The following is a 57,671-nucleotide window of genomic DNA, read 5'->3' on the forward strand; positions in this document are numbered from 1 at the left end:
GCCAGAAAAAGCCTTTGGAACGCAGCAATTTGCCGTTGGTCCAGGGACGCTCGATGAAATTAAAAAAACGTTCGGGATGAAACGGACGGCGAGCGCGATAGGCGCTGGAGGCGATGCCGTACTCTTCGGTTTCAGGTACATGCTCACCGCGCAGCTCTTGCAACCAGCCAGGTGCTTGGGCCGCACGCTCAAAATCAAAACGCCCGGTATCGAGAATTTTATTTAGCGGGACTTCCCCCATGACCATGGGGATTATTTCTGCATGTGTATTCAGACGCTGCAAAATGGCCATTAATTCTTGTCGGTCGGCACTGCTGATGAGGTCAATTTTGCTGATCAAGATGACGTCCGCGAACTCGACTTGCTCAATCAACAAATCGGTTATTGACCGTTCGTCTGATTCATCAAGGATTTCTCCTCGCGAATCCAGGCTCTCTGCCGCTTGATAATCCTGCAAGAAATTAAGGCCATCCACCACCGTGACCATAGTATCCAGACGGGCACTATCTGCCAGGCTCTGCCCTGCGTCATCGCGAAAAGTGAAGGTTTCTGCCACGGGAAGAGGTTCTGAAATACCCGTTGATTCGATTAATAAATAATCAAATCGACCGTCCTTCGCCAATGCACTGACCTCCTCCAGCAAATCTTCACGCAGGGTGCAGCAGATGCAGCCATTGCTCATTTCGACCAGTTTTTCTTCAGCACGATTCAAGGTCACGTCACGCTGAACTGCACCGCCATCAATATTTATTTCGCTCATGTCGTTAACGATCACCGCTACACGCAAGTTGTCGCGGTTACGCAAAATGTAATTGAGCAGAGTGCTTTTTCCCGCTCCGAGAAATCCGGACAGCACTGTCACCGGCAGACGTTTAGGCATGGGAGCTCCTCATCAGGATAGGCAGGTCAAAGCGCCCGCTTGTTGGCTCGATCATTTTTGATCGCCGATAATGATACATTATAACAATACAAAGCATTAGAATTGTTATTAAGTAACAAAACGCCAACTCCCTCGATGGAAGCCTTTTATGAATGCCCTAACCCTTCCCGACATAGCGTCACAAAACGCTCGACAAGCTATCCCACTTGAATGGGTTGGAATGTGCGGTATTGCGCTGCCAGTCTTGATTGACGGCCAGCGGCTCGCAGCAACAGCTGATGCAGGTGTAAGTCTGGATGACGGTGAAGCCCGCGGGATTCATATGTCACGACTTTATCTAGCGCTAGAAGTGCTCGAGTCGCAGGACCTGAACCCTCTCGTTTTTAAAAAAGTTTTGCAGCAATTTCTAGACAGTCATGACGATTTATCGATCTGTGCCTACCTACGAATTCACACCCACGTGCTGCTAAAACGTCCCGCTTTAGTAAGCCCACTGAGTGGCTGGAAGAGCTATCCGGTGAGTATCGATGCGTCTCTGAAAAACGGAATGTTCCACGTGGAACTAAAAATCGAGGTGGATTACTCATCGACTTGCCCATGCTCAGCTGCCTTGGCCCGTCAGTTAATCCAGCAACAATTCGTCAATGACTTCGCGAACAAGCCACTGCAGCACGCCGAAGTTTTAACCTGGCTTGGTAGTTCTCAGGGCATTGTTGCAACGCCCCATAGCCAACGAAGCACCGCCTACTTGCAGACTCGCCTCAGCACTGAGGTGCAGCAGTTTCCGATCAACCTGCTTATCGATGAAGCAGAGGGAGCATTGGGTACCGCCGTACAAACCGCAGTCAAGCGAGCAGATGAGCAAGCCTTCGCATTAGCCAACGGTCAAAACCTGATGTTCTGTGAGGATGCGGTACGCCGACTGAATGTCGCGTTAAAGGTTGTACCGGGAGTGAAAGGCTTCAACCTCAAAGTGGTACACGCTGAAAGTTTGCACAGCCATGACGCGGTAGCCCAAAGCTGCTGGAACTGGAGACCACTATGATCCGTAAAAATCCGTCCGGTGATCTGCCGAAGATCGCCGAGTCAGCCTACGTTGATAGAACCGCGATTATTTGCGGCAAGGTAGTGATTGGCGAGAATGTATTTGTCGGGCCATATGCCGTGATACGCGCCGATGAAATAGACAGTGAGGGTGGCATGCTCCCGATTACTATCGGAGCCAATTCCAATATCCAGGACGGTGTGGTGATTCACTCGAAGTCCGGGGCTGCAGTCACTATTGGTGAAAACACCTCGATTGCGCACCGGTCCATCGTTCACGGACCCTGCCGTATTGGTGATCGAGTGTTTATCGGATTCAACAGTGTGCTGTTCAATTGCGAACTCGGGGACGGGTGTGTGGTGCGGCATAACTCGGTCGTCGATGGCCGCGACCTGCCGGATAAATTCTACGTACCCTCCACAACGCGTATCGGGCCAAACACTGACCTGAGCCAGTTTGCCCCGGTCAGTGTCAGCGCATCGGAGTTTTCAGAGGATGTAGCGCGCACCAATGTCGATCTGGTACGCGGCTACAAGGCGCTGCAAAACGAGTTCTAATCAAGTGCGGGGTTTGACTGTTCCACAGTTTTGCCCCAACCAGACAGCACGGGTGTCCATGCTGCCCTTCTGCTGAATCCCGGTCGCGTTAAAGGTGCCATTAACCTGGGTGGTGAATTCACGATCACTGGCAAAAGTTGCCACACCTGCGCCCTGAGCTTTTGGACAACTAAAGCGAAACTTCCACTTATTTCCACTACGCTCAGTGATCTGCTGGTTACATCCCGACTTGGGATCAGTCAGCGGGATGTCATCTGTTTTCACTTGATCAGGGGTGAGGCAGACCCGAACACCTTTGCCTGCCATGGTCAGCCCTTGGCTTTCCAATTGGGCTTTTTGTTCCGGGGTCAGCATATTTTGCAATTGGCCTAACATTACCTGCAGTTCAGGTAATTGTTGGCCGTCTACCTGCATATTGCTGGAGCTCAGTTCCCAAAGCCCCGGCTGCAGCATTTGGGCCTGAGCCACCGGGATCGACAAACCACAGGCCATGAACAACCCAAGCAGACGAACATTCATCAAGTAACTCCTACGCTATTGTCAGCGTTAGACGTCAAAAAAGGGCGAGTGTTGCAACGCACCCAAATGGGGACATTCACTACAGAACGTGGTCTGTCAGTAATTGACATTGAACATTGAGGAGCAAGGATACGCATGGATTATCTAGGCCCGCACATATTTGGTTATCTGATTCTATTAATCCACAGCTTAGGCTTGATTGCTGCCGTACATGCGGTTTTAACCGTCAGGACGGCGCAAGGCTCGATCGCCTGGGCCATGTCATTATTCTTCATTCCTTACATCACACTGATCCCGTACCTGATCTTTGGCCGCAGCACATTTGACGATTACATTCGGGCCCGGCGCGATGCCAATCAGGAGATGCGAGAAGCCATTACTCACCTGAGCTGGCGGCCATGGGTAGAAGAAGCCCTCGCAGCACGCAACTCAAATGCCTATGCATCACTGCGAGCGATGCCCCGGTTAGGGCGCATGCCTTGCCTGGCAAACAACACCGTACGATTGCTGATCAATGGCACCGCTACTTTCGACGCTATTTTCGACGCCATCCGTGCAGCAAAAGAAGTCGTGCTGGTCCAGTTTTTTATCGTTCACGACGATGACCTCGGCATGAAGCTGCATGCATTGCTCCTGGAAAAAGCCGCACAAGGGGTCGCAGTGCATCTGCTCTATGACAGCATCGGCAGCCATGCACTGCCCAGTATTTACGCCGAGACCTTGCGCGCAGGCGGTGTTCAAACTTATGCGTTTGCCACACATGGCGGATGGATCAGTCGCTTCCAGGTGAACTTTCGTAACCACCGAAAAGTGGTAGTGGTAGACGGCGTGCGGGGCTTTGTTGGGGGGCACAACGTTGGGGATGAATACCTGGGCGCCAAACCGCCGCTGTCTCCGTGGCGCGATACCCACGTCGAAGTCACCGGCCCTGTGGTGGCCTGCCTGCAGGAGTCCTTTGCTGAAGACTGGTTCTGGGCCACACGCAAACTGCCCCCCCTGCTCCTGCCCCAGAGTTATCCGGACGGCGGCGTGCTCTGCCAGTTTCTGGCCAGCGGTCCAGCAGACCCGTATGAAACCTGCTCGCTGTTTTTTGTTGAAGCCATCCATGCCGCCAACCGCAGGGTGTGGATTACGACCCCCTACTTTGTTCCCGATGAGGCAGTGTTCTCCGCTTTAAGGCTGGCCGTACTGCGCGGTGTGGATGTTCGAATCCTGATACCGTCCCGCCCGGACCACAAGATTGTGTATGCCGCGTCCAGCCTGTATGCCTTTGAAGCAGTACGCGCAGGCGTGCGGATCTTCCGTTATCAACCGGGGTTTTTGCATCAAAAAGTGGTATTGGTCGACGACGAAATCAGCGCCATTGGCAGCGCCAATATGGACAACCGATCGTTCCGTCTCAACTTTGAAGTGATGTTGCTTACCGTCGACGAAGCGTTCGCCAGACAGGTTGAACATATGCTGCTCGATGACTTCGCCCTGGCCCGTGAAATCACCGAAACGGATATCAAGGCAACCCACCGTTTACAGCAGTTGGGCATGCGGGTGGCCCGGCTGGTTTCACCTGTTTTATAGGCTGTAGGAAGGGTCTGAATTACACGGTGCAGTCAAAAGAGTCATACAAGATTCCATAAACTGAGCGGCCCGGATAACCCGGGCCGTTCAGCATAAGGAATAAAAACAATGAAATTCTCGCTCCTGGGTTTGCTCTTCAGCATCAGTACATTAGCTTCAGCTCAAGCCAAAACACCTGCTCCGGCACCCGCGCCACCATTTATCAATGTGCAAATCGGTCAGCCTACGTATATCCACCGACTGCACTACAAGAAGATGTACAGCGAAAAACCTTTTGAAGAAGCCGTGCTTTATTACTACGACAACGGTCTCTACAAAATTATTTCCCCGGGCGAAAACCACTACGGCGTGTATGTGGTTGAAGGGGACTTCACTGACGACCAATACCGTATCAGCTACATCTCCCTTCCTTCTCCTGACTGGGGCGGCAACGTTGCCCGCCACGATCTTGTATTCAAAAAAGGGTCACTGACTTTCGAGCAGAAAGCTTTGGCACAGGTAGATCAAAATATTGGCCTCCAGGATGGTCGCTACGTTCTGGACAACAACCCGGTACAAGACCCGATGCCCATCACCTGGGAAAACCACACTCAGCGATAAATGTCCGCACGGGTTGGTGGCAGCTCCAACGAACCATCCGCATGGGGCTTGGTCGCTAAAATTTGATCAATGTTGATCCATCCATGAGCAAAGGCGTAAGCACACCCCGCCAGATACAGCCGCCAAATTCGCAGGGCCTGTTCCGGCACCTGCCTGGCGGCAGCCTCAAGGCTGTGCTCCAGTCGCTGGCTCCAATGCTCCAGCGTGCGCGCGTAATGCAGACGCAAACTTTCGACATCTACCACTTCCAGTCCTGCTTCGCTGATTTCGGCAGTCATCATCGACAGATGCGGCAACTCCCCGTTGGGGAATACATAACGATCGATAAAATCACCCGCCCCCCGGCCTACCTGACGACCATCGGTGTGCTTGGAGGTAATCCCGTGATTCATCACCAACCCGCCCTCACGCACAGCCCTGGACAGGATCTCGCAATACTCACGCAGGTTGGCGTGCCCCACGTGCTCGAACATCCCGACGCTGACGATTTTATCGAACCGCCCATCTTGAGGCAGGTCACGATAGTCCAGCAGTTGCAGATCAACCTTGTCTTGCAGGCCTTCGGCGTTGACCCGCTCGCGAGCAAGTGTGAGTTGCTCTTTGCTCAGGGTGATCCCGAACACCTTGACCCCGTATTCCTTCGCGGCAAAACGCGCCAGCCCACCCCAGCCACAACCAACATCCAATAAATATTCACCGGGTTTGAGTCGCAGCTTGCGACACAGCAAACGAAACTTGGCTTGCTGTGCCTCATCCAGGCTCTCTTCTCCGGTTTCAAAATATCCACAGGAGTAGGCCATGTCGCGGTCGAGCCACAACTGATAGAAGTCGTTGGACAGGTCATAGTGATAGGAAATGGACTCGGCATCTGTGGCCTTGTCGTGATGCACGCGAGGTGGCGTGGTGTCTTCATCATCGTCCAGCAATGCCTGACTCAACTCATCGCACACACGAATGGCTTCGCTGATCGAGCCTTCAAGTTCAAGTCGACCCTCAACAAAAGCGCTGCCCAAAAGGTCCAGACTGGGATGAGTAAACTGAGCCACCAGGGTCGGGTCCTTGACCACAATCGTGACGCTGGGGCTCGGGCCAAAATTGAACTCATGCCCGTCCCACAGCCTTAGCCGTAATGGAAGTTGAAGTTTCTGTAAGGCCGGCGGAAGTTGCGCGAGCATCTGTGTTCCTCCTTCAGTTCAGATCTCAAAACTATAGGTTAGACGAATAACGAACACTGTCAGTTTCGTGGACCAGAGGTGCACACAGATCGTGCGCAACCCGCTAGTCCCGCTTTAGGGTGTAATCACTCCGGGTGAGCGATCAGTTGCTTGGCCAGGGCCTCGAACGCCGGAATGGTCACCGGATCATTCGCCGAGTTGCTGGCAATCGGGTTGGAGGCATAGCGCACAATCACCATCTCGGCTTTCGGGTCGATGTAGGTGCGCTGCCCATAAACACCGCGAGCCATAAAGGCACCATCGGCGTTATGCGTTACCCACCACATGTCACGATAGCTGCTGCCTTTGAGAAGGTCATAACCGGCCTTGGCAAAAGCCGCTTTGTCGCCACCACCACGAATATCATCGATAACCGTTTTGGGCACGATTTGCTGCCCAAGGTACTGTCCGTTATTACGGATCATCTCGCCAAATCGGGCCATGTCCCGCAGCCCGGTATTCAAGCCGCCGCCTGCGAACGGAGTGCCGATTGAGTCGACGGTAAAATAAGCAGCCTGTTCTGCGCCAATGCGTTGCCAGATTTTTTCGGAGAGTAACTGTGCAACGTTGCGCCCTGTCACCCGTGCAATCACCCAGCCCAGTACATCGGTGTTAACTGTTTTATAGGCGAATGCCTGGCCGTGCTCACCTTCTGGCTCAACTGTCTGCAAATATTCCATATAGGTTTGCGGGCCGGTGTAGCCCTTGGGTTTTGGCAGCGGGTTACCGGCCTGGGCATGCTTCCAGACTTCAGCATTGGGGTCGGCATAATCCTCGCTGTATTTGAGCCCCGTGGTCATGTCCAGCACCTGACGCAAGGTGGCGTTGCCAAAAGCCGACTTGGCCAGCTCCGGCACATACTCTGCAATTTTTTTATTGGCATCCAGCGTGCCGTCAGCCACCAGCATGGCACCCATGGTGCCAACCACCGATTTGGTCATCGACATTGCGCCGTGCTGACCTTCGGGGTTCAGGACGCCAAAGTAGCGCTCATAAATTATTTTTCCGCGATGCAATACAACAATGCCGTCGGTGTAGTTCGCCGCCAGAGATTGCTCCCAGGTCATCGGTTGCTTGCTGCCCAGTGGCACAAAGGTCAACCCGTCGATATCCGTGCGCAAGGCTTGAGCCAGCGGTACCGGTGCGCCCAGACCACGTGAAACATTGGTGGTGGGCATCAATTGGCGAAAGTTGGAAACACTCCAGCGCATGGCCGGAAACTGGAAATAACTGCCATCGGCAAACCGCACAATGCGATCAGGCGGTGGCGGCGCGCCGACCATCCAGCCCATTTTCGCCGGGTCGCTGGCGGCAGCATCCGGGTAAGTGGTTTTTTCAGTGGCACAGGCTATAGAGGCAGCCAGGCAAGACAGTAAAAAAACTGCGCCGGTACGGGCAGGTTTAAAAAATTGTTTAAACATCGAATATTCCTTTTCAGTTCAAGGCCGCACACCACCTTGCGATAGAAGTGACTGATCTGTATAGCTCATATCCCTCTTATCCACAGCCCGAAAACAACTCGACCCGCAGCGCGGGTCGAGTTGTTGCTACAGAATTTAGAGCGTTAAAACTGTTGCAGCTGCTAATGACACGACATCCACGTACGGTCGGATAAAGGGGAAAAAACGGTGGTTTCCTCGAAAATTCCAGGCTATTCGGCATTAGTCGCGTTATGTCTTAAAATAGCCGGTTGCCGAAGAACCGTCATGACCCTAGCCATGAAGGGCTTCCATTCTTTACAAATAAGTGTGGTCAAGATGAACAAGCCTTTCATTTCACTGTGCCCTGAAATTACTCGTGCACACGCGCTGAAGTTGATGGATTGGTTGGAGGATGAACGCGTTACCTGCTATCTGAGCGATTCACGTCATGTCTCCCGCTCCATTGAGCAAGCCATTGATCGGACTCAATTGCCGATCCTGACCCATCTATTCAACCAGGGTGGCCGGTTCTTCATGGCCTTTGACAGGCATGACGCCCCAGTGGGTTTTGTCCGTCTAATCAAAACCGGCTCAAATTGCGAGATCGTTCTGGTCATCGGAGACAGCGACAAATGGGGCCGAAACCTTGGTGCCCGCACGATCCGCGAAGGCATGAAACTGGCCTTCCTCGACATGCGGGCCAAGAAGCTCATCGCCAAGATCCACCCGGACAACGCGCGCTCGCTGAAAGCCTTTCTACGCAGCGGCTTTGTGCTTGAGAGCGAATCGCCGACATTGAAGTCATTTTCCATGACGGCGGGGCGCTATCTCAAGCTCTTGCGAGAAGGTGCCGTTGGCGACTCCACCAGGATCTACATCACCGAAATCGACAAGGCCAGGCTCGAGAGTCTGATCGCGCTCGAGCAAGGCCCGGTCGTTGTTGAACTCGAACATGAGCTTGAGCGTGCCATTGTCGTCAAGCCGCAACAGGTGGCGTGCAATGTCGTCACGATGAACTCCAGGGCCTTGCTGCAACTGGACGACGAAGAGATCGAAGTGGCCTTGGTCTACCCTGAAGATGCGGACAGCAACGCAGGAAAGCATTCCGTGTATTCCGACATCGGCGCCGCCATTCTGGGCTATCAGGAGGGGGATACTATCGACTGGCGAATTTCTGATCGGACCCGCCGGATTGAGATCAGGAAAGTGCTTTACCAGCCGGAGGCTGCAGGTCACTTCCACCTGTAATTGAGCCGTTGGCTCAGTGTGCGTCTATCAGCGCGAGGATCCCGGACGGGGCCTCGCATTCCGTGCCTGAACGGCCCGTTGGATGGTCAAGGGTAAGAGCGGAGCCAGATACGAAAGCAGGAGGCGGTAGGACAGACCTGGCCGGCTCCTGCGACAGTTTTAGTTTTCTAAAATACTGCCTGTTATCGCACTGCCACTTATTCCACAGTCACGGATTTAGCCAGGTTACGTGGCTGGTCGACGTCAGTGCCTTTAAGCACGGCCACGTAGTACGACAGCAATTGCAGCGGGATGGTGTAGAGGATCGGTGCCAGCACATCATGGATATGCGGCATGTTGATCACATGGGTGCCTTCGCCATTGGTCATGCCTGCCTGTTCATCTGCAAACACGATCAGCTCACCACCACGGGCACGAACTTCTTGAAGGTTGGATTTCAGTTTTTCCAACAATTCATTGTTCGGTGCAACAGTCACTACCGGCATGTCGTTATCCACAAGCGCCAGAGGGCCGTGCTTCAACTCGCCCGCTGGATACGCTTCAGCGTGGATGTACGAAATTTCCTTGAGCTTGAGTGCACCTTCCATTGCCACCGGGAACTGAGCGCCACGACCCAGGAACAGGGTGTGGTGTTTGTCGGCGAACAATTCAGCCACTTTTTCGACAACCGAGTCCATCGCCAGGGCTTCGCCCAAACGTGCCGGCAAACGACGCAATTCTTCAACCAGCTGAGCTTCAACGCCCGCTTCCAGGGTGCCGCGCACTTGACCTAGTGACAGCGTCAACAGCAACAGGCCTACAAGCTGGGTGGTAAAGGCTTTCGTGGAAGCCACGCCAATTTCACGACCTGCTTGGGTCAGCAGCGTCAGATCAGACTCACGCACCAGCGAGCTGATACCTACGTTGCAAATCGCCAGGCTGCCAAGGAAGCCCAGTTCTTTTGCATTACGCAGAGCGGCCAGGGTGTCTGCGGTTTCGCCCGACTGAGAGATCGAAACAAACAAGGTATCTGGCTGCACCACGACTTTGCGATAACGGAATTCGCTCGCCACTTCGACTTGGCAAGGAATACCGGCCAGGCTTTCAAGCCAGTAACGAGCCACCATCCCGGCGTGGTAGCTGGTGCCACAGGCTACGATCTGAACATTGCGTACTTTGGCGAACAATTCCTTGGCCTGTGGACCGAAGGCTTGTACCAGCACATGGTCCTGACCCAAGCGGTTTTCCAGGGTGCGCTGCACCACTGCTGGCTGCTCGTGGATTTCCTTGAGCATGTAGTGGCGGTATTCACCCTTGTCAGCCGCTTCAGCGCCATCGCTGTACTGCACGGTTTCACGCTGAACGCTGTGGCCATCTATATCCCAGATCTGAACGCTGTCACGATGGATTTCAGCGATATCGCCTTCTTCCAGGTACATGAAGCGGTCAGTTACCTGGCGCAATGCCAATTGGTCGGAAGCCAGGAAGTTTTCACCTAGACCCAGGCCGATCACCAGCGGGCTACCGCTGCGGGCAGCAACCAGACGATCCGGTTGTTTGGCGCTGATCACGGCCAGACCGTACGCACCGTGCAACTCTTTAACAGTGGCTTTGAGGGCAGCAGTCAGGTCGTTGTGGTCTTTGAGTTTGTGCTCAAGCAGGTGGGCAATGACTTCAGTATCAGTGTCCGAAGTAAAAACGTAACCCAGGCCTTTAAGTTGCTCGCGCAAGGCTTCATGGTTTTCGATGATACCGTTATGAACCACAGCCAGATCGGAACCGGAGAAATGCGGGTGAGCGTTACGCTCGCAAGGCGCGCCGTGAGTTGCCCAACGGGTGTGAGCGATGCCCAGTCGCCCTGCCAGTGGTTCACCGGCCAGCGCTTGCTCAAGCTCAGCAACTTTACCGTTGCGGCGCATGCGTTCCAGGGTGCCGTTGTTGGTGAAAACAGCAACACCTGCACTGTCGTAGCCACGGTATTCAAGTCGTTTCAGGCCTTCAAGCAAAATGGCCGTGATGTTGCGTTCAGCGACTGCGCCTACAATTCCGCACATAAAATTCTCCTAGCTTAGGGCCGCGCATAACAGTGTTATGCCCCGGGCCTGAATCTGTTCGCGTGCCTCCAGCGGCAGGCGATCATCGGTAATAAGGGTGTGGACGCTGCTCCAGGGCAGTTCCAGGTTGGGTATCTTGCGACCAATCTTGTCCGACTCGACCATTACGATCACTTCTCGCGCGACGTCAGCCATGACCCGGCTCAGACCCAACAACTCGTTAAAAGTTGTCGTGCCGCGCTGCAGGTCTATGCCGTCAGCACCGATGAATAGTTGATCGAAGTCGTAGGATCGCAACACCTGTTCGGCAACCTGCCCCTGAAAGGATTCAGAGTGCGGATCCCAGGTGCCCCCGGTCATCAGCAACACGGGCTCGTGTTCAAGTTCACTGAGTGCATTGGCGACGTGCAGGGAGTTGGTCATCACCACCAGGCCCGGCTGCAGGCCCAATTGTGGAATCATCGCAGCCGTGGTGCTGCCGCTGTCGATGATGATGCGCGCATGCTCTTTAATCAGGCCAACCGCCGCGCGGGCAATGGCTTGCTTATAAAGTGAAACCGGTTGGGGAACATCACTGACCAGTTCTTGCGGCATGGTGATAGCACCACCGTAACGACGTAAAAGCAGACCGTTACTTTCGAGTGCAGCCAAATCCTTGCGGATCGTAACCTCGGAGGTTTCGAAGCGCTTGGCCAGCTCATCCACACTGACTTCGCCTTGCTCTGCAAGCATGGCCAGGATGTTGTGTCTGCGTTGTGGTGTATTGCGTTTGGACATAACGGCTTAAGTTTCGTTTCGAAAGATAACGAAAGCAATGAAACCTTATCTCGAAATCCCCGTCAAGAAAATGTTGCAGGTTTTTTCTGTGAATAACTCAATGTCGCCCTGTATTAATGGGACCTATCGTTATTCAAAGCGGATAAAAATAAAGCCTTATCCACAGGCTGTAGATAAGGCTTTAGGTAACTTATTGATTTTAAACAGTTATAGGATGACTTGTTGATAACCACAGATCGCCAAGCCGATCTGTGGATAAGTTGACATCAAGCCTTTGGCTGCTTAACTGGACGCTTCCAGCCATCAATATTTCGCTGGCGCGCACGACCGACTGCCAGTTGCTCAGGGGCAACATCCTGGCTGATGGTTGAGCCCGCTGCGGTGGTTGCACCGTTGGAGATATCCACAGGCGCTACCAGAGAGTTGTTCGAACCGATAAACACATCGGCCCCCAACACGGTTTTCCACTTGTTGGCGCCATCGTAGTTACAGGTGATCGTGCCCGCGCCAATGTTGGTGCGTGGCCCGACCTCGGCATCCCCCAGGTAAGTCAGATGGCCGCACTTGGCATCTTCACCCAGGTGGGCATTTTTCAATTCGACAAAGTTACCCACATGGGCACGGGCATCCAGCACGCTACCCGGGCGCAAACGAGCGAATGGGCCGGCATCGCTGTTTTCGCCCATCACGGCGCCGTCGATATGGCTGTTGGCTTTAACTACCACGCCTTTGCGCAAGGTGCTGTCTTTGATCACGCAGTTGGGGCCAATCACCACGTCATCTTCAATGACCACACGGCCTTCCAGAATCACGTTGATATCGATCAGCACGTCACGACCCACCGTCACTTCACCGCGCACATCGAAACGGGCCGGGTCACGCAAGGTCACACCCAATGCCATCAAGCGTCGGGCTTCGCGTAGCTGGTAATGACGCTCCAGCTCACTGAGTTGCTTGCGATCATTGGCGCCCTGCACTTCCATCGGGTCGTGTGCATGTTCGGTAGCCACTACCAGACCATCATTCACTGCCATCGCAATCACGTCGGTCAGGTAATACTCGCCCTGGACGTTATTGTTCGAAAGGCGGCTCATCCAGTCACCCAGGTGCTGGGTCGGCAACGCCAAAATCCCGGTGTTTCCTTCACTGATGGCACGTTCGGCTTCGGTCGCATCCTTATGCTCAACGATGGCACTGACGTTGCCGTTGGCGTCACGCACGATCCGGCCATAACCGGTCGGGTCGGCCAGGTTCACAGTCAGCAGACCCAATTGCTCAGGGCCGACTTGCTTGAGCAAACGCTGCAAGGTCTCAACTTCGATCAGCGGCACATCCCCATAAAGGATCAGCACATTTTGAGCCGTCAAAAATGGCAATGCCTGGGCCACGGCATGGCCAGTCCCCAATTGCTTGTCTTGCAGCACAAAGTTCAGATCATCAGCTGCCAAACGCTCGCGGACCAGTTCGGCACCGTGCCCGATAACGACGTGGATGCCGGTCGGCTTGAGCTGGCGAGCGCTGTGGATAACATGGCCGAGCATGGAGTTACCTGCCACGGGATGCAGAACCTTTGGCAAGGATGAACGCATGCGGGTGCCCTGACCTGCAGCGAGAATAACGATATCGAGAGACATGACTGGCTACCAATCCTGGGTGGTCAGCGGTTGCGACCAAAAAGTATTTCGCGGAAAAAGAAAAAGGGTAGCCGAGGCTACCCTTTTTAATCAATCACACAATGAAGCAGGAGGCTTAGCCGCCAAACTTTTTGCGGATTTGCTGAACGGTGCGCAGCTGAGCTGCAGCCTCGGCCAGTCGTGCAGCAGCAGATCCGTAATCGAATTCTGCGCCTCTTTCGTTCAGGGCCTTCTCGGCAGCCTTGACGGCTTCCTGAGCGGAGGCTTCATCCAGGTCGGCAGCACGTTGCACGGTGTCGGCAAGAACCTTGACCATGTTCGGCTGAACCTCGAGGTAACCACCGGAGATGTAAAACACCTCGGCTTCACCACCCAATTTGATCAGGCGGATCGGACCTGGCTTGAGTTCAGTGATCAGCGGAGCATGACCCAGAGCGATACCAAGATCACCCAGGCTGCCGTGCGCAATCACCATCTCGACCTGACCGGAAAAGATTTCTCCTTCCGCACTGACGATATCGCAATGGACTGTCATCATATTAGCCATCTGATTGCCTCAACCTGATTAGCGCCCGTTGCCGGGCGCCGGAATTACAGTTTCTTGGCTTTCTCGATCGCTTCTTCGATGCCGCCGACCATGTAGAACGCTTGTTCTGGCAGGTGGTCGTAGTCACCGTTGAGGATGCCTTTGAAGCCAGCAATGGTGTCTTTCAGGGAAACGTATTTACCCGAAGCGCCAGTGAAGACCTCTGCCACGAAGAACGGCTGAGACAAGAAACGCTGGATCTTACGAGCGCGGGATACCAACTGCTTGTCGGTTTCCGACAGCTCGTCCATACCCAGGATCGCAATGATGTCCTTCAGTTCTTTGTAACGCTGCAACACGTACTGAACGCCGCGAGCGGTGTCGTAGTGTTCCTGGCCGATAACGTTCGGATCCAGCTGGCGCGAAGTCGAATCCAGTGGATCTACTGCTGGGTAGATACCCAGGGAAGCGATGTCACGGGACAGAACGACGGTAGCGTCCAAGTGGGCAAACGTGGTCGCAGGCGACGGGTCAGTCAAGTCATCCGCAGGTACGTATACCGCTTGGATCGAAGTGATCGAACCGTTCTTGGTCGAAGTGATGCGCTCTTGCAGAGTACCCATCTCTTCAGCCAGAGTCGGCTGGTAACCTACTGCCGAAGGCATACGGCCCAGCAGTGCGGATACTTCAGTACCGGCCAAGGTGTAACGGTAGATGTTGTCAACGAACAACAGTACGTCGTTACCTTCGTCACGGAACTTCTCGGCCATGGTCAGGCCAGTCAGTGCCACGCGCAGACGGTTACCCGGCGGCTCGTTCATCTGACCGTAAACCAGTGCCACTTTGTCCAGTACGCTGGAATCCTTCATCTCGTGGTAGAAGTCGTTACCCTCACGGGTACGCTCGCCCACACCAGCAAACACAGAGTAACCGCTGTGTTCCATGGCGATGTTACGGATCAGTTCCATCATGTTTACGGTTTTGCCTACACCGGCACCACCGAACAGACCAACCTTACCGCCTTTAGCAAACGGGCAGATCAGGTCGATAACCTTGATGCCTGTTTCCAGAAGGTCGTTGCCGCCAGCTTGCTCAGCGAAGGACGGTGCTGGGCGGTGAATGCCCCAACGCTCTTCGGTGTCAATCGGGCCAGCTTCGTCGATCGGGTTGCCCAGAACGTCCATGATCCGGCCCAGAGTCGCTTTACCGACTGGAACGGAAATGGCTGCGCCAGAGTCGGTGACTTCCAGACCGCGCTTCAAGCCCTCGGTGGAACCCATCGCAATGGTACGAACCACGCCGTCGCCCAGCTGTTGCTGAACTTCCAGAGTGGTTCCGGCCGCGCTTTGTACTTTCAGCGCGTTGTAGATGCTCGGTACGTTTTCGCGTGGAAATTCCACGTCGATCACGGCGCCGATGATTTGAACGATACGTCCGCTACTCATAGCTGGATCCTCTGAATATTTGAACCGTTAAACCGCGGCAGCGCCGCCGACGATTTCCGAGATCTCTTGGGTGATCGCAGCCTGACGCGCCTTGTTGTAGATCAGCTGCAAATCGCTGATCAAGTCACCGGCGTTATCAGTGGCGTTCTTCATTGCGATCATCCGCGCAGCTTGTTCAGCTGCACTGTTCTCGACCACCGCCTGGTACACCTGCGACTCCACGTAACGCACCATCAAGCCGTCTAGCAGCTCTTTGGCATCCGGTTCGTAGAGATAGTCCCAGTGGTGCTTGAGTTTTTGATCCGGGGTCGCCACCAGTGGAATCAACTGCTCCACAGTAGGCTGTTGCGTCATGGTGTTGACGAACTTGTTGGATACCACGGACAGGCGGTCAATACGGCCTTCCAGGTAAGCATCCAGCATCACCTTAACGCTGCCGATCAAGTCATTGATCGACGGTTCTTCACCCAGATGGCTGATAGCAGCGACGACGTTACCGCCGAAGTTACGGAAAAATGCCGCACCTTTGCTGCCGACCACGCACAGATCAATCTCGACGCCGTTTTCACGGTTTACCGCCATGTCCTTGACCAAAGCCTTGAACAGGTTGGTATTCAAACCACCGCACAAACCACGGTCACTGCTCACAACCACATAACCCACACGCTTAACTTCGCGGTCGATCATGAATGGGTGGCGGTATTCCGGGTTGGCGTTAGCCAAATGCCCAATAACCTGGCGAATACGCTCCGCATAAGGACGGCTAGCAGCCATGCGCATTTGTGCCTTGCGCATTTTGCTGACCGCCACTTTTTCCATGGCGCTGGTAATCTTTTGCGTGCTTTTGATGCTCGCAATCTTACTGCGAATCTCTTTTGCGCCTGCCATGTAACACCTATCAGGTTAGCAAGCGGGAGCCTTGCGGCTCCCGCTGCGGCTTACCAGGTTTGGGTGGCCTTGAACTTCTCGATACCGGCTTTGATGCCAGAATCGATTTCGTCATTGAAGTCACCTTTAACGTTGATCTTCGCCATTAGTTCGGCGTGATCGCGGTTGAAGTAAGCAATCAGCGCTTGTTCAAAGCTACCGACCTTGGTGATTTCGACGTCAGTCAGGAACCCACGCTCAGCGGCATACAGCGACAGCGCCATGTCAGCGATCGACATTGGTGCGTATTGCTTCTGCTTCATCAGCTCGGTAACGCGCTGACCATGCTCAAGTTGCTTACGGGTCGCTTCGTCCAGGTCAGATGCGAACTGGGCAAATGCTGCCAGTTCACGGTACTGAGCCAGAGCGGTACGGATACCACCGGACAGCTTCTTGATGATCTTGGTCTGAGCGGCACCACCCACACGGGATACCGAAACACCGGCGTTCACTGCAGGACGGATCCCGGAGTTGAACATGGCCGATTCCAGGAAGATCTGACCGTCGGTGATGGAAATCACGTTGGTCGGAACGAACGCGGAAACGTCGCCAGCCTGGGTTTCGATGATCGGCAGTGCGGTCAGGGAACCGGTTTTGCCGGTCACTGCGCCGTTGGTGAACTTCTCTACGTACTCTTCGGATACGCGGGATGCGCGCTCCAGAAGACGAGAGTGGAGATAGAACACGTCGCCTGGGTAAGCTTCACGGCCTGGTGGACGGCGCAGCAGCAGGGAAATCTGGCGGTAAGCCACTGCTTGCTTGGACAGATCGTCATAAACGATCAGTGCGTCTTCACCGCGGTCGCGGAAGTATTCGCCCATGGTGCAACCGGAGTACGGTGCCAGGAACTGCAGCGCTGCGGATTCGGAAGCACTGGCAGCAACGACGATGGTGTTAGCCAACGCGCCGTTTTCTTCCAGCTTGCGAACCACGTTGGCGATAGTCGATTGCTTCTGACCGATCGCTACGTATACACAGAAAATGCCGCTGTTCTTCTGGTTGATGATCGCGTCGATCGCCAGAGCGGTTTTACCGATCTGACGGTCACCGATGATCAGCTCACGCTGGCCACGGCCGACAGGGATCATGGCATCGACAGCCTTGTAGCCAGTCTGTACAGGCTGGTCTACCGACTTACGCCAGATCACGCCTGGAGCAACTTTCTCGACTGCATCAGTCTCGGTGTTGCCCAGTGGACCTTTGCCATCAACTGGGTTACCCAGTGCGTCGACAACGCGACCCAGCAGTTCCTTACCAACCGGAACTTCCAGGATGCGGCCAGTGCACTTGGCGCTCATGCCTTCAGCCAGAGTCGTGTATGCGCCCAATACTACGGCACCTACAGAGTCTTGCTCCAGGTTGAGAGCCATACCGAAGACGCTGCCCGGAAACTCGATCATCTCGCCGTACATTACGTCGGCCAGACCGTGAATCCGCACAATACCGTCAGATACGCTGACGACAGTGCCTTCGTTACGGGCTTGGGAGGTCACATCGAGTTTTTCGATGCGGCCCTTGATAATTTCACTTATTTCGGAAGGATTGAGTTGCTGCATTGCTCTGCTGCCCCTTCAAACTCAAGATTTCAATGCTTCGGCAAGGCTTGCGAGTTTTCCGCGAACCGAGCCATCGATAACCAGGTCGCCGGCGCGGATGATGACACCACCTATAAGGCTGGCATCCTCCGCAACTTGCAGGCGCACTTCCCGGTTGAGTCGTGCACTGAGAACCTTGGCGAGTTTGTCTTGCTGTTCTTGGTCCAATGTAAAAGCGCTGGTCACTTCTACGTCTACCGACTTCTCTTGTTCAGCCTTGTACAGGTCAAACAGAGCGGCGATCTCCGGCAATAGCGGGAGACGGTCGTTTTCGGCAACGACGTTGATGAAGTTCTGTGCTTCTACAGTGAACTTGTCGCCGCACACGTCAATAAACGTGGCGGCCTTTTCTGCGCTCGTCAGTCGCGGGGCCTTGAGCACGCGCTGCATAGTGTCGTCTTGCGACACTGCTGCAGCCAGGCCGAGCATGGCTGACCAAGAGGCCAGTTGCTGGTGGGCCTGGGCGTGCTCGAAGGCTGCCTTAGCGTAAGGTCGGGCCAACGTGGTCAATTCTGCCATGATCGCCCTCGCTTAAATTTCAGCAGCCAGTTTAGTAACCAGCTCCGCGTGCGCGTTTTGATCGATTGTGGCACCCAGGATCTTCTCTGCGCCTTCAACAGCCAAGCTACCCAATTGGGCACGCAGGGCGTCTTTAACGCTGTTCAGTTCCTGTTCGATCTCGGCCTGAGCCTGAGCCTTCACACGGTCAGCTTCAACGCGAGCCTGTTCACGGGCTTCGTCTACGATCTGAGTACCGCGTTTCTTGGCTTGCTCAATGATTTCAGCTGCTTGAGCCTTAGCTTCGCGCAGTTGTTGACCCGCTTTATCTTGGGCCAACTCCAGGTCGCGAGCTGCTCGGTTAGCAGCGTCCAGTCCAGCCGCAATCTTCTTCTGACGTTCTTGCAATGCCGCGATGACCGGAGGCCACACGAACTTCATGCAAAACAGTACAAAAATGAAGAACGCAACGGACTGGCCAATCAGGGTTGCATTAATGTTCACGCCAACACCTCGCTCGTTCGTTGTCCATCACTCTAATCAACTCGAAAATTCGAGTGATTAGCCAGCGAGTTGACCAACGAAGGGGTTCGCGAAGGTGAAGAACAGTGCGATACCAACACCGATCATGGTTACGGCGTCGAGCAGACCGGCAACGATGAACATTTTAACTTGCAGCATTGGAACCATTTCTGGTTGACGCGCTGCGCCTTCCAGGAACTTGCCACCCAACAGGCCGAAACCAATTGCGGTACCCAGTGCGCCCAGGCCGATCAACAGTGCAACAGCGATAGCGGTTAGACCAACTACAGTTTCCATCTTTCCTCCCGACTTTTACGTCGTATGGTTTAGGTTTTTAGATTAAAGCGGTAAAACAAAATCATTTTGCGACGCCCTCTCACCCGAAGGTGAGAGGAGCACCAGACTCGCCGAAGCGGATCTTAGTGGTTATCTTCGTGTGCCATCGACAGATAGACGATGGTCAACATCATGAAGATGAACGCTTGCAAGGTGATGATCAGGATGTGGAATACAGCCCACGCCCATTGCAGCACCACGCCCAGACCGCTAAGCCAAAGCAGGCCGCTGCCGAACATCACGGCGATCAGGATAAACACCAGTTCGCCAGCGTACATGTTGCCGAACAGACGCAGAGCCAACGAAATAGGCTTGGCAATCAACGTCACGAATTCGAGCAGGAAGTTCACCGGAATCAGCAGCGCTTGAACAAAAATGTTCTTGCTGCCAAACGGGTGCAGGGTCAGTTCGCCGATAAAACCGCCGATGCCCTTGATTTTGATGCTGTAGAAGATGATCAGCGCGAATACCGACAGGGCCATGCCCATGGTCGCGTTTGGATCAGTCGTCGGTACGGCACGGAACGGGAAGTGCTCATCGCCAGTGATCAGGATCGCCAACTGAGGAATCCAGTCAACCGGAACCAGGTCGATGGCGTTCATCAGGAACACCCACACGAAAATGGTCAGCGCCAGCGGTGCGATAACTGCACTGCGACCGTGGAAACTGTCTTTTACGCTGCCATCAACGAATTCCACCAGTACTTCAACGAAGTTCTGCAGTGCGCCTGGTTGACCGGAAGTTGCCTTCTTGGCCGCCATGCGGAATACGAGGATGAAGATCAGACCTACAAAAAGCGACCAGCCGAGGGTATCGACGTGGAAAGCCCAAAAACCCATTGCTTTAGCTTCTGCAACGGTGTGAGCAAAGCCCCAGCCGCCATCAGGTAGCTGCCCAAAGGTCAGGTTCTGTAAGTGGTGCTGGATATAGCCCGAAGCGGTTGTTTCTGCCATGGTTGCCTCAAACGCCCTAAGGTCTCGAAAGTGTTGTTCTCATTAGCAGGGGAGCGAACCAGCTGACCAGTTGGGTCAACACGAAGACGCCGAATACTGCTAACGGCGCCAATGGCTTCACACCTGCAAACGTCAGCGCGAACAGCACTGCCGTCAAAATTAACTTGCCCGCCTCGCCAGCGTAAAACGACCGGACGATGGCTTGCGCTGCTCGGGCGCCGGAAAACCGAAAAGCCCTGTGAGCAAAATACACATTGGGTAGCAAAGCTATCAGGCCTCCGCAGAGTCCTGAATATCCGGCGACGACTCCATGCCATTGCCAGAGCCCCAGAGCAGCCAGCAATAAAACGACAAATTGAGCCAGCAAAACCGGAAAAACCGCCAAGCGATGGAACGGCAAGCGGTTTGGCGTGCGGGTTTCCATCACAACTGCTCCTCAAAGGTCGGCTACCAAAAACAGAAAACTTGGCATAATTTGTGCCGACAAAATGCGCGCAGAGTATAGGGGCGCTTAAGCCCCTATTCAACTGTCAGGTAGTGATTTCCGACTGCACGCTACATGGGGAATTGTTTCAGCGGATGTGAGCAAGCACTCCTTGAAGCTCATCCAGAGAATTGTAACCAATCACTAACTGGCCTTTTCCCTTCTTTCCGTGGCGAATCTGCACCGCAGAGCCTAGGCGCTCTGCCAGACGCTGTTCGAGCCTGGCAATGTCCGGATCTGGTTTAACCGGTTCAGCAGGCTCTTGTTTGCCACTCAACCACTGCCGAACAAGTGCTTCGGTCTGACGTACTGTCAGACCTCGTGCGACAACGTGTCGCGCCCCTTCAACCTGCTGAGTTTCAGGCAAACCGAGCAATGCCCGCGCATGACCCATTTCAAGGTCACCGTGGGACAGCATGGTTTTGATGACTTCCGGCAAGGAAATCAATCGCAACAAGTTAGCCACAGACACCCGGGACTTACCCACAGCGTCGGCAACTTGCTGCTGAGTCAGCTGGAACTCTTGCTGCAAGCGTTGCAAGGCGACGGCTTCTTCAATCGGATTGAGATCTTCGCGCTGAATGTTTTCGATCAGCGCCATCGCGATGGCGGTTTCATCCGGCACATCTCGCACCATCGCCGGGATGGTGTCCTTGCCTGCCTGTTGGCTGGCGCGCCAGCGACGTTCACCGGCGATGATCTCAAAGCGGTTGCCATCAATCGGGCGAACCACGATTGGCTGCATCACGCCTTGGGTCCTGATCGAGCTGGCCAGCTCTTCAAGCGCCTGGGGATCCATGTCGCGACGAGGCTGATACTTGCCGCGCTGGATCAGGTCCAGTGGCAAGTGTTGCAGTTCGCTTTGATCAACCTTGACCGCTTGCTCTTCCAGCGAGCTGACCGTTGGACCACTAAGGAGTGCATCCAGTCCGCGTCCGAGACCTCGTTTCTTGACGGCCATGGGATTTCCTTAAGTTGGCTGAGGCGTGCGGGTGGTACGACGTTGACGACGAACCAGCTCGCCCGCCAGGGCAAGGTAAGCAATCGCGCCACGGGAATTTTTGTCATACGCCAGCGCCGGCATGCCGTAACTCGGCGCTTCGGCCAAGCGGATGTTGCGCGGAATCACCGTGTCGTAGAGCTGCTCGCCGAAGTGTTCCTTGAGCTGAGCCGATACATCGTTCATCAGGCTCAGACGCGGGTCGTACATGGTCCGCAGCAGGCCTTCGATCTTCAGGTTCGGGTTCAGGAGTTCGGCAATGCGCTTGATGTTATCCACAAGATCGCTCAAGCCTTCGAGTGCGAAGTACTCACACTGCATGGGGATAATGACCCCATCGGCAGCAACCAGAGCGTTCAGGGTCAGCATCGACAGAGACGGCGGGCAATCGATCAGAATGTAATCGTAGCTCTCGCGAACCGGCGCCAGTGCAGTACGCAGACGGCTTTCTTTCATCTGCATTTCGAGCAATACAACTTCAGCTGCCGTCAAATCACGGTTTGCGGGCAGAAGCTGGTACCCACCGTGTTCGGAGATGTGCATGGCCTGGGCCAGATCACATTCACCGATCAACAGGTCGTAGACCGAATTCTCGAGACCATGTTTATCCACACCGCTACCCATGGTGGCGTTGCCTTGTGGATCGAGGTCGATCAGAAGCACGCGGCGCTTGGTCGCGACCAGCGATGCTGCGAGGTTGATACAGGTGGTGGTTTTACCCACACCACCCTTTTGGTTCGCTATTGCGAATACCTTAGCCATTCTTGCTTGCGTTCCCAATCATGCCGTGCGGCGCAGTATCAGCAGATGGCGTTGGCCTTGGCAACCTGGAACAGTCAAGGCGTGTTCGCTATCTAGACGAAAATCAGACGGCAATGCTACCAGCTCATCAGCCGGATGAACGCCCTTCATTGCCAACCAGCGCGTTTCACTGTTGCCCAGATGGCGTGTCCAGTTGCTGAAGTTCTCCATGCTGCTGAAAGCCCTGGAAACAATTCCATTGAATGGCAGCTCTGGCTGAAACTCTTCAACGCGACTGTGGATAACTTGCAAGTTATCCAGCTTGAGCTCGAGTTTCACCTGGGTCAGAAAACGGGTTTTCTTGCCGTTGCTGTCCAGACAGGTCACTTGGGACTCGGGAAACAGGATCGCCAGGGGAATGCCCGGCATGCCGCCGCCGCTGCCCACATCCAGCCAACGGCCATTTTCGATGAAGGGCATCACGCTGAGGCTGTCGAGCAAATGGCGCGAAACCATTTCGTCCGGGTTACGCACAGCCGTGAGGTTGTAGGCCTTGTTCCATTTGATCAACAGGGCCAAATAACCCAGCAATAGCTGATGCTGGTTTTCGGACAGTGCTACGCCCAATTGGCGTGCACCTGTGGATAACTCTTCGGCGTGTTGCGCGGTAACCAGCGAACTCAAGCGTTTTGCTCCAACGTGCGGCCAGCGCCGCGCTTTTTCAGGTGAATCATCAACAGGGAAATCGCCGCAGGCGTCACACCTGGAATACGCGAAGCCTGCCCCAAGGTCTCGGGACGGGTTGCGCCCAGCTTGCTCTGGATCTCTTTCGACAGCCCGGAGATGATCGTGTAATCGATATCCACAGGCAGTTTGGTGTTCTCACTGGCGCGCAGACGGGCAATTTCGTCTTGTTGACGATCGATATAACCGGCGTACTTGGTTTTGATCTCAACCTGCTCGGCGACCAACGGATCTTCTGCGCCTTTCCCGGTCACTTCAACCAGACCGGCGTAGTCGATTTCGGGGCGTGTCAGCAGGTTCAGCAAATTGTATTCATGGGTCAGCGGCGTGCCGAATTTTGCTGCAATGGCATCGCCCTGCTCAGTGCCCGGGCGAACCCAAGTGCTTTTCAGGCGCTGTTCTTCTTGCGCGATGCTTTCACGCTTGGTGCAGAAAGCGGCCCAACGGGCATCATCGACCAGGCCCAATTCGCGACCTTTTTCGGTCAAGCGCATGTCGGCGTTGTCTTCGCGCAGGATCAGCCGGTATTCGGCACGGGATGTAAACATCCGGTACGGCTCTTGAGTACCCAAGGTAATCAGGTCGTCGACCAATACTCCGATGTACGCCTCGTCGCGACGCGGGCACCAGCTTTCCTTGCCCTGTGCGAGCAATGCCGCGTTGGCGCCAGCCAGCAAACCTTGGGCCCCGGCTTCTTCGTAACCGGTAGTGCCGTTGATTTGCCCTGCGAAGAACAAGCCGCCGATTACCTTGGTTTCAAGGCTGTATTTCAGGTCCCGCGGATCGAAGTAGTCGTATTCGATGGCATAGCCGGGCCGCACGATATGGGCGTTTTCCATGCCGCGAATCGATTGCACGATCTGGATTTGCACGTCGAACGGCAAGGATGTGGAGATCCCGTTCGGGTACAGCTCGTGAGTGGTCAAACCTTCCGGCTCGATGAAAACCTGATGGCTTTCCTTATCGGCAAAGCGGTGAATCTTGTCTTCGATCGACGGGCAGTAACGCGGGCCAATCCCTTCGATTACGCCCGAGTACATCGGTGAGCGGTCGAGGTTGGACGCGATGATTTCGTGAGTACGGGCGTTGGTATGGGTAATCCAGCAACTGACCTGAGCCGGATGCTGTTCTTTGTTGCCCATGAACGACATCACTGGAATCGGTGTATCGCCTGGTTGCTCGGTCATGACCGAGAAATCTACAGAGCGGCCATCGATACGCGGTGGTGTACCGGTTTTCAAGCGACCAACTCGCAGGGGCAGTTCACGCAGGCGGTGTGCCAGGGCGATCGAAGGAGGATCACCGGCTCGGCCACCCGAGTAATTCTGCATCCCGATGTGGATAAGTCCACCGAGGAAAGTACCTGTGGTCAAAACCACAGCATCAGCCATAAAACGCAGACCCATTTGGGTCACTACGCCACGCACTTGATCCTGTTCAACGATCAGGTCATCAGCAGCCTGTTGAAATATCCACAGGTTGGGCTGGTTTTCCAGCGTTTCGCGAATTGCCGCCTTGTACAGAATGCGGTCGGCCTGTGCACGGGTTGCCCGTACTGCCGGGCCTTTACGCCCATTAAGTACACGGAACTGGATGCCGCCTTTATCGGTAGCCATTGCCATCGCGCCGCCCAGGGCGTCGATTTCTTTAACCAGATGGCTTTTACCAATCCCGCCAATCGCAGGATTGCAGCTCATTTGCCCGAGGGTTTCCACGTTGTGGGTCAACAGCAGGGTTTTTACGCCCATGCGTGCTGAAGCAAGTGCAGCCTCGGTTCCGGCGTGACCGCCACCGATGACGATCACTGCAAAACGGGAAGGGAAATTCACCACGCACCTCGTGCCTGTTACTAGGGGTTTTTGGATAGACCGCGAAGTATAGGGACTTCGCCCTTCTTAAAGAACCCTTTGCACAAAATTTAACCAGCTGTGGATAAGGGCAAGATAGATAAATAAATAGAGAAGAAATTTATAAAGCTTTGTTTTTATGTTTATTTCTACTGAGCCACATTTCTGTGGATAGATTGCTACAGGCTATATTCTACGTACTGTACAGAGATTCAAAAGTCTGTGGTTATGCACCGATGAGGGGTTGGGATAAGTGCTTTAAGCCTGTGGGTAAAACAGGTGCTTATCCACAGGGGTGGTTATCTTCAGTTTTCAGGCCTACTTACCCACTGACCTGAGGGCCAGTTATGCACAGAGCTTATTCAACGATTTATGCGGTTTTTGGCCAATAAACAGGCAGCCGAAAACCGCTGGAATGGCTAATCCATCAAGCGGTCGTACAATCGGTGAGTCATAAAAGTGATAAACGGTACAAGCCTGTCTCATAAGACGGGCTGGTTCAGCCACCCTGTGGGTGATGCCTGCAGTCTGTGGGTAACCCCGATTGCAGCCAAAAACACCTCATCGTGTGAGGTGACAATCAGAGTTCCCGAATACTGCTCAAGCATGTCCTGCAGGGCCAGAACCGAAGGCAGATCCAGGTGATTGGCCGGTTCATCGAGCAATAGCAGGTGCGGCGGTGAAGCGGCATAGAACACGCAAGCCATGGCGGCTTTCAGGCGCTCACCGCCACTCAGTCGATGGCATGGCTGGTTGACTCGATCGGCATTGAGACCCAATTGCGCCAGTCGGGTGCGTAATTCTCCTGCATTGAGCTGCCGATTTTGAGACAGCAATTGCTCAAGTACGGACTGCTCAGGTTTTAACAGCCCCAGATCCTGGTCGAGATAAGCAGTGGTTACGAAGGTCCTGGCCTGGCCTGAAATGACCGACAGTTGACCGGCCAGTACCTTGAGCAGAGTCGACTTGCCGCAACCATTCGCTCCCACCAGGGCAATACGCTGGCCACGATTCAGCGTGAGATTGATCGTGCGTAAATACTCAGCCCCCTGGGGCAGACGAGCATTGATCAACTCAGCTATTTGCAACGGTGCGCTTTGGCAAGCATGAGGCGGATAAACAAAGATGGCCTGTTGTTCTTCTACCTGACTCGCAGCCTGGCGTACCAGGGCAGACAAATGTTCCCGTGCAGCGTCTTGTTGTACTCGCTGCTTGCCGCTACTGGCCTGGCTGCGCTCCTTTTTCCGGCCCAGCAAAATGTTAGCCTGATTGGCATCACTGGCCTGCTTGTGGCCGCGGGATTGGCTGCGTTCAAGGCGTTCTTTGTGTTCACGCATGGCGTGTTCCTGACGCTTGCGCTCTAGCTTGGCTGACGCCAGTTGTTGCTGCGCCGCTTGTAGTTGCTCGGCTTTTGCCTGTGCATAAAACGAAAAACCCCCGCCATAGCTGATGAGTCCTTGGGATGACAATTCAACAATACGCTCCATGTGTTCCAACAAATCGCGGTCATGGCTGATCACGAGCAAACCGTTGGGCCAGTTCTGCAACTGCTCATGGAGCGCATCACGGTGCTGGCGATCCAGATGATTGGTGGGCTCATCCAGTATCAACAGGTCAGCTTGAGACAAGAAGGCCCCCATCAGGGCCACGCGCATGGCTTCGCCTCCGCTGAGGGCTGAGGTGGGGGTAGAAGGCGTCAAGTGTGCAAGGTTGTTCTGGGCCAACTGGTCGAGTAATTGCTGACGGATACCCCAGCGTTCGCCGATGCAGTCGAAGTCTGCTTGCTCAGTGCTGCCCTGCTCGATGTGCTCAAGGGCCCTGATGATGTGCTGTACGCCGGCAAGGTCTGCAACGGTGTGACCGGGGTCGGGGCTGACATACTGGGCCAGGTAATACACCGTGCCGTTTCGGGTGCAATGGCCTGTTGAAGGGAAGATATCCCCGGTTATCAGGCGTGCCAAAACGCTTTTACCTGCACCATTGCGCCCCACCAGAGCAGTACGTCGCTGGTCGAGATGCAGATCAAGGTCTGAGAAGAGAGCACTGCCATCGGGCAGGTGAAAAGAAACGCCTTTGAGCGTTACAGAGGTAACGAGAGTCATACGCACTCCAGAGATGCACAGATCTACCCCCTGTTGCAGGGGAATCAAGAACTGGCCGCAAAACATCGCGGCGGCATCAATGGCGCATTGGACTAACACCTCGTATGAATGTGAATAACTGTAGCAGTGTGACACGTTGTAGTCGCTGCCGAGGAACGAAGGCTGCGAGCGGTTTGCAGGCTATCGCAGCCTTCGTTCCTTGGCAGCGACTACAGACGTGTGCTGTTACTTGCCGATGCAGAAGCTGGAGAAGATCCGTCCCAGCAGATCATCAGAGCTGAATGCGCCGGTAATCTCACCAAGGGAATGCTGCGCCTGACGCAAGTCCTCAGCCAGCAACTCCCCTGCGCCCGCCAGGGTCAGTTGCGCCCTGCCGTGCTCAAGTGCCCGGCTGGCGTGCTGCAACGCCTCCAGGTGCCGACGGCGTGCGCTGAAGCTGCTTTCAGACGTTTGCTCGTATCCCATGCAAGCCTTGAGGTGTTCACGCAGCAGGTCCAGCCCATCCGTTGATCTGGCGCTAAGGCTAATCGTCACGTGGCCATCGTCACACACCTGCAGGGCAATATTTTCTCCGCTCAGATCTGCCTTGTTACGGATCAAGGTCACTTTCGAAGGATCTGGACGCTGCTCAAGAAACTCTGGCCATAGCGCAAACGGGTCATCCGCTTCCGGAGCCGTGGCATCGACCACCAAGAGCACCCGATCGGCTTCGCCAATGGCCTTGAGTGCCCGTTGTACACCGATTTTTTCCACATGGTCGTCTGTATCACGCAGACCCGCGGTGTCGACCACATGCAACGGCATGCCATCGATGTGGATATGTTCACGCAATACGTCCCGGGTGGTACCGGCAATTTCGGTCACGATGGCCGCTTCGCGCCCGGCCAGGGCATTGAGCAAACTCGACTTGCCGGCGTTTGGACGGCCCGCGATAACCACGGTCATGCCATCGCGCAGCAAAGCCCCCTGCCCGGCCTCGCGTTGAACGGTGGATAACTCTTCCCGAACCTTATCCAGCATGCCAAGCACATGGCCATCGGCCAAAAAGTCGATTTCTTCTTCCGGGAAATCAATCGCCGCTTCGACATAGATACGCAAACTGATCAATTGCTCAGTCAAGTTATGCACACGCTGTGAGAAAGCGCCTTGCAAGGAACGCAATGCGTTACGTGCAGCCTGTGCAGAACTTGCCTCGATCAGGTCGGCAATTGCCTCGGCTTGCGCCAGGTCGAGTTTGTCATTCAAAAATGCCCGCTCGCTGAATTCCCCCGGACGAGCCAGGCGGCAACCTAGCTGGATGCAGCGCTGGAGCAGCATATCGAGAACAATCGGGCCACCGTGGCCTTGAAGTTCCAGTACGTCTTCGCCGGTAAAGGAGTTGGGGCCGGGGAAGTACAGCGCAATCCCCTCATCCAGCACTTCACGGTTTTCGCCGTAAAAAGGGCCGTAATGGGCGTAGCGCGGTTTCAGCTCGCGTTCGCTGAACGCTTGCGCCGCAACACTGGCAAGCGGGCCGGAAATACGCACGATTCCCACACCACCTCGGCCTTGGGCGGTCGCTACTGCGGCAATGGTCTCAGCCGGAACACTCATAAAACAGGCCTCAAAACAAAAGTGACGGATAGCAAAACGCCCCACTAGGGGGCGTTTTGAGTGGTGCTCACCAGAGTAGGTTACTCGGCTGCTTTTTTGGTAGCAGCTTCAACTTTACGGGTGATGTACCACTGTTGAGCGATGGACAGGCAGTTGTTCACAACCCAGTACAGCACCAGACCAGCAGGGAACCACAGGAAGAAGAAGGTGAAGATGATTGGCATCAGCTTCATTACCTTGGCCTGCATCGGGTCCGGCGGAGTCGGGTTCAGACGCTGCTGGATGAACATGGTTGCGCCCATGATGATCGGCAGAATGAAGAACGGGTCTTTGATCGACAGGTCGGTAATCCAGAGCATGAACGGCGCCTGGCGCATTTCAACACTTTCCAGAAGTACCCAGTACAAGGACAGGAAGACCGGCATCTGCACCAGAATCGGCAAGCAGCCGCCCAGTGGATTGATCTTCTCTTTCTTGTACAGCTCCATCATTGCTTGCGACATTTTCTGGCGATCATCACCGAACTGCTCTTTCAGAGCAGCCAGTTTTGGTGCCACGGCGCGCATGCGGGCCATCGACTTGTAGCTGGCGGCCGACAGAGGGAAGAAGATCCCTTTGATCAGCATGGTCAGGAAGATAATCGACCAGCCCCAGTTACCGACCAGGCTGTGGATATGTTGCAGCAGCCAGAAAATAGGCTGGGCAATGAACCACAGAATGCCGTAGTCGACAGTCAGTTCCAGACCTGGGGATAACTCTTTGAGTACACCCTGGCTTTTTGGACCGGCGTACAACGTAGCGCTGGTTTCAGCTGTTTTGCCCGGCTCAACGGTCAAGGTTGGGCCAGTAAAACCGATGATGTAGTTGCCCTGGTTGTCTTTGCGGGTCTGAACGACGTTGTTATCGCCTTTCTGTGGAATCCACGCCGTCACAAAGTAGTGTTGCAACCAGGCAACCCAGCCGCCTTGAACGGTTTCTTTCAGCTGAGCCTTGTCGATATCTTTCATCGACACTTTTTTGTACGGCTCCGAACTTGTCCACAGGGCAGCGCCCAGGTAAGTAGCAGTGCCGGTGGCGGTGCTGGAAGAAGGATCGGAGCTGGCGTCACGCTTCAATTGCGCGAACAGGTTGCCATTCCACGGCTTGCCGCTCTCGTTATCAATCAAATAGCTGACTTGTACATCGTACAAACCACGCTTGAGCGTGAAACGCTTGATGTAGTTGATGCCGTTTTCGCTGAATTTCAGATCAACAACCAGTTGATCCTGGCCTGGGGCCAGTTCGAAATTCTTTTTCTCAGCGCTGAAAACAGGACGACCTGACGGACGGGCGTCCGGGCCATCAACGCCTGTCAGGCCACTTTGTGCCAGATAGGTGCGTTCGTTGCCGTTATCGAACAACTGGAAAGGAACATCCGGGTGATCCTGGCGACGTGGATAAAGCGGCAGACGCAGCTGGGCAATATCACCACCCTGTGGATCGATCGCGATGTCCAGAACATCCGTTTTTACGTGGATGAGGTCTTTGCTTGCAGCCACCGGAGTTTCAGTCGGTGTGCTGGTATCTGTATTGGCGCTGGGTACATCGGCACTGTTTGAAGCGTTGTTACCTGAAACCGTATCGGGCAAAGCCGGCGCGGTTGTGCTGCTGGCGGCAACATTCTGAGTCGGCAGGGCAGCTTGGCCGTAATCCTGGTTCCATTTCAGAACCATAACGTAGGACACGACTGCTAGAGCGACGATCAGGATCGTGCGTTTAATATCCATGATTACTCGGCCATCAAGAAGAACGGGAGGTAGGGATAGGCGGAACCGGGTCGTAACCACCGGGATTCCACGGGTGACAGCGACCTAAACGACGAAAGGTCAGCCAGCCGCCGCGCAGAAGGCCATGATTTTCGATGGCTTCCAACGCGTAGCAGGAACAACTGGGGTAGAAACGGCAGTGGCTGGCCATCAAAGGACTAATGGCATAGCGATAAAACTGGATCGGAACGAGCGCCAGTTTACGCATCAGGACTGCCTACCCCTACAGTTTCGGTTTTAACTGCTGGAACTGGCGTGTTACGGGCCAGACGCTTCCAGAGTTTGCCGAAATGCTGAATCAATTCGGGGTTCTCTACGTCACCCAAACCTTTGCGCGCGACGATAACGATATCCCAACCAACCAGTAAATCCTGGTGGAGACGAAACGATTCACGCATCAAACGCTTAAGGCGATTGCGCTCAACGGAGAGCTTTACGCTCTTTTTCCCGATCACTAACCCCAGGCGGGGGTGATCAAGATCGTTGCTACGCGCAAGGAGCAGGAGATTTTTCCCCGGAACCTTGCCGGTGGGGGAGTCAAAGACTGCCTTGAAGTGTCGGGGAGTGAGTAACCGCTTTTCCCGACTGAAGTCCTGACTCACCACCATTGTCTGATTATCAAACTGCCAGACGTGCACGGCCTTTGGCGCGGCGACGCGACAGGACTGCACGGCCGTTTTTAGTAGCCATGCGTGCACGGAAACCGTGAGTGCGGGCGCGTTTGATAGTGCTTGGTTGGAAAGTACGTTTCATGTCGTGCTACCTGGTTCGTCCACAACGGGCCGGAATGGCCCCCGTTTTAAGAGACCGGCGATTCTAGAGAAAGCAAGCCAATAGGTCAATTTCCAACCAGCGTTTACCGCTAAATAGATGTTTGCCCTTTCGCACCTGTCTTGCACCTGCCAACTATAGAAATAAAAAAACGAAGTATTTAAAGCTCTTTTATAAAGCTTATTAAACTTAGGGAAGCGATCTTCTGTGGATAACTAGCTTAAGGCCATATAAAACAAGGCGTACAGAAGATGACAACACTGTCGAGAAGCCGTGCTCCACCTGTGCTGCACCCTCGGATAAGCTGTGCATGAAAGGGGCTTTTATCCACAGGCGACTTATGCACAGACTTTCGACCCCACTTGTGCAACGAGCTTAGGCCCGCTTATCCACAGAGCTTATGCACATACCATTTGTCGCTTTGTTCACAGTAAAAAGCCGGATCTCTCCTTATATGCACGTCACCTACATGTGGATAAGTGGGGCCACGGTCGCTACAATGGCGCCTGTTTTTGCCTCACCGGCTTTCAACTTAGGGGATATCCGTGTCAGTGGAACTTTGGCAGCAGTGCGTGGAGCTTTTGCGCGATGAGCTGCCTGCCCAGCAATTCAACACCTGGATCCGTCCACTACAGGTCGAAGCCGAAGGCGACGAGTTGCGTGTGTATGCACCCAACCGATTCGTTCTCGACTGGGTCAACGAAAAATACCTGAGCCGTTTGCTTGAACTGTTGAACGAGCACAGCAATGGCATGGCGCCTGCGTTGTCCTTGTTAATAGGCAGCAAACGCAGCTCGGCGCCTCGTGCTGCCCCTAATGCGCCATTGGCTGCAGCGGCCTCTCAGGCCCCGGCGCCCAGCGCACCTGTCAACACAGCAGCGGCACCCGCTCCTGCACCCGCGCCAAAACAGTCCGGGCATGCCAGCGAAGAACCTTCGCGGGCCAGCTTCGACCCAATGGCCGGTGCAAGCTCGCAGCAAGCGCCAGTGCGCGCCGAACAGCGCACCGTCCAGGTCGAGGGTGCGCTCAAGCACACCAGCTACCTGAACCGAACCTTTACCTTCGAAAACTTCGTTGAGGGCAAGTCCAACCAACTGGCTCGCGCTGCGGCGTGGCAGGTGGCAGATAACCCCAAGCACGGTTACAACCCGCTCTTCCTTTATGGCGGCGTTGGTCTGGGTAAAACTCACTTGATGCACGCGGTGGGCAACCACCTGTTAAAGAAGAATCCGAATGCCAAGGTCGTGTACCTGCATTCCGAGCGTTTTGTAGCCGACATGGTTAAAGCCTTGCAGCTCAACGCCATCAACGAGTTCAAGCGCTTCTACCGTTCGGTAGACGCCTTGCTTATCGATGACATTCAATTCTTTGCGCGCAAGGAACGGTCCCAGGAAGAGTTCTTCCACACCTTCAACGCCCTGCTTGAAGGCGGTCAGCAAGTGATTCTGACCAGTGACCGTTACCCGAAAGAAATCGAAGGCCTTGAAGAGCGTCTCAAATCACGCTTTGGCTGGGGTTTGACGGTTGCCGTCGAGCCGCCAGAGCTTGAGACCCGTGTTGCGATCCTGATGAAGAAGGCCGATCAGGCCAAGGTCGATCTGCCTCACGATGCCGCCTTCTTTATTGCCCAGCGCATTCGCTCCAACGTGCGTGAACTCGAAGGCGCGCTCAAGCGTGTTATCGCTCACTCGCACTTTATGGGCCGCGACATCACCATCGAGCTGATCCGCGAATCCCTTAAAGACCTGCTGGCGCTGCAAGACAAACTCGTCTCTGTGGATAACATCCAGCGCACAGTGGCTGAGTACTACAAGATCAAAATTTCGGACTTGCTGTCCAAGCGCCGTTCGCGCTCGGTGGCGCGACCACGCCAGGTGGCGATGGCGTTGTCCAAAGAGCTGACCAACCACAGCCTGCCGGAGATCGGCGATGTGTTTGGCGGTCGCGATCACACCACGGTCTTGCACGCATGCCGCAAGATCAACGAACTCAAGGAATCCGACGCGGACATCCGTGAGGACTACAAGAACCTGCTGCGTACACTGACAACCTGATGACACCAGCGCAGCTTATTAAGGCAAGGGACTAGACCATGCATTTCACCATTCAACGCGAAGCCCTGTTGAAACCCCTGCAACTGGTCGCAGGCGTCGTTGAACGCCGCCAGACCTTGCCGGTATTGTCCAACGTGCTGTTGGTTGTCGAAGGCCAGCAACTGTCGCTGACCGGTACCGACCTTGAAGTCGAACTGGTTGGTCGAGTGCAACTTGAAGAGCCGGCTGAGCCAGGCGAAATCACCGTGCCTGCGCGCAAGCTGATGGATATCTGCAAAAGCCTGCCCAACGACGCACTGATTGACATCAAACTCGATGACAACAAGCTGGTAGTCAAGGCAGGCCGTAGCCGCTTTACCTTGTCCACCCTGCCTGCCAACGACTTCCCGACGGTTGAAGAAGGCCCGGGCTCGCTGACGTGCAGCTTGCAGCAGAGCAAATTGCGTCGTCTGATCGAGCGCACCAGCTTTGCCATGGCGCAGCAGGACGTTCGTTACTACCTCAATGGCATGCTGCTGGAAGTATCGGCAGGCATCATCCGTGCTGTGGCAACCGACGGTCACCGTCTGGCCATGTGCTCGATGAAAGCCGACATCGGCCAGCCAGACCGTCATCAAGTGATCGTTCCGCGCAAGGGTATTCTTGAGTTGGCGCGCTTGCTGACTGAGCCGGACGGCGAAGTGAGCATCGTTCTGGGCGCACACCACATCCGTGCCACCACCGGCGAGTTCACCTTCACGTCCAAGCTGGTTGATGGCAAGTTCCCGGACTACGAGCGTGTGCTGCCTAAAGGTGGTGACAAGGTCGTTATCGGTGACCGTCAGGCATTGCGCGAAGCGTTCAGTCGTACCGCGATCCTGTCCAACGAGAAATATCGTGGCATCCGTCTGCAATTGGCCAATGGCCAGCTGAAAATCCAGGCGAACAACCCGGAGCAGGAAGAAGCGGAAGAAGAAGTGGGCGTTGAGTACAACGGCGGTTCACTGGAGATCGGCTTCAACGTGAGCTACCTGCTGGACGTGCTGGGGGTCATGACCACGGAACAAGTGCGTCTGATCCTGTCGGACTCCAACAGCAGCGCTCTGGTGCAAGAGTCGGACAACGACGACTCGGCCTACGTTGTTATGCCGATGCGCCTGTAACCATGCACAGCCCACGCTAGATGTCCCTCAGTCGTGTCACAGTCACCGCGGTGCGTAACCTGCACCCGGTGACCTTCTCCCCCTCTCCCCGCATCAATATCCTGTACGGCGCCAACGGCAGCGGAAAAACCAGCGTGCTGGAAGCTATCCACTTGCTGGGGCTGGCGCGTTCGTTTCGCAGTGTGCGGCTCAATCCCGTGATCCAGCACGAGCAGCAGAGCTGTACGGTTTTTGGTCAGGTTGAACTGGCTGAAGGCGGGCACAGCGCGCTCGGTATCTCGCGGGACCGGCAAGGGGAGTTCCAGATCCGTATCGACGGCCAAAATGCGCGCAGTGCTGCGCAGCTGGCCGAGATCCTGCCGTTGCAATTGATTAACCCTGACAGCTTCCGCTTGCTGGAAGGTGCCCCAAAGATCCGCAGGCAGTTTCTCGATTGGGGGGTGTTCCATGTTGAGCCCCGCTTCATGTCGACCTGGCAGCGGCTACAGAAGGCCCTGCGGCAGCGGAACTCATGGCTGCGGCATGGTACACTCGACGCCGTTTCACAAGCGGCCTGGGACCGGGAACTTTGCCTGGCCAGTGCTGAAATTGATGAATACCGCCGCGCCTACATCAAAGCCTTGAAACCAGTCTTTGAGCAGACCTTGAGTGAGCTACTTGATCTCGAAGGGTTAACGCTGAGCTATTACCGTGGTTGGGACAAAGACCGTGAGCTGAGTGCTGTACTCGCCGCGTCTGTCCACCGGGACCAGCAAATGGGGCATACCCAGGCAGGGCCACAACGTGCTGATTTGCGTCTCAAGTTGGGTGCAAACAACGCAGCAGATATTTTGTCGCGGGGTCAGCAGAAGTTGGTGGTCTGCGCGCTGCGCATTGCTCAAGGGCATTTGGTCAGCCAAGCCCGGCGTGGCCAATGTATTTATCTAGTAGATGACTTGCCTTCCGAACTGGATGAGCAGCATCGCAACGCATTGTGTCGCTTGTTGGAAGACTTACGCTGCCAGGTATTCATTACCTGTGTAGACCACGAATTATTGAGGGAAGGCTGGCAGACGGAAACGCCAGTTGCCCTGTTCCACGTGGAACAGGGCTGTATCACCCAGACCCACGACCATCGGGAGTGAAGGCATTGAGCGAAGAAAACACGTACGACTCAACGAGCATTAAAGTGCTGAAAGGCCTTGATGCCGTACGCAAACGTCCCGGTATGTACATTGGTGATACTGACGATGGCAGCGGTCTGCACCACATGGTGTTCGAAGTAGTCGACAACTCCATCGACGAAGCGCTGGCTGGCCATTGCGACGACATCACCATTACGATCCACCCGGACGAGTCCATCACCGTGCGCGACAACGGCCGCGGTATTCCGGTGGACGTGCATAAAGAAGAAGGCGTTTCTGCAGCCGAGGTCATCATGACCGTACTGCACGCTGGCGGTAAGTTCGATGACAACTCCTACAAGGTATCCGGCGGATTGCACGGCGTAGGTGTTTCGGTGGTAAACGCCCTGTCCGAACTGCTGGTCCTGACTGTACGTCGCAGCGGCAAGATCTGGGAACAGACCTACGTCCACGGTGTTCCTCAAGCGCCTATGGCCATCGTTGGCGAGAGCGAAACTACCGGCACTCAGATCCACTTCAAACCGTCTGACCAGACTTTCAAGAATATCCACTTCAGCTGGGACATCCTGGCCAAGCGTATTCGTGAGCTGTCCTTCCTGAACTCCGGTGTGGGTATCGTCCTCAAGGACGAGCGCAGCGGCAAGGAAGAGCTGTTCAAGTACGAAGGCGGCTTGCGTGCATTCGTTGACTACCTGAACACCAACAAGACCCCGGTCAACCAGGTGTTTCACTTCAATGTTCAACGTGAAGACGGTATCGGCGTAGAAATCGCCTTGCAGTGGAACGACAGCTTCAACGAGAACCTGTTGTGCTTCACCAACAACATTCCTCAGCGCGATGGCGGTACGCACCTGGTGGGCTTCCGCTCTGCCCTGACGCGTAACCTCAACACCTACATCGAAGCTGAAGGCCTGGCCAAAAAGCACAAAGTCGCCACTACCGGTGATGACGCCCGTGAAGGCCTGACTGCAATCATCTCGGTGAAAGTACCGGATCCGAAGTTCAGCTCCCAGACCAAAGACAAGCTGGTTTCTTCCGAAGTGAAGACCGCTGTTGAACAGGAAATGGGTAAGTTCTTCTCCGACTTCCTGCTGGAAAACCCGAACGAAGCCAAGCTGATTGTCGGCAAGATGATCGACGCCGCCCGTGCCCGTGAGGCCGCGCGCAAAGCCCGTGAGATGACTCGTCGTAAAGGCGCTCTGGACATCGCAGGCTTGCCGGGCAAACTGGCCGACTGCCAGGAAAAAGACCCGGCGCTGTCCGAACTGTATCTCGTGGAAGGTGACTCTGCTGGCGGTTCCGCCAAGCAGGGCCGCAACCGTCGTACCCAGGCCATCCTGCCGTTGAAGGGTAAAATCCTCAACGTCGAGAAAGCCCGCTTTGACAAGATGATCTCTTCGCAAGAAGTAGGCACCTTGATCACCGCCTTGGGCTGTGGCATTGGCCGCGATGAATACAACATCGACAAACTGCGCTATCACAACATCATCATCATGACCGATGCTGACGTTGACGGTTCGCACATCCGTACCCTGCTACTGACCTTCTTCTTCCGTCAGTTGCCGGAGCTGATTGAGCGTGGCTATATCTACATTGCTCAGCCGCCGTTGTACAAAGTGAAAAAAGGCAAGCAAGAGCAATACATCAAAGACGACGAGGCCATGGAAGAGTACATGACCCAGTCGGCCCTTGAAGACGCCAGCCTGCACTTGAACGAAGAAGCCCCGGGCATCTCGGGTGAGGCGCTGGAGCGTCTGGTGTACGACTTCCGCATGGTGATGAAGACCCTCAAGCGTTTGTCGCGCCTGTACCCGCAGGAGCTGACCGAGCACTTCATCTACCTGCCAGCCGTTACTCTGGAGCAGCTGGGCGATCACGCGGCCATGCAAGACTGGATGGCCAAGTTTGAAGAGCGTCTGCGTCTGGTTGAGAAATCGGGCCTGGTTTACAAAGCCAGCCTGCGTGAAGACCGTGAGCGTAATGTCTGGTTGCCAGAGGTCGAACTGATCTCCCACGGCCACTCGACCTTCATCACCTTCAACCGCGACTTCTTCGGCAGCAACGACTACAAAACCGTTGTGACCCTGGGCGCTCAGCTGAGCACTCTGCTGGACGACGGTGCATACATCCAGCGTGGCGAACGTCGCAAGCAAGTGACCGAGTTCAAGGAAGCACTGGAATGGTTGATGGCAGAAAGCACCAAGCGCCATACCATCCAGCGCTACAAAGGTCTGGGCGAAATGAACCCGGATCAGCTCTGGGAAACCACGATGGACCCAAGCGTGCGCCGCATGCTGAAAGTCACCATTGAAGACGCGATCGGCGCCGATCAGATCTTCAACACCTTGATGGGCGACGCCGTAGAACCGCGCCGTGAGTTCATCGAGAACAACGCACTGGCAGTGTCCAACCTGGACTTCTGATGGTGTAGTGCAGTTAAAAAAGGCCAACGCTTAGCGTTGGCCTTTTTTTTGGTAAAAAATCACCTACGGCGCCAGCAAAACCCCCTGCTCTTCCTGGCACAGCTCCAGCAAAAAATCCCACACAACCCTCAGCCTTACGGACTTGTGCAGCTCACGGCGGGTGCTGATCCAGTAGCTGCGCTGGACCGACTCTTCGGGCAGTACGCGCACCAGTTCCGGGTCATGGCTGGCCATGTAGTTGGGCAGTACGGCGATGCCGAGCCCTGCTCTCGCCGCTTGCTGCTGGGCAATGACGCTGGTGCTGCGAAAGGTCACGGTCGGGGTACGGCAGAAGTTGTTGAGAAACAGCAGTTCCTGACTGAACAGCAAGTCGTCGACGTAGCCGATCCAGTAGTGATTGGCCAGGTCATCGCGGTTGTTCAAGGGCGGTGCCTTGTCGAGGTAAACGCGGCTGGCGTAGAGCGCCAGGCGGTAGTCGGTGAGTTTGCGAGTGATCAACAGGTCAGCGTTGGGGCGTTCCAGGTGGATGCTGATTTCAGCCTCGCGGTTGAGGATGCTGACAAAGCGCGGCACCGCCACCAGCTCCACTTCCAGCCCAGGGTAGCGTTCAAACAACCCGCGTAGTCGCGACGTGATGAACATGATCCCAATCCCTTCAGTGACCCCAAGCCGGATCTTGCCCATGGGAGCGATGGCCTGGGTGATTTCCTCTTGCGCCAGCAATGCGACGTTTTCCATGGCTTCAGCGTGTTTGAGCAATGCCTGGCCTGCGGGCGTCAGTTCGTAACCTTGTGCATGTTGCACGAACAGCGCAGCGCCGAGGTGCTGCTCGATGCTCTCGATATGCCGGGCGACAGTGCTGTGGGTTGTATTCAGGCGTTTGGCGGCGGCAAGCAAGCGACCACTGCGTTGCAGTTCCAGAAAGTATCGCAGGTCATTCCAGTCAAACATGTCAGCCCCCCAGCACGATTGATAATCAGCTGTGCAAAAACGCACAAGCCATGGGTGAAATCACGCGTTTCAAACTCGAAATTAATCAATAGGATGGTGTAGGACAAGAACAATAAAGGCGAGGTGATCAATGCCATCAGCCAGTAAGGTGTACGACTACATCATTGTGGGCGCCGGGCCTGCGGGTTCAGTGCTGGCGAATCGGCTGTCTGCCGATCCACGTCACAACGTGTTGCTGCTCGAAGCGGGTGGGCAAGATAACTACCCGTGGATCCATATTCCCGTCGGTTACCTGTATTGCATCGGCAACCCGCGCACCGACTGGTGCTTCAAAACCGAAGCGCAGGTCGGCTTGCAAGGTCGCAGCCTGAGCTATCCGCGGGGCAAGGTATTGGGCGGCAGCTCGTCGATCAACGGCATGATCTACATGCGCGGTCAGGCGGGCGATTACGACCGTTGGGCCGAGCAAGGCAATGCGGGCTGGGCCTGGAAAGACGTCCTGCCGCTATTCAAACGCAGCGAAAAACACTTTGCCGGCAACTCCGACCTGCATGGCGCTGATGGCGAATGGCGGGTTGAACAGCAGCGTTATACCTGGCCGATTCTGGATGCCTTTCGCAACGCGGCCGCCGAAAGCGGAGTTGCCAGCGTCAGCGACTTCAACGGTGGCGACAACCAGGGCTGTGGATACTTTCAGGTCAACCAGCGATCCGGTGTGCGCTGGAATGCTTCCAAGGCTTTTTTGCGGCCAGTGCTCAAGCGTACGAACCTGACCGTGTTGACTGATGTTCAGGTCGATAAAGTGCTGCTTGAAAATGGCCGTGCGACGCAGGTCAGTGCCCGCTGGCAAGGCGCTGAGCATGTTTTCTCGGCCGGTCGCGAGATCATCTTGTGTGCGGGTTCGATTGGCTCTCCTGGGATCTTGCAGCGCTCGGGTATTGGCCCCCGCCCCCTGCTGGAAAGCCTGGGGATAACCGTTCAACACGAATTGCCCGGTGTGGGTGGAAATCTGCAGGACCATCTGCAACTGCGCCTGATCTTCAAACTGACCAAGGCGCGCACCCTTAATCAGGTGGCCAACAGCCTGTGGGGCAAGATCGGCATGGGCCTGCGGTATGCCTACGACCGTAGCGGCCCATTGGCCATGGCACCCAGCCAGTTGGGCGCATTCGTGAAGTCCGATCCCGATCAACCCTCGGCCAACTTGCAGTACCACGTCCAGCCGTTGTCCCTTGAGCGTTTTGGCGAACCGCTGCACACCTTTCCCGCATTCACGGCGTCGGTGTGTAACTTGCGCCCAAAAAGCCGTGGTCGGGTCGATATCCGCTCTGCCAATCCGGATGACGCGCCGCTGATCGATCCCAATTACCTGAGCCATCCTGACGATTTGAAAGTCGCAGCGGATGCGATTCGCCTGACCCGGCGCATCGTGTCCAGTGCGGCCTTGCAGGCGTTTACGCCAGAGGAGTACTTGCCTGGCAAGGACCTGCAAACCGAGCAAGAGCTGTATGAAGCTGCCGCCCGCATCGGGACGACCATTTTTCACCCTGTGGGCACCTGCCGCATGGGCCAGGACGCCGAGGCAGTGGTCGATGACCAGTTGTGCGTTCATGGCGTACCGGGGTTGAGGGTGGCAGACGCTTCAATCATGCCCAGCATCGTGTCGGGTAATACCTGTTCACCGACCTTGATGATTGGCGAAAAAGCCGCGCAGTTAATCCTGCAGGCGTCACTTGACTCACTGGAGCACGCAACTGAGGTCAATCGCGCGGTAGCAACACCGGTCGCTTGAGTGCGATCGTGGTTTCGGGCGCAGTCATCCGGAACCGGCAGTGGACAAAAACAATAATCACTGTGGCCCAACAGGGCTGAGGACATTGAACATGTCAGACGCAATTGCAGAACAAGCAGCTCCCGCCAAGGGAACAACCGGTCGTGAAGAACGGAAAATCATTTTTGCGTCATCCCTCGGGACGGTTTTCGAGTGGTATGACTTTTTCTTGTATGGCGCTTTGGCAACCGTGCTCAGCAAGCAGTTCTTTGCGGGTGTAAACGACACCACGGCGTTCATTTTTGCCTTGATGGCTTTTGCCGCAGGCTTTTTGGTCAGACCCTTCGGAGCACTGGTTTTTGGCCGGTTGGGTGACATGATCGGGCGCAAATACACCTTCCTCATGACCATCATTCTGATGGGCCTTTCGACCTTTGCTGTCGGTCTGTTGCCGACTTACGCCAGTATCGGCATTGCGGCCCCGATCATGCTCGTGGTGTTGCGCATGCTTCAAGGGCTGGCGCTGGGGGGTGAGTATGGCGGTGCGGCCACCTATGTGGCAGAGCACGCAGCTCCCGGCAAACGCGGCTTTAACACCAGCTGGATTCAATCCACCGCGACCCTGGGCTTGTTGCTGTCGCTGGTGGTTGTATTGAGCTGCCGTTACCTGACCGGTGATCAGTTTGAAGTGTGGGGCTGGCGCCTGCCGTTCCTGCTGTCCATCGTGCTGCTGGGCATCTCGACCTGGATTCGCATGAGCATGCACGAGTCACCTGCTTTCGTGAAAATGAAAGCCGAAGGTAAAACCAGTAAATCGCCGATCCGCGAGTCGTTCGGTAAATGGGAAAACCTTAAAATTGTTCTGATTGCGCTGTTCGGCATCAACGCGGGCCAGGCGGTGACCTTCTATACCGCGCAGTTCTATGTGCTGTTCTTCCTCACGCAGATGCTCAGAATTGACCCGGCCCAGGCCAACATGTTGCTGATTATCAGCGTGATCATCGGTGCGCCGTTCTTTATCTTCTTCGGCTGGCTATCGGACAAGGTGGGGCGCAAGCCGATCCTGATGCTCGGCCTGTTGCTCGCCACCGTGTTGTACTTCCCGCTGTTCAAAGCATTGAGCCATTACGCCAACCCGCAGATTGATACTGCCAGCCGTCAGTCACCGATTGTGGTGATGGCTGACCCGGCCACGTGCACCTTCCAGTTTGACCCGGTGGGCAAGGCTCGTTTTGACAGCCCGTGCGACAAGGTCAAAACCTTTCTGGTGAAACAGGGCTTGCCGTACACCTCGCAGTCAGTTGCAGCAGGCACCGAGGTTCAGGTGTCCGTGGGCGAGAAGAAAATCAGCGGTTTCGACGAAGCCGCCATGCGCGCTGCAGTCACTGAAGCGGGCTACCCGGCCAAGGCCGACCCAAGCTCGGTCAATCAGCCGATGGTCGTGCTGATCATGGTATTGCTGACCCTCATCGCCACCATGACCTATGGCCCGCTGGCGGCGGTGATGGTCGAGCTGTTCCCGACCCGCATCCGTTACACCTCCATGTCCCTGCCCTACCACATTGGCAATGGCTGGTTTGGTGGGTTCCTGCCAACGGTATCGTTTGCGCTGGTGGTCTTCACCGGGGATATCTTCTATGGCCTGTGGTATCCGGTGGTGATTACCGGGGTCAGCCTGGTGGTGGGCATGATCTTCCTCAAGGAAACCAGGAACGTGAACATCGACAAGGTCTAGCCCATCGCGAGCAAGCCTGCTCCCACAGAATTGTTCGGTGGGAGCGGGGCTTGTCCGCGATGTCAACACGGCGGTCAGTCAGACTGTCAGACACAAAAAAACCGGCTGGAATAAGCCGGTTTTTTTATGTTCCAAGAAAAACTTATGCACGGTTTTCGGTAAAAAGTCTGAAATAGAAATAACTATTTAAATCATCGACTTACAGATGATTTTTGAAAAATATCAAAATCTTGTGCACACCTTATCCACAATTTTACTGACCCACGGCGGTGGTGATGGGTGCCGCCACTGGAGGCAGTGAACCCATGTCACGCTGAGCCTGTTCGTTCCAGGCTTGAACACGGTCGTTCAGCTCGGCAATCGCCCGTGGTCCAGTGCCGTTGGCGTACATCGGCTCACCAATGACCAGCTCGATCGTACCGGGCTTTTTAGCCCAGCCGGTCTTTGGCCAGTACTTGCCAGCATTGTGGGCAATTGGCAGTACCGGCAACTCGGCGTTGACCGCCAGGGCCGTACCGCCACGGGAAAACTTGCCCACCTGGCCAAACGGGACGCGGGTCCCTTCCGGGAAGATCAGCACCCAAATATTGTCCTTGAGCAGCTCATCACCTTTTTTGGCGATGTGCTTGAGCGCCGCCTTCGGGTTGTCACGGTCGATGGCAATCGGACGCAGCATCGCCATCGCCCAGCCAAAGAACGGTACATACAGCAGCTCACGCTTGAGAACCTGGCTCAACGGCTGAAAGTAAGCCGAGAGGAAGAACGTCTCCCAGGTACTTTGGTGGTTGGCCAGAATCACGCAAGGTCGTTGCGGGATGTTTTCAGCACCCGTCACGTTGACGTGAATGTTCAGAAACACTCGCGTCAGCCACAGCGCACAGCGGCACCAGTACACGTTGATAAACCGATAACGCGCACGGAACGGCAAAAAGGGGGCGACAAAAAAGCTCAGCGAGCACCACAGCAGAGAGCTGGTGCCCAGCAGCAGGTAAAAGAAGAAGGTTCTGATGGCCTGCAGGATCGACATAGCGACTTTTACCGTTGCGGATAGAGCACGACTGAACAACCCGATCCACCGTGTGATGGGGCGTGTTCAAACCTGCTCTATTTGTGGATAAGTTCTGCGGCAACTGCCGCCAGATCGTCAAATATTAGGGTATTAACCGGTAGAACTTTGGCCAAAGTTTGTAGGCCTTTTCCGGTTTTTACCAAAACGGGCTGAGAATCGACGGCTTGCGCAGCCTGCAAGTCACCCAAACTGTCACCGACAAACCAACATTGGGTCAAATCGGCGCCGTAATGCGCGGCAATCGTCTGGAGCATGCCTGGTTTGGGCTTGCGGCAAGCGCAGCCCTCATCAGGACCATGGGGGCAATAAACGATCAGCCCGACCTCGCCACCCTGCTGCGCCACCAACGCCCGTAAACGGGCGTGCATGGCGTCGAGTGTGGCGACATCGTAATAGCCGCGGGCAATGCCGGACTGGTTGGTCGCGATGGCGACGGTCCAGCCGGCTTTGCTCAACTGCGCAATGGCCTCGATCGCGCCGGGCAGTGGAATCCACTCCTCGACTGACTTGATGTAAGCGTCGGAGTCGACATTGATCACTCCGTCCCGATCGAGAATCAGCAGTTTCAACGGTAACCCCTCAGCCCAGCAGTGAAATATCGGCAACGCCCAGGAACAGGCCACGCAGACGTGCCAGCAATGCATAGCGGTTAGCTCGCACGCTCGCATCTTCAGCGTTGATCATCACCGCTTCGAAGAACGCATCCACCGGCTCGCGCAGGGAGGCCAGACGGGTCAGCGCTTCGTTGTACTGACGGGCAGCAGCCATTGGCTGTACCGCTTCGTCAGCCTTCTGGATGGCCGAGAACAACGAGAATTCACTGGCATTGTCGAAATAGCGGGCTTCAACGTGAGTTGAAACCGTGCCTTCAACCTTGCTCAGCAGATTCGATACACGCTTGTTCACGGCGGCCAGTGCAGCGGCTTCCGGCAATTGACGGAACGCCTGCACGGCTTGCACACGTTGATCGAAGTCCAGCGCCGATTTTGGATTGAGGGCACGTACCGACAGGTAAGTGGCAACGTCCACGCCTTCATCTTCATAACGCGCACGCAGGCGGTCGAAGATGAATTCCAGGACCTGGTCGGCCAAACCGGCCGACTTGATCTTGGCACCGAACGCGCTGACAGCGAAGTTCACCGCTTCAGTCAGGTCGAGGTCGAGTTTCTTGTCGATCAGAATGCGCAGGATACCCAGCGCGGCACGACGCAGTGCGTACGGGTCTTTGCTGCCGGTCGGCAACATGCCGATGCCGAAAATCCCTACGAGGGTGTCCAGCTTGTCAGCGATGGCCACTGCAGCGCCGGTCAGGGTGCTTGGCAACTCGGCGCCAGCGCCACGGGGCATGTATTGCTCGTTCAACGCCAGGGCGACGTCTTCAGGCTCACCGTCGTTCAGCGCGTAGTAGTAACCGGCAATGCCTTGCATTTCCGGGAACTCGCCGACCATTTCCGTGGCCAGGTCGCACTTGGACAGCAAACCGGCACGGGCTGCACGCGAAGCATCGCCGCCAATGCGCGGGGCAATGAATGCCGCCAGTTTGGACACGCGTTCGGCCTTGTCGTAAACGCTGCCCAGTTGAGCCTGGAACACTACGTTTTGCAGGCGCAGGTTGAAGCTTTCGAGTGTCTGCTTTTTGTCTTGCTTGAAGAAGAACTCGGCATCGGTCAGACGTGGGCGAACCACTTTCTCGTTACCCGAAATGATCTGCTTCGGATCTTTGCTCTCGATGTTGGCCACGGTAATAAAGCGCGGCAGCAACTTGCCATCAACGTCCAGCAGGCAGAAATACTTCTGGTTGTCCTGCATGGTGGTGATCAGGGCTTCTTGCGGCACATCCAGGAAGCGCTCTTCAAACGAGCACACCAGTGGCACCGGCCATTCAACCAGCGCGGTGACTTCGTCGAGCAGGCTTGGCGGCACGATTGCAGTACCTTCCTGCATCGTCGCCAGCTCGGCTACACGCTTGGAAATCAGCTCACGACGCTCATTGAAGTCTGCCAGCACGTAGGCTTTGCGCAGGTCTTCGAGGTAGTTGGCCGGTGCTGTGATGGTGACGTTTTCCGGATGATGGAAACGGTGACCACGGGAGTCGCGCCCCGATTTTTGCGCCAGGATCGTACAGTCGATCACTTCATCGCCCAGCAGCATCACCAGCCATTGGGTTGGACGCACGAACTCGACCTTGCGGGCACCCCAGCGCATGCGCTTGGGGATAGGCAGGTCGTTGAGCGAATCTTCAACGATGGTCGGCAGTAGGGTGGCGGTCGGCTTGCCGACGATCACCTGGCTGAAACGCAGCTTTGGGCCGCTCTGATCGATTTCGCTCAGCTCAACGCCGCACTTCTTGGCGAAGCCAAGGGCTGCCTGGGTCGGGTTGCCTTCAGCGTCGAAGGCTGCCTGACGTGGCGGGCCATCGATATTGATGCTGCGGTCCGGTTGCTGGGTATCGAGCTGGGTCAGCAGCACGGCCAGGCGACGCGGCGCGGCGTAAACCTTCTTCGCGCTGAAGTTCAGACCTGCGCCTTGCAAACCTTTTTCAATCCCGGCGAGAAACGCATCAGCCAGGGTATTGAGGGCTTTTGGCGGCAGTTCTTCAGTGCCCAGTTCAACCAGAAAATCTTGAGCACTCATTGTGCAGCCTCCAACTTAGCCAACACTTCATCACGCAAATCAGGTGGAGCCATCGGGAAGCCCAGCTTGGCGCGAGCTTCGAGATAGGCCTGAGCCACCGCACGGGCCAGGGTACGCACACGCAGGATGTACTGCTGACGCGCTGTCACGGAAATGGCGCGACGGGCATCAAGCAGGTTGAAGGTGTGCGACGCCTTGAGCACCATTTCATAGCTTGGCAACGGCAGCGGCTGGTCCAGTTCGATCAGGCGCTTGGCTTCGCTTTCATAGAAATCGAACAGCTCGAACAGCTTGTCGACGTTGGCGTGTTCGAAGTTGTAGGTCGATTGCTCGACTTCGTTCTGATGGAACACATCGCCGTAGGTCACTTTGCCGAACGGGCCGTCAGTCCATACCAAGTCGTAGACGGAATCTACGCCTTGCAGGTACATCGCCAGGCGCTCAAGGCCGTAGGTGATTTCGCCAGTTACCGGGTAGCACTCAATGCCGCCGACTTGCTGGAAGTAGGTGAACTGGGTGACTTCCATACCGTTAAGCCAGATTTCCCAGCCCAGACCCCAGGCGCCCAGAGTTGGCGATTCCCAGTTGTCTTCGACGAAACGGATGTCGTGTACCAGAGGGTCCAGGCCGATGTGTTTCAGCGAACCCAGGTACAGCTCCTGGAAGTTTGGTGGGTTTGGCTTCAAGACTACCTGGAACTGGTAGTAGTGCTGCAAACGGTTAGGGTTTTCGCCGTAGCGGCCGTCAGTCGGGCGACGACTGGGCTGCACATAAGCGGCGTTCCAGGTTTCCGGGCCCAGAGAGCGCAAAAACGTGGCGGTATGGAATGTGCCGGCGCCCACTTCCATATCGTAGGGCTGAAGCACCACACAACCTTGCTCGGCCCAGTATTGCTGGAGGGCGAGGATCAAGTCTTGGAAGGTACGCACTGCTGGCGTAGGCTGGCTCACAAATTCACCTGTTTCTTGGGCTGCGATTTAAAGAGCGGGAGTATACCCGATTCGGTCGCCCCTCCACCCCCTGGAGCCTATATGGCACGTTGCTTCTGGTGTTCAGACGATCCGCTGTACACCGCTTATCACGATCAAGAGTGGGGAGTGCCGTTGCGCGATGCGCATGGGCTGTTCGAGTTGTTATTGCTCGAAGGGTTCCAGGCGGGTTTGTCCTGGATCACGGTTTTAAAGAAGCGCGAGCATTATCGCAAGGTCATGTTCGGCTTCGATGTGCAGCGTTTGGCGATCATGAGCGACGCCGAAATAGAAGCGTTGCTGCAAGATCCCGGGATCATCCGCAACCGGCTCAAGGTGGCTGGAGCACGGCGTAATGCCCAGGCCTGGCTGGCGCTGGACAACCCCGTCGAGTTTTTATGGTCGTTCGTGGGCGGCAAGCCGAAGATCAACCACTTCACCGAACGCCATGAATTTCCGGCCGTGACACCTGAGGCCGAAGCCATGAGCAAAGGCCTGAAAAAAGCCGGATTCACGTTCGTCGGCCCGACCATTTGCTACGCCTTTATGCAGGCCAGCGGCATGGTCATGGACCACGCCACCTATTGCGACCGTTACGCCGAACTGGCAAACGGCGGTTAGAATGCTGGCCTATTGCATTAAATCCTGTAGTAGCTGCCGAAGGCTGCGATAAGGTCCGAAGGACCTTCAACAATGGGGCTGCTGCGCAACCCATCGCAGCCTCGTACCTCGTCAGCGACTACAAAGCCGTTTTGTTTTGAATGGGATAACCCTGTGGAAAAGTTTAAAGGCGCCTTGCTGGTCGGGGCTTTGCGATTGTTTGCCATGCTCCCGTGGGGCGCGGTGCAGCGCGTGGGGTCGGCCATTGGCTGGTTGATGTGGAAACTGCCTAACCGATCGCGCGATGTAGTGCGTATCAACCTGGCCAAGTGTTTCCCCGAGATGGACCCGGTAGCCCGTGAGCAACTGGTGGGCCAAACCCTCAAGGACATCGGCAAAAGCCTGACCGAGAGCGCTTGCGCCTGGATCTGGCCCGCCCAGCGTTCCATTGATCTGGTGCGTGAAGTCGAAGGCCTGGACGTGCTCAAGGCCGCTTTGGCCTCCGGCAAGGGCGTAGTGGGCATCACCAGCCACCTGGGTAACTGGGAAGTGCTCAACCACTTCTACTGCAGCCAGTGCAAACCGATCATTTTTTATCGCCCGCCCAAGCTCAAGGCGGTAGACGAACTGCTGCAAAAACAACGTGTGCAACTGGGCAACCGCGTGGCCGCATCGACCAAAGAAGGCATTTTGAGTGTCATCAAGGAAGTGCGAAAAGGCGGTCAGGTCGGGATTCCGGCCGACCCGGAGCCAGCAGAGTCAGCCGGTATCTTTGTACCGTTCCTCGGCACGATGGCCCTGACCAGCAAGTTTGTGCCCAACATGCTGGCGGGTGGCAAGGCAGTGGGCGTGTTCCTGCACGCACTGCGCCTGCCGGACGGTTCGGGCTTTAAAGTGATTCTGGAAGCGGCGCCCGAAGAGATGTACAGCACCGACACGGCAACCTCGTGTGCGGCCATGAGCAAGGTGGTCGAAAAATATGTGCGGGCGTACCCGAGCCAGTACATGTGGAGCATGAAGCGCTTCAAAAAGCGTCCGCCGGGAGAAGCGCGCTGGTACTAAAGCCACTCACCCCTGTGGGAGCGGGCTTGCTCGCGATTGCATCGACGCGGTTTTAAAACTGAACCGCGCTGTCTGCATCGCGAGCAAGCCCGCTCTCACATTGGATGGGCAGTGTCAGGAGACTTTATCGAGTTTCTTCAAAAACACGGTCATTTCTTTCTCGGCCTGTTTGTCGCCATGGGCCTGGGCTGCTGCAATCCCTTGCTCCCATGCCGTGCGCGCGGCCACACGATCGCCCGCCGCCAGTTGCGCCTTGCCCAGCAGCTTCCAGGCTGCGGAATACTTGGGGTCAAACGCCACACAGCGTTGCAGGTGCTCCGCCGCCTTGAGGTTATCCCCAAGGTCGAGATAACCCTTGCCCAGGCCAAAGCGCAGCAATGAGTTATCCACACCCTTGGCCAGCATTTTTTCCAGTGACTCCAGCATTCCTGACTCCTTAGAAAAAGCTCAATCCCACGTGGAACAGCTTCTCTACGTCGCGAATATGCTTTTTATCCACAAGGAACAAGATCACGTGGTCGCCAGCATTGATCACAGTAGAGTCGTGGGCAATCAGTACTTCTTCGTCGCGAATAATCGCGCCAATCGTAGTGCCCGGCGGCAGATTGATCTCGCCGATACGACGACCAATCACTTTGCTTGACCTCGAATCACCGTGGGCAATCGCCTCGATCGCCTCGGCCGCTCCACGGCGCAATGAGTGCACGCTGACGATATCGCCACGGCGCACGTGGGCCAGCAAGGTGCCGATGGTGGCCAACTGGGGGCTGATGGCGATATCGATCTCGCCGCCCTGGATCAGATCCACGTAGGCCGGGTTGTTGATGATGGTCATCACCTTTTTTGCACCCAGGCGCTTGGCCAGCAGCGAGGACATGATATTGGCCTCGTCGTCGTTGGTCAGGGCCAAAAATACGTCGGCGTCCGCAATGTTCTCTTCGAGCATCAAATCGCGGTCAGAAGCGCTGCCTTGCAGCACCACAGTGCTGTCGAGGGTGTCGGACAAATAACGGCAACGTGCCGGGTTCATCTCGATGATCTTGACCTGATACCGGCTTTCAATCGCCTCGGCCAAACGCTCACCGATCTGCCCGCCACCGGCGATCACAATGCGCTTGTAGCTTTCGTCGAGACGGCGCATTTCGCTCATTACGGCGCGAATGTTGGCCTTGGCGGCGATGAAAAAGACCTCATCGTCAGCCTCAATCACCGTATCGCCACGGGGGGTGATCGGCCGGTCACGTCGGAAAATCGCTGCTACTCGCGTATCCACATTCGGCATGTGTTCACGGAGCTGGCGCAGTTGCTGACCAATCAACGGGCCGCCGTAGTACGCCTTGACCGCAACCAGTTGTGCCTTGCCTTCGGCAAAGTCGATGACCTGCAAGGCGCCGGGGTGTTCGATCAGGCGCTTGATGTAATTGGTTACTACCTGCTCGGGGCTGATCAGCACGTCGACCGGGATTGCGTCGTTGTCGAACAACTCCTGGCCGCGTGTCAGATAAGCCGCCTCGCGGACCCGGGCGATTTTGGTCGGGGTATGAAACAGCGTGTAGGCCACCTGGCACGCGACCATATTGGTCTCGTCGCTGTTGGTGACCGCCACCAGCATGTCCGCGTCATCCGCCCCCGCCTGACGCAGCACATTGGGCAGCGAGGCTCGGCCCTGCACGGTCCGAATATCGAGGCGATCACCGAGGTCGCGCAGGCGCTCACCATCAGTGTCGACCACGGTGATGTCGTTGGCTTCGCTGGCCAAATGTTCTGCCAGCGTACCGCCGACCTGGCCTGCGCCGAGGATGATGATTTTCATGCCTGCAATCCCTAATCAGTTAGCCGCGAGCGGCCGCGATTTTGATCAATTTGGCGTAGTAGAAGCCGTCGTGCCCGCCCTCTTGCGCCAGCAACTGGCGGCCGTGGGGTTGCTTGAGACCGAACTGCCCGGCGATATCCAGCTCTCGGGCACCCGGGGTACGGGCGAGAAAGGCTTCGATCACGTCGGTGTTTTCAGTCGGCAACGTCGAGCAGGTGGCATAGAGCAAGATGCCACCAACTTCCAGAGTTGGCCACATCGCGTCCAGCAGTTCGCCTTGCAAGGCTGCGAGCGCGGCAATGTCATCGGGTTGGCGGGTCAGCTTGATGTCCGGGTGACGGCGGATAACACCGGTCGCCGAACACGGCGCATCCAGCAGGATGCGCTGGAAGGGCTTGCCGTCCCACCAGGTGGCGGTGTCGCGGCCATCGGCAGCGATCAGCTCGGCGCTCAGGCCCAGACGCTCAAGGTTTTCGCGCACGCGCACCAGACGCTTGGCTTCCAGGTCGACCGCCACTACGCCCGCCAGTGCAGGTTCGACTTCCAGGATGTGGCAGGTTTTACCGCCCGGTGCGCAGCAGGCGTCAAGCACACGCTGGCCCGGCGCCAGATCCAGAAGGTCGGCAGCCAGTTGCGCGGCCTCGTCCTGTACGCTGATCCATCCTTCGGCAAAGCCCGGCAGATTGCGTACATCGCAGGCTTGGGCCAGCACGATCCCGTCCTGGCTGTAGACACACGGCTGGGCCTCGATCCCGGCCTCGACCAGCAACTGCAGATACCCATCGCGGCTGTGGTGACGACGGTTAACCCGAAGAATCATCGGCGGGTGGGCATTGTTGGCCGCGCAAATAGCTTCCCACTGCTCAGGCCAGAAGGCCTTCAGGGATTTTTGCAGCCAGCGCGGGTGGGCGGTACGCACCACGGGATCATGCTCCAGCTCGGCCAGCAAGGCTTCGCTCTCGCGCTGGGCGTTGCGCAGCACGGCGTTGAGCAGGGCTTTGGCCCACGGCTTTTTCAGCTTGTCGGCGCAGCCTACGGTTTCGCCGATGGCAGCGTGGGCCGGAATACGGGTGTAGAGCAGTTGATACAGACCGACCAGCAGCAGCGCCTCGACGTCCGCATCCGCAGCCTTGAACGGCTTTTGCAGCAGCTTGTTGGCCAGCGCCGACAGGCGCGGCTGCCAGCGGGCAGTACCGAACGCCAGGTCCTGGGTCAGGCCGCGATCGCGCACCTCAACCTTGTCCAGTTGCAGAGGCAAGGAGCTGTTGAGCGATGCTTTGCCGTTCAACACGGCAGTCAGTGCCTTGGCAGCGGCCAGACGAGGGTTCATTGCGCGTTTTCCGTTTGACCGAGGGTGATGCCGACAGCGAATTTCTCACGGCGACTGTTGAAAAAATCACTGAAGTTCAGTGCTTTGCCGCCAGGTAATTGCAGACGTGTCAGGCATAGCGCGCCTTCACCGCAGCCAACGATCAGGCCGTCTTTGCTCGCGGCAATAATCTGCCCCGGCGCGCCCTTGGCGTCAGCAATGGTAGCGGCCAGCACCTTGAGGGCTTCACCACTGAGCGTGCTGTGGCAAATCGGCCAGGGGTTGAAGGCGCGAATCAGACGCTCCAACTCAACAGCCGGGCGGCTCCAGTCGATGCGTGCTTCGTCTTTATTGAGCTTGTGGGCGTAGGTCGCCAGGCTGTCGTCCTGCACGTCGCCTTGCAGCGTGCCCGCAGCCAGCCCGGCTATGGCCTGGATAACGGCCGGTGGGCCCAACTCTGCCAGACGGTCGTGCAGGCTGCCGCCGGTGTCGTCGGCAGTGATCGGGGTGACAGACTTGAGCAGCATGGGGCCGGTATCCAGACCCGCCTCCATGCGCATCACGGTCACACCGCTTTCACTGTCGCCCGCTTCGATGGCGCGTTGAATCGGCGCCGCTCCACGCCAGCGTGGCAACAAGGACGCGTGGCTGTTGATGCAGCCCAGACGCGGAATATCCAGCACCACTTGAGGCAGGATCAGGCCGTATGCCACCACCACCAGCAAGTCCGGCTTGAGCGCGGCCAGTTCGGCTTGAGCCTCGGGTGCGCGCAGGGTTGGCGGCTGCATGACCGGGATGTTGTGTTCCAGGGCCAGTTGCTTGACCGGGCTTGGCATCAGCTTTTGCCCGCGCCCGGCCGGACGATCCGGTTGGGTGTAGACCGCGACGATCTCGTAAGGGGTGCTTAGCAGCGCCTTGAGGTGTTCGGCGGCGAATTCTGGGGTGCCAGCAAAGACGATGCGCAGTGGCTCAGTCATGGATTACTCACTTGGAATAGGGGGGAGAGTCCTGCGAGATACCTGTAGCCGCTGACGAGGAACGAGGCTGCGATCGGGTGCGAAGCGGCCGTAAATTCAGACGACGCGGTGTGTCAGCGGCATTCAGGGCGCGGGTTTTACGGCTGCTACGCACCCGATCGCAGCCTCGTTCCTCGTCAGCGGCTACAAGAGCAGCGCTGACCTCAGGCAATTGATCAAGCGTTCTGGCGGTGCAGTTTTTCCAGCTTCTTCTTGATCCGGTCACGCTTGAGCGTAGACAGGTAATCCACGAACAGCTTGCCGTTGAGGTGGTCGCATTCGTGCTGAATGCACACCGCCAGCAGGCCTTCGGCGATCATTTCGAAAGGCTTGCCGTCACGGTCCAGCGCCTTGATCTTGACACGCTGCGGGCGATCGACGTTTTCGTAGTAACCCGGTACCGAGAGGCAGCCTTCCTGATACTGGCCCATCTCGTCGGACAGGATCTCGAACTCCGGGTTGATAAACACCATGGGTTCGCTGCGGTCTTCGCTCAGATCCATGACCACGATGCGTTTGTGCACGTTGATCTGAGTGGCGGCCAGACCGATGCCCGGCGCCTCGTACATGGTTTCAAACATGTCATCGATCAACTGACGGACTTCGTCGTCCACAACCGCCACGGGTTTGGCGATGGTACGCAGACGCGAGTCTGGGAATTCGAGGATGTTCAAAATAGCCATAAGTTTGATTGGTGCACTGTGTGAAAGATTCAAAAACGGTTGTCAGGTGGGTCCTGTGGACTCGAGCAACCTGTGCAAAACGTCTCCTTCAGAGAGAACCCGCTCGGGCTCTGGCGTTTCACGCGAGTACACATAATAAAGGGATTCACCCGCGGATGAAACGACTAGCTGCCGGGCTGCACGCGCAGGTGGCCGGTGCATGTCTCAATTTGAAACCTGTGAGATCAGCCTCTAGGCAGCATTCAACTAATGTTGGGTTTCTACGTACGGTTTCAAGGTCCGGCCGGTGGCTCAATCGTGCCGTTTTCATCGTTTCCCAAACAACTTGTCAACAGACTTATCCACAGCTTGTTCCTTATGTTCAGATGGAATAACCGATCAAGGATGATCCTATGCCGTTGTCAGAAATATCCCCGGCTGAACTCGAAGCCCGTTTGCGTTTGCACCGCCTGCCCGAGATTGGGCCACGGCGTTACTACACCCTTTTCAGGGCCTTCGGTTCGGCCAGTTCGGCGCTCAGTGCGCCTGCCTCCGCCTGGCATGCATTGGGGCTGCCCGCAGCCTGTGCCCAGGCGCGACGCAGCCCTGAGGTTCGCGAGGGTGCCAGCGCTGCATTGCGCTGGCTTGAGCGCTCCGGGCAGCACGTGCTGTTCCATGACCAGGCCGATTACCCTGCTTTATTGAGTGAACTCAGCGATGCTCCCCCCGTGTTATTCGTGGCTGGGGCCCCTTCTATTCTGGAAAAGCCGCAGCTGGCGATGGTCGGTAGCCGCCGCGCTTCACGCCCGGGCCTGGACACCACAGCAGCCTTTTCCCGCAGCCTTGCCGGAGCCGGTTTTGTAATTACCAGCGGGCTGGCGCTGGGGGTAGACGGCGCGGCGCATCAAGCCGCTCTGGACGTTGGCGGACAGACGGTGGGCGTATTGGGCACCGGTTTGCAAAAACTTTATCCACAGCGCCATCGCGCCCTGGCAGACGCAATGATTGCCAGCGGCAGCGCGGTGGTTTCGGAGTTCCCTCTGGACGCCGGCCCGCTACCGGCCAACTTCCCTCGGCGTAACCGAATCATCAGCGGTTTATCCCTTGGCGTGCTGGTGGTGGAGGCCAGTGTGGCCAGCGGCTCGCTGATCACCGCCCGCCTGGCGGCTGAACAGGGGCGCGAGGTGTACGCCATGCCCGGTTCTATCCATCATCCGGGAGCACGGGGTTGTCATCAGTTGATCCGCGATGGCGCCACTCTGGTCGAGACCGTGGAGCATATTCTGGAAGGCCTGCGTGGCTGGCGCTCATTGCCGTTATCCACCACCGATTTATTTACACCAAGCTGTCATCCATTAGTGCAATTGTTGCAGGCAGCGCCTCAAACCAGCGAAGCACTGGTCACTGCCAGTGGTTGGGATTTACCTCGATTGCTGGCTGCAATGACCGAACTCGAACTGGCGGGGCACGTCGTGCTGGAGGGCGGGCGTTGGTTTGCGCGGCCCAGCTAAGTACACTGCGTGTAGTACATATCTGGAGACATTCAATGATCAGCACCTGGCGCGTCCAACAAGCTGCAAGAGCCATTCGCGCAGGCGCGGTAATTGCCTATCCAACCGAGGCGGTCTGGGGTTTGGGCTGCGACCCGTGGGATGAGGAAGCGGTCGAGCGGTTGCTGGCGATCAAGTCGCGGCCTGTGGATAAAGGCCTGATTGTGGTGGCAGACAACATCCACCAATTCGACTTTCTGTTTGAAGACTTCCCCCAGGAATGGATCGACCGTATGGCCAGCACCTGGCCGGGGCCGAACACCTGGCTGGTGCCGCATCAGGGCTTGTTGCCCGAGTGGATCACCGGCGTGCATGACACCGTGGCGCTGCGTGTGAGTGATCACCCGCTGGTGCGTGAGCTGTGTGCGTTGGTGGGGCCTATCGTGTCGACGTCCGCCAACCCGGCGGGCTTGCCCGCTGCGCGTACCCGGTTAAAAGTTGAGCAGTATTTCCGTGGGCAAATTGATCATGTACTGGGCGGCAATCTGGGCGGGCGTAAAAACCCGAGCCTGATCCGCGATCTGGCGAGCGGCAAGGTGGTTCGCCCGGCGTAGGCACACAGGCTTTTCTGTTGTGTGGGAGCGGGCTTGCTCGCGATTGAGGCACTACGGTGTGTCAGTTACACCGCAGCGATTCCATTGCGAGCAAGCCCGCTCCCACAGGGATGGACGCTTGTTTTAAGGCAACAAAATCGTTGAACCCGTCGTACGGCGTGCCGACAACTCAGTCTGTGCCCTGGCGGCATCACTCAGCGCAAAACGCTGGCTGATATCAACCTTGATTGCACCACTGCGAATCATCGCAAACAGCTCATCGGCCATCGCTTGCAGGTTTTCGGCGCTATTGGCGTAGGACGCCAGTGTTGGTCGGGTCACGTACAGCGAGCCCTTCTGCGACAAAATCCCCAGGTTAACCCCGGTCACCGCCCCCGATGCGTTGCCAAAGCTGACCATAAGACCACGGGGTGCCACGCAATCGAGCGAGGTCAGCCAGGTGTCTTTGCCCACGCCGTCATACACCACCGGGCACTTCTTGCCGTCGGTCAATTCCAGCACACGCTTGGCCACATCCTCATGGCTATAGTCGATGGTTTCCCATGCGCCCAGCGCTTTGGCATGGGCCGCTTTTTCGGCTGAACTGACGGTGCCGATCAGCTTTACGCCCAGCGCTTTTGCCCATTGGCAGGCAATCGAACCGACGCCACCGGCGGCAGCGTGAAACAGGATTGTTTCGCCACCTTTGAGTTCATAGGTCTGACGCAGCAAGTATTGGGTTGTCAGCCCCTTGAGCATCACGGCGGCGGCCTGCTCAAAGGAAATATCATCGGGCAGTTTCACCACATTCGCGGCGGGCAACACATGCAACTCGCTGTATGCGCCCAAGGGGCCGGTGCCGTAGGCCACGCGATCGCCGACCTTAACGGTACGCACTTCACTGCCCACCGCTTCAACAACCCCGGCGCCCTCATTGCCCAGCCCGGACGGCAGCTCAGCCAGCGGGTACAAGCCGCCACGGTAATAGGTATCGATGAAATTCAGACCGATGGCCTGATTGCGTACCCGCACGTGCTGCGGGCCCGGCTCGGCGGGTTGGAAGTCGACATACTCAAGCACTTCAGGGCCGCCGTGGGCCCGAAACTGGATACGCTTAGCCATCTGCACTTTCCTTGCTGAATTGACGAAACCGCTATCCAACGCTTAAGCGTGATCTTCGTCAACTGCGGTGATGCGCAGGGCGATGTTATGCTAGCGGCCCTTTGCCGCCGGCCCCGCTCTGATGGACGTGCCGCGTCGCTTTGCCCGATTTAAGGTGATGTCATGACTACTCGCACCGAGGCTGTAAAAGCCTATCTGCTCGACCTTCAAGACCGCATTTGCAACGCACTGCAAACTGAAGACGGCGGCACTCAATTCGTTGAAGACGCCTGGCAGCGCCCGGCGGGCGGTGGCGGTCGTACCCGTGTAATTGAAAACGGCCACGTTATTGAGAAAGGCGGCGTCAACTTTTCCCACGTTTTTGGCAGCGGTTTGCCGCCATCCGCCAGCGCCCATCGCCCAGAATTGGCGGGCCGTGGCTTTGAAGCCCTGGGTGTGTCGCTGGTGATCCACCCGCACAACCCGCATGTGCCAACATCCCACGCCAACGTGCGCTTTTTCATCGCTGAAAAAGAAGGTGAAGAGCCGGTCTGGTGGTTCGGTGGCGGCTTTGACCTCACGCCCTACTACGCCGTTGAAGAAGACTGCGTGCACTGGCATCGCGTGGCCGAGCAGGCGTGTGCGCCGTTTGGCACCGATGTGTACCCGCGCTACAAGGCCTGGTGCGACACCTACTTCCATATCAAGCATCGCAACGAGCCACGGGGCATTGGCGGCCTGTTTTTCGATGACTTGAACGAG

General features: G+C 56.2%; 53 protein-coding genes (2 of these 53 cut by a window edge). 16 read left to right on the top strand and 37 right to left on the bottom strand.

The window, feature by feature from the left end; genetic code table 11:
• On the bottom strand, positions 1 to 880 hold the 5' portion of the coding sequence (zigA, locus tag KO536_RS11295; RefSeq protein WP_133074926.1) for a zinc metallochaperone GTPase ZigA. The gene continues 329 nt to the left of window position 1, outside the view; only the first 880 of its 1,209 coding nucleotides appear in the window; the start codon lies at positions 878 to 880; its stop codon lies off the left edge, out of view.
• 148 nt (positions 881 to 1,028) lie between these two features.
• On the opposite strand from zigA, the gene folE2 reads away from it, so the two are divergent.
• Both folE2 and KO536_RS11305 read left to right on the top strand, forming a co-directional pair.
• Positions 1,029 to 1,925 carry a GTP cyclohydrolase FolE2 gene (gene folE2, locus KO536_RS11300; protein ID WP_133074927.1) on the top strand — a complete coding sequence of 299 codons (897 nt, stop codon included), beginning with the start codon at positions 1,029 to 1,031 and terminating at the stop codon, positions 1,923 to 1,925.
• A complete protein-coding gene (locus KO536_RS11305) occupies positions 1,922 to 2,482 on the top strand; it encodes a DapH/DapD/GlmU-related protein (protein ID WP_133074928.1) in 561 nt (186 codons plus the stop codon). Before folE2 ends, KO536_RS11305 begins: the two co-directional genes overlap by 4 nt.
• Here the strand turns inward: KO536_RS11305 and KO536_RS11310 are convergent, their stop codons facing one another.
• The gene (locus tag KO536_RS11310) at positions 2,483 to 3,001 is read right to left on the bottom strand and encodes a DUF3617 domain-containing protein (protein WP_133074929.1); all 519 of its coding nucleotides are present in this window, start codon (positions 2,999 to 3,001) and stop codon (positions 2,483 to 2,485) included. It lies immediately after the preceding gene.
• A gap of 135 nt (positions 3,002 to 3,136) precedes the next feature.
• Here KO536_RS11310 and cls point away from each other — a divergent pair, with 135 nt between their 5' ends.
• Together cls and KO536_RS11320 are read left to right on the top strand one after the other, a co-directional pair.
• Entirely contained in the window at positions 3,137 to 4,576 is a 1,440-nt protein-coding gene (gene cls, locus KO536_RS11315) for a cardiolipin synthase (protein ID WP_219261970.1), read from the top strand.
• Between the two features lie 108 nt (positions 4,577 to 4,684).
• Positions 4,685 to 5,176: a hypothetical protein gene (locus KO536_RS11320; RefSeq protein WP_133074931.1), complete on the top strand. Its 492-nt coding sequence runs from the start codon at positions 4,685 to 4,687 to the stop codon at positions 5,174 to 5,176.
• On the opposite strand, the gene cfaB is transcribed toward KO536_RS11320, so the two are convergent.
• The gene (gene cfaB, locus KO536_RS11325; protein WP_133074932.1) at positions 5,167 to 6,351 is read right to left on the bottom strand and encodes a C17 cyclopropane fatty acid synthase CfaB; all 1,185 of its coding nucleotides are present in this window, start codon (positions 6,349 to 6,351) and stop codon (positions 5,167 to 5,169) included. The two genes, KO536_RS11320 and cfaB, sit on opposite strands and share 10 nt — an antisense overlap.
• Positions 6,352 to 6,476: 125 nt before the next feature.
• Positions 6,477 to 7,811, bottom strand: a complete 1,335-nt coding sequence (locus KO536_RS11330) for a serine hydrolase (protein ID WP_133074933.1) — start codon at positions 7,809 to 7,811, stop codon at positions 6,477 to 6,479.
• 285 nt (positions 7,812 to 8,096) lie between these two features.
• Between KO536_RS11330 and KO536_RS11335 the strand changes: the two genes are divergently transcribed.
• Positions 8,097 to 9,059: a bifunctional GNAT family N-acetyltransferase/nucleoside diphosphate kinase regulator gene (locus tag KO536_RS11335; protein WP_219261971.1), complete on the top strand. Its 963-nt coding sequence runs from the start codon at positions 8,097 to 8,099 to the stop codon at positions 9,057 to 9,059.
• 197 nt (positions 9,060 to 9,256) lie between these two features.
• On the opposite strand, the gene glmS is transcribed toward KO536_RS11335, so the two are convergent.
• The 22 genes from glmS to rpmH all read right to left on the bottom strand — a co-directional run bounded on the left by glmS (position 9,257) and on the right by rpmH (position 31,374).
• On the bottom strand, positions 9,257 to 11,092 hold the full coding sequence (glmS, locus tag KO536_RS11340) for a glutamine--fructose-6-phosphate transaminase (isomerizing) (protein ID WP_219261972.1): 1,836 nt from the start codon (positions 11,090 to 11,092) through the stop codon (positions 9,257 to 9,259).
• Between the two features lie 9 nt (positions 11,093 to 11,101).
• Entirely contained in the window at positions 11,102 to 11,869 is a 768-nt protein-coding gene (locus KO536_RS11345) for a DeoR/GlpR family DNA-binding transcription regulator (protein ID WP_019828670.1), read from the bottom strand.
• 266 nt (positions 11,870 to 12,135) lie between these two features.
• Positions 12,136 to 13,503, bottom strand: coding sequence for a bifunctional UDP-N-acetylglucosamine diphosphorylase/glucosamine-1-phosphate N-acetyltransferase GlmU (gene glmU, locus KO536_RS11350; protein WP_219261973.1), 1,368 nt, complete (start codon positions 13,501 to 13,503; stop codon positions 12,136 to 12,138).
• Between the two features lie 115 nt (positions 13,504 to 13,618).
• Positions 13,619 to 14,038: a F0F1 ATP synthase subunit epsilon gene (locus tag KO536_RS11355; protein ID WP_133075339.1), complete on the bottom strand. Its 420-nt coding sequence runs from the start codon at positions 14,036 to 14,038 to the stop codon at positions 13,619 to 13,621.
• Between the two features lie 56 nt (positions 14,039 to 14,094).
• On the bottom strand, positions 14,095 to 15,474 hold the full coding sequence (gene atpD, locus KO536_RS11360; protein ID WP_016782877.1) for a F0F1 ATP synthase subunit beta: 1,380 nt from the start codon (positions 15,472 to 15,474) through the stop codon (positions 14,095 to 14,097).
• Between the two features lie 27 nt (positions 15,475 to 15,501).
• Entirely contained in the window at positions 15,502 to 16,362 is an 861-nt protein-coding gene (gene atpG, locus KO536_RS11365) for a F0F1 ATP synthase subunit gamma (protein WP_133074937.1), read from the bottom strand.
• 50 nt (positions 16,363 to 16,412) lie between these two features.
• Complete coding sequence (gene atpA, locus KO536_RS11370) at positions 16,413 to 17,957, bottom strand: F0F1 ATP synthase subunit alpha (protein WP_019828665.1); 1,545 nt, start codon at positions 17,955 to 17,957, stop codon at positions 16,413 to 16,415.
• 21 nt (positions 17,958 to 17,978) lie between these two features.
• Positions 17,979 to 18,515 (bottom strand): F0F1 ATP synthase subunit delta, encoded by a 537-nt coding sequence (locus tag KO536_RS11375; protein ID WP_046809499.1) that lies wholly within the window; start codon positions 18,513 to 18,515, stop codon positions 17,979 to 17,981.
• A gap of 12 nt (positions 18,516 to 18,527) precedes the next feature.
• Positions 18,528 to 18,998 (bottom strand): F0F1 ATP synthase subunit B, encoded by a 471-nt coding sequence (locus KO536_RS11380; protein WP_016782874.1) that lies wholly within the window; start codon positions 18,996 to 18,998, stop codon positions 18,528 to 18,530.
• Positions 18,999 to 19,055: 57 nt separating this feature from the next.
• Positions 19,056 to 19,313 carry a F0F1 ATP synthase subunit C gene (gene atpE / locus KO536_RS11385; RefSeq protein WP_002555987.1) on the bottom strand — a complete coding sequence of 86 codons (258 nt, stop codon included), beginning with the start codon at positions 19,311 to 19,313 and terminating at the stop codon, positions 19,056 to 19,058.
• Positions 19,314 to 19,435: 122 nt separating this feature from the next.
• Complete coding sequence (gene atpB, locus KO536_RS11390; RefSeq protein WP_095036260.1) at positions 19,436 to 20,305, bottom strand: F0F1 ATP synthase subunit A; 870 nt, start codon at positions 20,303 to 20,305, stop codon at positions 19,436 to 19,438.
• A gap of 16 nt (positions 20,306 to 20,321) precedes the next feature.
• A complete protein-coding gene (locus KO536_RS11395; RefSeq protein WP_003437994.1) occupies positions 20,322 to 20,729 on the bottom strand; it encodes a F0F1 ATP synthase subunit I in 408 nt (135 codons plus the stop codon).
• Between the two features lie 148 nt (positions 20,730 to 20,877).
• Positions 20,878 to 21,750, bottom strand: a complete 873-nt coding sequence (locus KO536_RS11400; protein ID WP_133074938.1) for a ParB/RepB/Spo0J family partition protein — start codon at positions 21,748 to 21,750, stop codon at positions 20,878 to 20,880.
• Positions 21,751 to 21,759: 9 nt separating this feature from the next.
• On the bottom strand, positions 21,760 to 22,551 hold the full coding sequence (locus KO536_RS11405) for a ParA family protein (RefSeq protein WP_046809500.1): 792 nt from the start codon (positions 22,549 to 22,551) through the stop codon (positions 21,760 to 21,762).
• Between the two features lie 18 nt (positions 22,552 to 22,569).
• Positions 22,570 to 23,214 (bottom strand): 16S rRNA (guanine(527)-N(7))-methyltransferase RsmG, encoded by a 645-nt coding sequence (gene rsmG / locus KO536_RS11410; RefSeq protein ID WP_133074939.1) that lies wholly within the window; start codon positions 23,212 to 23,214, stop codon positions 22,570 to 22,572.
• A complete protein-coding gene (gene mnmG, locus KO536_RS11415; protein ID WP_219261974.1) occupies positions 23,211 to 25,103 on the bottom strand; it encodes a tRNA uridine-5-carboxymethylaminomethyl(34) synthesis enzyme MnmG in 1,893 nt (630 codons plus the stop codon). Before mnmG ends, rsmG begins: the two co-directional genes overlap by 4 nt.
• A 500-nt stretch (positions 25,104 to 25,603) precedes the next feature.
• Positions 25,604 to 27,223 carry an ABC-F family ATP-binding cassette domain-containing protein gene (locus tag KO536_RS11420; RefSeq protein ID WP_219261975.1) on the bottom strand — a complete coding sequence of 540 codons (1,620 nt, stop codon included), beginning with the start codon at positions 27,221 to 27,223 and terminating at the stop codon, positions 25,604 to 25,606.
• Positions 27,224 to 27,448: 225 nt separating this feature from the next.
• Positions 27,449 to 28,816, bottom strand: coding sequence for a tRNA uridine-5-carboxymethylaminomethyl(34) synthesis GTPase MnmE (gene mnmE / locus KO536_RS11425; protein WP_133074942.1), 1,368 nt, complete (start codon positions 28,814 to 28,816; stop codon positions 27,449 to 27,451).
• Positions 28,817 to 28,896: 80 nt separating this feature from the next.
• On the bottom strand, positions 28,897 to 30,582 hold the full coding sequence (gene yidC, locus KO536_RS11430) for a membrane protein insertase YidC (RefSeq protein WP_219261976.1): 1,686 nt from the start codon (positions 30,580 to 30,582) through the stop codon (positions 28,897 to 28,899).
• A 13-nt stretch (positions 30,583 to 30,595) separates the two neighbouring features.
• Complete coding sequence (gene yidD, locus KO536_RS11435; protein WP_019828647.1) at positions 30,596 to 30,829, bottom strand: membrane protein insertion efficiency factor YidD; 234 nt, start codon at positions 30,827 to 30,829, stop codon at positions 30,596 to 30,598.
• Positions 30,822 to 31,223 (bottom strand): ribonuclease P protein component, encoded by a 402-nt coding sequence (gene rnpA / locus KO536_RS11440; protein ID WP_019828646.1) that lies wholly within the window; start codon positions 31,221 to 31,223, stop codon positions 30,822 to 30,824. The genes yidD and rnpA overlap by 8 nt, the downstream gene beginning before the upstream one ends.
• Positions 31,224 to 31,239: 16 nt before the next feature.
• On the bottom strand, positions 31,240 to 31,374 hold the full coding sequence (gene rpmH / locus KO536_RS11445) for a 50S ribosomal protein L34 (RefSeq protein WP_003213577.1): 135 nt from the start codon (positions 31,372 to 31,374) through the stop codon (positions 31,240 to 31,242).
• A gap of 563 nt (positions 31,375 to 31,937) precedes the next feature.
• On the opposite strand from rpmH, the gene dnaA reads away from it, so the two are divergent.
• The 4 genes from dnaA to gyrB are packed head-to-tail and all read left to right on the top strand — an operon-like array spanning position 31,938 to position 38,135.
• Positions 31,938 to 33,446, top strand: a complete 1,509-nt coding sequence (gene dnaA / locus KO536_RS11450) for a chromosomal replication initiator protein DnaA (RefSeq protein WP_133074944.1) — start codon at positions 31,938 to 31,940, stop codon at positions 33,444 to 33,446.
• Positions 33,447 to 33,484: 38 nt separating this feature from the next.
• On the top strand, positions 33,485 to 34,588 hold the full coding sequence (gene dnaN / locus KO536_RS11455; RefSeq protein ID WP_133074945.1) for a DNA polymerase III subunit beta: 1,104 nt from the start codon (positions 33,485 to 33,487) through the stop codon (positions 34,586 to 34,588).
• Positions 34,589 to 34,608: 20 nt separating this feature from the next.
• The gene (recF, locus tag KO536_RS11460; RefSeq protein ID WP_019828642.1) at positions 34,609 to 35,712 is read left to right on the top strand and encodes a DNA replication/repair protein RecF; all 1,104 of its coding nucleotides are present in this window, start codon (positions 34,609 to 34,611) and stop codon (positions 35,710 to 35,712) included.
• Positions 35,713 to 35,717: 5 nt separating this feature from the next.
• Positions 35,718 to 38,135 (top strand): DNA topoisomerase (ATP-hydrolyzing) subunit B, encoded by a 2,418-nt coding sequence (gene gyrB / locus KO536_RS11465; protein ID WP_219261977.1) that lies wholly within the window; start codon positions 35,718 to 35,720, stop codon positions 38,133 to 38,135.
• Between the two features lie 63 nt (positions 38,136 to 38,198).
• Here gyrB and KO536_RS11470 read toward each other — a convergent pair whose 3' ends face one another.
• On the bottom strand, positions 38,199 to 39,086 hold the full coding sequence (locus KO536_RS11470; RefSeq protein WP_219261978.1) for a LysR family transcriptional regulator: 888 nt from the start codon (positions 39,084 to 39,086) through the stop codon (positions 38,199 to 38,201).
• Positions 39,087 to 39,216: 130 nt separating this feature from the next.
• Between KO536_RS11470 and KO536_RS11475 the strand changes: the two genes are divergently transcribed.
• Together KO536_RS11475 and KO536_RS11480 are read left to right on the top strand one after the other, a co-directional pair.
• Positions 39,217 to 40,878, top strand: coding sequence for a GMC family oxidoreductase (locus KO536_RS11475; RefSeq protein WP_219261979.1), 1,662 nt, complete (start codon positions 39,217 to 39,219; stop codon positions 40,876 to 40,878).
• A gap of 91 nt (positions 40,879 to 40,969) precedes the next feature.
• Positions 40,970 to 42,592, top strand: a complete 1,623-nt coding sequence (locus KO536_RS11480) for an MFS transporter (RefSeq protein WP_133074950.1) — start codon at positions 40,970 to 40,972, stop codon at positions 42,590 to 42,592.
• A 253-nt stretch (positions 42,593 to 42,845) separates the two neighbouring features.
• Here KO536_RS11480 and KO536_RS11485 read toward each other — a convergent pair whose 3' ends face one another.
• From KO536_RS11485 to glyQ, 4 genes are all read right to left on the bottom strand, one after another.
• The gene (locus KO536_RS11485) at positions 42,846 to 43,619 is read right to left on the bottom strand and encodes a 1-acyl-sn-glycerol-3-phosphate acyltransferase (RefSeq protein WP_133074951.1); all 774 of its coding nucleotides are present in this window, start codon (positions 43,617 to 43,619) and stop codon (positions 42,846 to 42,848) included.
• Positions 43,620 to 43,696: 77 nt separating this feature from the next.
• A complete protein-coding gene (gene gmhB / locus KO536_RS11490; RefSeq protein WP_133074952.1) occupies positions 43,697 to 44,230 on the bottom strand; it encodes a D-glycero-beta-D-manno-heptose 1,7-bisphosphate 7-phosphatase in 534 nt (177 codons plus the stop codon).
• A gap of 10 nt (positions 44,231 to 44,240) precedes the next feature.
• Positions 44,241 to 46,295, bottom strand: coding sequence for a glycine--tRNA ligase subunit beta (glyS, locus tag KO536_RS11495; RefSeq protein WP_219261980.1), 2,055 nt, complete (start codon positions 46,293 to 46,295; stop codon positions 44,241 to 44,243).
• Positions 46,292 to 47,245: a glycine--tRNA ligase subunit alpha gene (gene glyQ / locus KO536_RS11500; RefSeq protein ID WP_019828634.1), complete on the bottom strand. Its 954-nt coding sequence runs from the start codon at positions 47,243 to 47,245 to the stop codon at positions 46,292 to 46,294. Before glyQ ends, glyS begins: the two co-directional genes overlap by 4 nt.
• A gap of 81 nt (positions 47,246 to 47,326) precedes the next feature.
• Here glyQ and KO536_RS11505 point away from each other — a divergent pair, with 81 nt between their 5' ends.
• Complete coding sequence (locus tag KO536_RS11505) at positions 47,327 to 47,884, top strand: DNA-3-methyladenine glycosylase I (protein ID WP_133074954.1); 558 nt, start codon at positions 47,327 to 47,329, stop codon at positions 47,882 to 47,884.
• A 153-nt stretch (positions 47,885 to 48,037) separates the two neighbouring features.
• Positions 48,038 to 48,925 (top strand): lysophospholipid acyltransferase, encoded by an 888-nt coding sequence (locus tag KO536_RS11510; protein WP_219261981.1) that lies wholly within the window; start codon positions 48,038 to 48,040, stop codon positions 48,923 to 48,925.
• Positions 48,926 to 49,039: 114 nt separating this feature from the next.
• On the opposite strand, the gene KO536_RS11515 is transcribed toward KO536_RS11510, so the two are convergent.
• The 5 genes from KO536_RS11515 to def all read right to left on the bottom strand — a co-directional run bounded on the left by KO536_RS11515 (position 49,040) and on the right by def (position 53,746).
• Positions 49,040 to 49,351, bottom strand: a complete 312-nt coding sequence (locus tag KO536_RS11515; RefSeq protein ID WP_133074955.1) for a tetratricopeptide repeat protein — start codon at positions 49,349 to 49,351, stop codon at positions 49,040 to 49,042.
• A gap of 10 nt (positions 49,352 to 49,361) precedes the next feature.
• Positions 49,362 to 50,738: a Trk system potassium transporter TrkA gene (trkA, locus tag KO536_RS11520; RefSeq protein ID WP_133074956.1), complete on the bottom strand. Its 1,377-nt coding sequence runs from the start codon at positions 50,736 to 50,738 to the stop codon at positions 49,362 to 49,364.
• Between the two features lie 19 nt (positions 50,739 to 50,757).
• The gene (rsmB, locus tag KO536_RS11525; protein ID WP_219261982.1) at positions 50,758 to 52,068 is read right to left on the bottom strand and encodes a 16S rRNA (cytosine(967)-C(5))-methyltransferase RsmB; all 1,311 of its coding nucleotides are present in this window, start codon (positions 52,066 to 52,068) and stop codon (positions 50,758 to 50,760) included.
• On the bottom strand, positions 52,065 to 53,024 hold the full coding sequence (gene fmt / locus KO536_RS11530) for a methionyl-tRNA formyltransferase (RefSeq protein ID WP_133074958.1): 960 nt from the start codon (positions 53,022 to 53,024) through the stop codon (positions 52,065 to 52,067). Before fmt ends, rsmB begins: the two co-directional genes overlap by 4 nt.
• 215 nt (positions 53,025 to 53,239) lie before the next feature.
• Complete coding sequence (gene def / locus KO536_RS11535) at positions 53,240 to 53,746, bottom strand: peptide deformylase (protein ID WP_019828628.1); 507 nt, start codon at positions 53,744 to 53,746, stop codon at positions 53,240 to 53,242.
• A 392-nt stretch (positions 53,747 to 54,138) separates the two neighbouring features.
• Here def and dprA point away from each other — a divergent pair, with 392 nt between their 5' ends.
• Complete coding sequence (gene dprA, locus KO536_RS11540) at positions 54,139 to 55,236, top strand: DNA-processing protein DprA (protein WP_133074959.1); 1,098 nt, start codon at positions 54,139 to 54,141, stop codon at positions 55,234 to 55,236.
• A 35-nt stretch (positions 55,237 to 55,271) separates the two neighbouring features.
• Positions 55,272 to 55,829, top strand: coding sequence for an L-threonylcarbamoyladenylate synthase (locus KO536_RS11545; RefSeq protein ID WP_133074960.1), 558 nt, complete (start codon positions 55,272 to 55,274; stop codon positions 55,827 to 55,829).
• A 123-nt stretch (positions 55,830 to 55,952) separates the two neighbouring features.
• Here KO536_RS11545 and KO536_RS11550 read toward each other — a convergent pair whose 3' ends face one another.
• Complete coding sequence (locus KO536_RS11550) at positions 55,953 to 56,930, bottom strand: NADPH:quinone reductase (protein WP_133074961.1); 978 nt, start codon at positions 56,928 to 56,930, stop codon at positions 55,953 to 55,955.
• 162 nt (positions 56,931 to 57,092) lie between these two features.
• Here KO536_RS11550 and hemF point away from each other — a divergent pair, with 162 nt between their 5' ends.
• Positions 57,093 to 57,671 carry the 5' portion of an oxygen-dependent coproporphyrinogen oxidase gene (hemF, locus tag KO536_RS11555; RefSeq protein WP_133074962.1) on the top strand. It continues 336 nt past the right edge of the window, so only the first 579 of its 915 coding nucleotides appear in the window; the start codon lies at positions 57,093 to 57,095; its stop codon lies beyond the right edge, outside the window.

It is taken from the genome of Pseudomonas sp. NKUCC02_KPG, from assembly GCF_019345465.1.
Lineage (GTDB): Bacteria > Pseudomonadota > Gammaproteobacteria > Pseudomonadales > Pseudomonadaceae > Aquipseudomonas.

Excerpts from the sequence above, each read along its gene's own strand:
- KO536_RS11475 (WP_219261979.1), top strand. The coding sequence starts at position 39,217 with ATGCCATCAGCCAGTAAGGTGTACGACTACATCATTGTGGGCGCCGGG.
- KO536_RS11515 (WP_133074955.1), bottom strand. The coding sequence starts at position 49,351 with ATGCTGGAGTCACTGGAAAAAATGCTGGCCAAGGGTGTGGATAACTCA.
- glmU (WP_219261973.1), bottom strand. The coding sequence starts at position 13,503 with ATGTCTCTCGATATCGTTATTCTCGCTGCAGGTCAGGGCACCCGCATG.
- cls (WP_219261970.1), top strand. The coding sequence starts at position 3,137 with ATGGATTATCTAGGCCCGCACATATTTGGTTATCTGATTCTATTAATC.
- KO536_RS11320 (WP_133074931.1), top strand. The coding sequence starts at position 4,685 with ATGAAATTCTCGCTCCTGGGTTTGCTCTTCAGCATCAGTACATTAGCT.
- KO536_RS11420 (WP_219261975.1), bottom strand. The coding sequence starts at position 27,223 with ATGACTCTCGTTACCTCTGTAACGCTCAAAGGCGTTTCTTTTCACCTG.
- KO536_RS11330 (WP_133074933.1), bottom strand. The coding sequence starts at position 7,811 with ATGTTTAAACAATTTTTTAAACCTGCCCGTACCGGCGCAGTTTTTTTA.
- fmt (WP_133074958.1), bottom strand. The coding sequence starts at position 53,024 with ATGACTGAGCCACTGCGCATCGTCTTTGCTGGCACCCCAGAATTCGCC.
- KO536_RS11305 (WP_133074928.1), top strand. The coding sequence starts at position 1,922 with ATGATCCGTAAAAATCCGTCCGGTGATCTGCCGAAGATCGCCGAGTCA.
- atpB (WP_095036260.1), bottom strand. The coding sequence starts at position 20,305 with ATGGCAGAAACAACCGCTTCGGGCTATATCCAGCACCACTTACAGAAC.
- rpmH (WP_003213577.1), bottom strand. The coding sequence starts at position 31,374 with ATGAAACGTACTTTCCAACCAAGCACTATCAAACGCGCCCGCACTCAC.
- recF (WP_019828642.1), top strand. The coding sequence starts at position 34,609 with ATGTCCCTCAGTCGTGTCACAGTCACCGCGGTGCGTAACCTGCACCCG.
- cfaB (WP_133074932.1), bottom strand. The coding sequence starts at position 6,351 with ATGCTCGCGCAACTTCCGCCGGCCTTACAGAAACTTCAACTTCCATTA.
- KO536_RS11485 (WP_133074951.1), bottom strand. The coding sequence starts at position 43,619 with ATGTCGATCCTGCAGGCCATCAGAACCTTCTTCTTTTACCTGCTGCTG.
- KO536_RS11480 (WP_133074950.1), top strand. The coding sequence starts at position 40,970 with ATGTCAGACGCAATTGCAGAACAAGCAGCTCCCGCCAAGGGAACAACC.
- dnaN (WP_133074945.1), top strand. The coding sequence starts at position 33,485 with ATGCATTTCACCATTCAACGCGAAGCCCTGTTGAAACCCCTGCAACTG.
- KO536_RS11345 (WP_019828670.1), bottom strand. The coding sequence starts at position 11,869 with ATGTCCAAACGCAATACACCACAACGCAGACACAACATCCTGGCCATG.
- KO536_RS11310 (WP_133074929.1), bottom strand. The coding sequence starts at position 3,001 with ATGAATGTTCGTCTGCTTGGGTTGTTCATGGCCTGTGGTTTGTCGATC.
- folE2 (WP_133074927.1), top strand. The coding sequence starts at position 1,029 with ATGAATGCCCTAACCCTTCCCGACATAGCGTCACAAAACGCTCGACAA.
- KO536_RS11335 (WP_219261971.1), top strand. The coding sequence starts at position 8,097 with ATGACCCTAGCCATGAAGGGCTTCCATTCTTTACAAATAAGTGTGGTC.
- yidD (WP_019828647.1), bottom strand. The coding sequence starts at position 30,829 with ATGCGTAAACTGGCGCTCGTTCCGATCCAGTTTTATCGCTATGCCATT.
- atpE (WP_002555987.1), bottom strand. The coding sequence starts at position 19,313 with ATGGAAACTGTAGTTGGTCTAACCGCTATCGCTGTTGCACTGTTGATC.
- KO536_RS11400 (WP_133074938.1), bottom strand. The coding sequence starts at position 21,750 with ATGGCCGTCAAGAAACGAGGTCTCGGACGCGGACTGGATGCACTCCTT.
- KO536_RS11375 (WP_046809499.1), bottom strand. The coding sequence starts at position 18,515 with ATGGCAGAATTGACCACGTTGGCCCGACCTTACGCTAAGGCAGCCTTC.
- KO536_RS11550 (WP_133074961.1), bottom strand. The coding sequence starts at position 56,930 with ATGGCTAAGCGTATCCAGTTTCGGGCCCACGGCGGCCCTGAAGTGCTT.
- atpD (WP_016782877.1), bottom strand. The coding sequence starts at position 15,474 with ATGAGTAGCGGACGTATCGTTCAAATCATCGGCGCCGTGATCGACGTG.
- atpG (WP_133074937.1), bottom strand. The coding sequence starts at position 16,362 with ATGGCAGGCGCAAAAGAGATTCGCAGTAAGATTGCGAGCATCAAAAGC.
- KO536_RS11505 (WP_133074954.1), top strand. The coding sequence starts at position 47,327 with ATGGCACGTTGCTTCTGGTGTTCAGACGATCCGCTGTACACCGCTTAT.
- KO536_RS11395 (WP_003437994.1), bottom strand. The coding sequence starts at position 20,729 with ATGGAAACCCGCACGCCAAACCGCTTGCCGTTCCATCGCTTGGCGGTT.
- mnmE (WP_133074942.1), bottom strand. The coding sequence starts at position 28,816 with ATGAGTGTTCCGGCTGAGACCATTGCCGCAGTAGCGACCGCCCAAGGC.
- KO536_RS11355 (WP_133075339.1), bottom strand. The coding sequence starts at position 14,038 with ATGACAGTCCATTGCGATATCGTCAGTGCGGAAGGAGAAATCTTTTCC.
- rsmB (WP_219261982.1), bottom strand. The coding sequence starts at position 52,068 with ATGAACCCTCGTCTGGCCGCTGCCAAGGCACTGACTGCCGTGTTGAAC.
- dprA (WP_133074959.1), top strand. The coding sequence starts at position 54,139 with ATGCCGTTGTCAGAAATATCCCCGGCTGAACTCGAAGCCCGTTTGCGT.
- def (WP_019828628.1), bottom strand. The coding sequence starts at position 53,746 with ATGGCTATTTTGAACATCCTCGAATTCCCAGACTCGCGTCTGCGTACC.
- KO536_RS11405 (WP_046809500.1), bottom strand. The coding sequence starts at position 22,551 with ATGGCTAAGGTATTCGCAATAGCGAACCAAAAGGGTGGTGTGGGTAAA.
- glyS (WP_219261980.1), bottom strand. The coding sequence starts at position 46,295 with ATGAGTGCTCAAGATTTTCTGGTTGAACTGGGCACTGAAGAACTGCCG.
- KO536_RS11545 (WP_133074960.1), top strand. The coding sequence starts at position 55,272 with ATGATCAGCACCTGGCGCGTCCAACAAGCTGCAAGAGCCATTCGCGCA.
- trkA (WP_133074956.1), bottom strand. The coding sequence starts at position 50,738 with ATGAAAATCATCATCCTCGGCGCAGGCCAGGTCGGCGGTACGCTGGCA.
- KO536_RS11470 (WP_219261978.1), bottom strand. The coding sequence starts at position 39,086 with ATGTTTGACTGGAATGACCTGCGATACTTTCTGGAACTGCAACGCAGT.
- glmS (WP_219261972.1), bottom strand. The coding sequence starts at position 11,092 with ATGTGCGGAATTGTAGGCGCAGTCGCTGAACGCAACATCACGGCCATT.
- yidC (WP_219261976.1), bottom strand. The coding sequence starts at position 30,582 with ATGGATATTAAACGCACGATCCTGATCGTCGCTCTAGCAGTCGTGTCC.
- atpA (WP_019828665.1), bottom strand. The coding sequence starts at position 17,957 with ATGCAGCAACTCAATCCTTCCGAAATAAGTGAAATTATCAAGGGCCGC.